Raw genomic sequence first — 48,025 nt, 5'->3', positions numbered from 1 at the left:
TTGCGCCATACGCCGTTCAGCCAATCGGTATTGGTGAAGGCGTTGATGTTGGCGGTAGCGGCGGATGCAGCGGTAGCGCTCGCCGCAACAGCGAGCGGTGCGGTCGCAACCGTGAAACCGCCCATCAGTGCGGCGAGTGCAATAGAGGTGACGAGTGCTTTGCGAGCACCGGCAAAAACGTTGGTGGACATTCCGTCTCTCCGAAACTTCATACTTCTAAAGGCGCGGGCCTTTAAAAAAGTGGCGGGAGGTCAATTAAGTCGTGGGGCGTTGCTCTGGAAGGAGGCCGCAGTGACACAACCAAACGAACCGTTCAGCAAGAAATCCCCACGCCGTCCACCCCCTGAACAACCGGTCAACCTCTTGCGTGGCGGCTTTATAATAGGTTCAAAAAAATAATGGAAATTTTCCCGACGTAAATGCATCGCCAGAAATACGCCGCATAATGACAAGTGCTATTAATTTGATACTGTCAAAAAGTTATTTGCCATCTAAATGACATTATTAAAATCATCGCTCGATCGCTCTAACGCTATCCAGGCGCGTCATTTTTTTGAATTAGCAGCAAATAAAGCGCATAACGGCTATAGAGAATTACCCGACGAACGGCGGCCCGGAAAAGGGGCAAATAGCCTCGCGTCGACCTGCGACCGCGACCTTCACTCGCGGAATTCGCCGAGGGTCTCAGGCACCTGCTGGAATTCGGCGCAGGCCAACGCACGGCGATGATGTGCGCCGAGTTGCCCTGGGGGCGTTACCATTGCTCGCGGGTGTCGGATGTGCTGAGGGTGCATCGAGGGCCGCATAGTCAGGACGGCACGCGACCGCGCCTCCCTTCAGTGCCCCGGCCCGCCTCGTCGATGGGCACCTGAGCCACGTGACAGGCCAGGGCGAGGCGCTCGGAAAGAAAGCCGGGAGCGAACAGATCAGCCTGGAGCTGTAGGCAGACGCCCGAGCGGGCGCCCCGGCGCTCAGGCCCGTTCGATGCGGTCCGGATGGATGACGATACGCCCCTGCTTGTAGAGCCCGCCGATGGCCTTCTTGAAATTGCCCTTGCTGACGCCGAAGCGCCGGGCGATCTCCTGTGCCGGGCTCTTGTCGCTCAGTTCGAGTACGCCCTGGTTCTCCTCGAGCTGCTGCAGGATCAGCGCCTGCAGGGCATCGGCGGCTTCGCTGCCCATAGGCTGCAGACTGAGGCTGATCTTGCCGTCGGCGCGGACTTCCTTGATGTAGCCACGCTCGCGCATGCCGCCACGGAGAAACTTGAACACTTCGTTCTTGTGGATCAACCCCCAGTGCTGGCCGTTGATGATCGCCTTGTAGCCCAGATCGGTGGTCTCGACGATCAGCAGATCGACCGCCTCGCCGACCTGGTGGGACGCCGGGGTCTTGTCCAGGTAGCGGTCCAGCCGTGCGGTGGCAGTGATGCGACGCGTGCGCTTGTCGATGTAGACATACACCACGCAGTAGTCGCCGACCTGCAGCGGGCGCCGCTCTTCCGAATGCGGCAGCAGCAGGTCCTTGGGCAGGCCCCAGTCGAGAAAGAGACCGACGCGGTTGATTTCCACGACCTTGAGGCTGGCGAACTCGCCGACCTGCACCTTGGGTTTCTCCGTGGTGGCGATCAGCTTGTCCTCGCTGTCGAGATAGACGAAAACGTTGAGCCAGTCGTCCACCCCGGTCGGTGTGTCCTTGGGGATATAGCGGTTGGGCAGCAGGATCTCGCCGTCCGGACCGCCGTCCAGATACAGACCGAAACCGGTGTGTTTGACGATTGGCAGGCTGTTGTAGCGTCCGATTGCGGCCATTGCAGGTGTCCCGAATGAGAAAGTTGGCGATTCTAGGGTCTGTCGACGTTTCGGCGCGAGCCGCATTGTTGCGTCAACGGCCCCGAACAGGCGGCCGGCGCGAGGTTGTGCCGGCCACGGTCCGCTTCAACGCGGCAATGCATAGGCGATGACCGAGTCCCCGGCCTTGGTGCCCAGCGAACCGTGGCCGCCGGCGACCACTACTACCAACTGCCGGCCCGAACGGCTCTGGTAGGTCATCGGGGTGGACTGGCCGCCCGCCGGCAGCCGCGCCTTCCATAGCTCGCGTCCGGTGGTGACGTCATAGGCGCGCAGGTAATAGTCCAGCGTGCCACTGAGAAAGGCCACGCCACCAGCCGTGAGCATCGGTCCGCCGAGGCTCGGCACGCCCATCTTCAAAGGCAGCGGGATCGGCGCGCGGTCGCGCACCGTGCCGTTGCGGCGCAGCCAGTGGGTCTTGCCGGTGCGCAGGTCGGCGCCCGCCACGTAGCCCCACGGCGGCGCGGTACAGGGCAGGCCGAGCGGCGAGACGAACGGCCCCAGCTCCACCGCGAACGGCGAGCCGAAATTCTCGTTGAGGAACGGCTCCTTGCCGGAGACGTAGGTCGCCACGTCGTCCTCGCGCGGCACCAGGCGCGAGGTGAAGGCCAGGTAGGCCGGCGTACTGAAGACCATCTGCCGCACCGGATCGACCGCCACCCCGCCCCAGTTGAAGACGCCGAAGTTGCCCGGATGCACCAGCGTGCCCTGGGTCGACGGCGGCGTATAGCGGCCCTCGTAGCGCAGCGAACGGAACTGGATATGGCACAGCATCTGGTCGATCAGGGTCGCGCCCCAGAGGTCCTTGCCCTGCAGTTTCGGCGGCTCGTAGGACAGTGCCGAGGCGGGCTGCGTTTCGGCGGTCCAGTCCCCCTCGGCCGCGCCCTGCGGCGCCGGCACCTCGCGCACCGGCAGGAGCGGCGCGCCGCTGCGGCGGTCGAGCACGTAGATGTCGCCCTGCTTGGTCGGCGCCACCAGCGCCGGCACCGGGCCGTTCGCGGTCTGGATGTCGAGCAGGCTTGGCTGCGCCGGCACGTCCATGTCCCACAGGTCGTGGCGCACCGTCTGGAACACCCAGCGCAGCTCGCCGCTGTCGATATCCAGGGCGACGATGGAGGACGAGAAGCGCTCGCTGTTCTCGCTGCGGCGGCCGCCCCACTGGTCCGGCACCTGGTTGCCCAGCGGCACGTAGACCAGGCCCAGTGCCTCGTCGGCGCTGGAGATGCTCCAGCTGTTCGGGCTGCTGGCGCTGTAGGTCTGCCCGGCGGCGATGGGCGCGGTCGCCTCGGGATTGCCGGGGTCCCAGTTCCATTTCAGCGCGCCGCTGTGCACGTCATAGGCGCGGATCACCCCGGACGGCTCGTTGGCGCGCACGTTGTCGTTCACCGCACCGCCGACGATCACCAGGTCGCGCGCCACCACCGGCGGCGACGTGGAGTAATAGAAGCCCTCCTTCACATGCGGCATGTTGGCCCACAGGTCCACCTCGCCGTTGTCGCCGAAGCCCGGGCAGATCTCGCCGGTTCTCGCATCCAGCGCGATCAGCCGCGCATCGGCAGTGGGCATGAACAGGCGCTGACGGCAGGATTGCCCGTCGGCGACCGTGGACGACGCGTGATAGGACAGCCCGCGGCAGGTCAGGTGTTGCCGGTTGACCGAATGCGGCACCTTGGGATCGAAGCGCCAGAGTTGCTCGCCGGTCTCGGCATCGAGGGCGATCACCAGGTTGTGCGGCGTGCACAGGTACAGGCTGTCGTCGACTTTCAACGGCGTGACTTCGTAGGTGGTTTCATCCGGATCGTCCGGGCCGCGCAGATCACCGGTGCGGTAATGCCAGACCGGTTGCAGGCGTTCGACGTTCTGCGGGGTGATCTGCGCCAGCGGCGAATAGCGCTGGCCATGCTGGTTGCGGCCATAGGCATGCCACTCACCCGCAGGTACCGGATCGCTCGTCGCGGGCGCCGCGGCCAATGGCGGCGGCAACATGCCCTTGATGTCGTGACTGTCGTGGCCGATGGCGTAGACGGCCGCCACGCCCCAGAGCGCCACCGCCAGCAGCAGCGGCAGCGCGGCGCCACCCCAGGGGCGGAAGCCGAAAGGCTGCCAGCCCAGTTGCCGCACGATCCACGGCGTCAGCAACCAGAGGCCGAGCGGCACGATGATGCTGCCGCGCGGCGCCAGTTGCCAGCCGTCCAGCCCGACCTCGTAGAGCGCCCAGCCCAGCATGCCGAGCATCAGCAGCGCATGGACCCAGAGCGCCGCCCGCCGCTGCATCAGCAGCAAGGCGCCGGTGAGCAGGAAACCGACCGCCACGACGGCGAAGTACCAGGTGCCGCCGAGGCTGATGACCTTCGCCCCTCCCAGACCGAGTGCAAGCCCGACGATGATGCAGAACACGCCGCTGACGACTACTGCCACAACCCTCTCCTTCCGTCTTGTTAGCGGACCTCGGGGCTTCGGCAGTGCCAGCTTGCTGGACCGACGACGCCATGGCCGGGGCCGGAACGCCGCCGGGTGGCGGCATCCCAGAGAGTGGACAGGCGCGGGCGCGCGATTGCTCCCGTATCGCTACGCGATGGCGGCATCGTCCTGCTGGCGATCGGTGGCGACCGCAAAGCGGTGATCGCCCGCAGGCTGGCGTTCTATTGCGCCTGCAGGCCAACCTGCAGCAGCTTGCCGTTGCCGGCATCGGTGAGCAGATAGAGATAGCCATCGGGGCCGACGCGCACGTCGCGGATGCGCGCGCCCAACTCCTTGAGCAGGCGCTCCTCGCCGACGATGCGATCGCCGTCCAGTTGCAGGCGGATCAGCGACTGGTCCACCAGGGCGCCGATGAACAGACTGTGCTGCCAGGCGGGAAAGCGTTCGGCGTCGTAGAACGCCATGCCGCTGATGCCCGGCGACTTCTCCCAGACGTGGTATGGCGGTTCGGTACCCTCGACGGTTTTACCCTTCGCCTCGGGGATCGGCAGCATGCTGTAGTTGATGCCATGGGTCGCCAGCGGCCAGCCATAGTTCTTGCCGGCCAGGGGAATGTTGATCTCGTCGCCGCCGCGCGGGCCGTGCTCGTGGGTCCAGAGCACGCCGCTCCAGGGATTGAGCGCGGCGCCCTGCTGGTTGCGATGGCCGTAGGACCAGATTTCCGGACGCGCGCCTTCCTGGCCGACGAAGGGGTTGTCCTGCGGCACCGTGCCATCGGGGCGGATGCGCACGATCTTGCCCTGGTGCTTGTCCAGGTCCTGCGCGGTCGGCCGCTGGTTGTTCTCGCCGAGGGCGATGAACAGGAAGCCTTCCCGGTCGAACACCAGCCGCGAGCCGAAATGGATGCCGTTGGAGAGCTTCGGCTGCTGACGGAAGATCACTTCGAAGTTCTCCAGCCGGGTCAGGTCCTCGCTGAGCCGGCCGCGGCCCACCGCCGTCCCGGCCATGCCCTGGTCGCCGGCCTCGGCATAGCTCAGGTACACCAGCCGATCCATCTCGAAGTCCGGCGACAGACGCACGTCCAGCAAGCCGCCCTGGGAGCGGGCGAACACTTCCGGTACGCCGGCCAGCGGTTCGGACAGGCTGCCATCCAGGCCGACCAGCCGCAGGTGACCGGGCCGCTCGGTCACCAGCATGCGCTTGCCGTCCGGCAGGAAGGCCAGCGCCCAGGGATTTTCCAGGCCCTCGACGATTGGCTTGACCAGCAACGGCCCCTGCTCGCTGGGATAGCGCTGCGGCTCGGCGGCCAACGCGAACGAAACGGCGAAAAGGAAACCGCAGAACGCGGTGCGAATGGCGTGGCGCAGCATGGTGGTCCTCCGCAATGGCTCGATGATCGCCAGCCCCCGACCCCTGGCTGACGAACGTTACAGTGAAGACCAGATGCGCCCCGAACGTGCGGCAAAAACGCTTCAAGAAATGACGGACGGACGGTGAACCGCCTCAGCGCCGCTGGTGGGCTGAAGCCCACCCTACGAGTTCGGAGGACAGGGGCGCCCCCGGGCGGCAGCCACGCGTGCGTGTGATTACCCGGACTGCCCGGCAGAAACCTGAACAAAAATCAACCAAATCTGTATAATGCCCGGTTCGACCGATTAAAGGAAAAGCGATCCATGGCCACGAAAACCACCAGCGCCAAGCGCAAGCCCGAACCCGCAACCGAAACCAGTCAGTCATTGGCCGCGCAGATGGCCGCCTTCCTCAAGGCCGGCGGTGAAATCCAGAACATCCCCAACGGGGTGAGTGGCCAGACCCAAGGACCGTCCCGGCAGATCACCATCAGCAAGAAGTGATGGCCTGACCTCGAAACGCTTTCGGCGAGCCCGCACCGCCCACGCGGTGGCTCGCCGCGTTCTACCCCCACTCCCCCTCCCCCTCCCGAGTTCAGCATGACCGATCCCGTACGCCTGTCCAAACGCCTCGCCGAACAACTCGGCTGTTCCCGGCGCGAGGCCGAGCTGTATATCGAGGGCGGCTGGGTGAACGTCGACGGCCAGGTGGTGGAAGCCCCCTTCCGCAAGGTCGAGCCCGGACAGCGCATCGAACTGCGAGCCGGCGCCACGGCGACGGAGATCGCGCCGGTCACCCTGCTGCTGCACAGGCCCGCCGGCCAGGCCGCCGGTACGGATGCCGAAAGCACCCTGCGCATGCTCACCGCCGCCACGCACTGCAGCGAAGACCCGAGCCGCATCGAGCCCCTGCAGCGCCATCTGCTACGGCAGAACGAGTTGCTGCCGCTGGAGGCCGATAGCAGCGGTCTGGTGGTATTCAGCCAGCAACGCGAAGTGATCCGCACCCTCAGCGGCTCGCGCAACAAGTTCGAACAGGAATACATCGTCGACGTCAGCGGCGAGCCCGAGGCCAACGGCCTGGCGCTGCTCGCCAAGGGCATCGGCCATCGCGGCAGGATCCTGCCGAAGGCCAAGGTCAGCTGGCAGAGCGAAACGCGCCTGCGCGTGGTGCTCAAGGAACCCGCGCCGGGCGAAGTGCGCATGCTCTGCGAAGCCATCGGCCTGCGCGTACTGGCCAGCAAGCGCATCCGTATCGGCCGGCTGTCGATGGCCAAGCTGCCGGCTGGCCAATGGCGCTACCTGGGCGAACACGAACGCTTCTGACCGCCAGGCCTGCGCTCCGGCACCGCCGGGCCACCGGCCGGCGGCGCGTGCTTGCCTTGCACACGCCGCTGAATCAGTCTTGAGCCACGTGCCGGGCCGAACCGACCCCGCCGACCGATTTCAGGACCGCGATGCAGAAACTGCTGCTCTTGCTTCTGATCCTCTCCCCGCTGAGCCTCCCGGCGGCCGAGCGCATCACCGTCTGGGCCTACCAGCCCTCGCCCCCCTTCGCCTCGGAGCAGAGCCAGGGACTTTCCGAGACATTCGTGCAATTGCTCAACGAGCATTCCACCAACCAGGGCCGCTTCGACTTCGAGCTGACGCAGCTCCCGCGCAAGCGCCTCGATGCCCGGCTCGCCGCCAACGAGCCCGGCGTGCTGCTGTGGGCGACGCCGGAATTCCTCCCGAAACGGCTGACCACCCGCTCCAGCTGGACGCCACCACTGCTGTGCGACACCCAGGATTTCGTCTCCAGCCGCGCGACCCCCTTCGATTACGACGGGCCACGCTCGCTGCACGGCCGCAGCCTCGGTGCGATCCTCGGGCATCACTACAACGGGCTGGAAGCCGATATCGACAAGGGTCTGATCCATCGCGAGGACGTGCACAGCGATCTACAGAATTTGAACAAACTGCTCTCCGGCCGCATCGACGTGGCCGTGATGCCCCGCTCGGCCTGGCTGTTCTACGGCATGACCGAGGTATCGCAGGCGCAGCTGTACATATCGCCGAGCCCGCTGTACGTGTTCGAACGCCACCTGCTCACCACCGCCAGCCTCGCCCCCGAGGCCACGCAGTTCATCCAGCAACTGGTCGCCGACCTGCCGCACAGCGCTCGCTGGCAGACCCTGCTCAGGCGCTACGGCCTGCACGAGATGAGCGCACCCTGCCCGAAATACTGAGCACCTCTGGCGGATCGAAGCGGGCACGGCACATACTGCTCGGGTCTGACGTTGGAGAATGAGTTCAACCATGAAAAAGGCACTGGTGATCGGCCTGCTATCGACCCTCGGCGGTTGCGCCACCCCATCCTGCGATCAGTTCTCGAGCGATGGCGCCTGCCGTGCCGAGCGGCTGCTGTACCAGAATGACCTGCTGCAGGCGAAGATCCTGATCTCGGTCGGCAACGAGGATGGCTACGAACTGGCCCAGGCCCTGCTCGACCGCAGCGCCCGCCTCGACCGGCGCGGGGAGATCGAGCTCTACCAGGCCCTGTTGCTGATCCGCCAGGGGCCGGAAACCTCCCAGGTCCTGCGCCTGCTGGAGAAGGCCAAGGCCAAGGGCCATCCCCATGCCGTCGCGCTGCTCTACAAGATGTACCAGGAACCCTATCTGCTCGACGAAGCCGACCCGGCCAAGGCCGAGCACTACCGCCAGGCCTATGCCGAGCTGGACGTCGCCCTCAGCGGCTACCCGTCGTTCGAGAAAGCGCTGGAAGTGGTCGACCAGCTCGTCGCACCGCCGCCACCCATGGCCGAATACCAGGCGCCCTGCCCGCAGTATTGCCTGGAGCGATCCCGCTAGCCGACGCTCACACCGGTAGGTTGGCTGGGTAGGTTGGGTTGAGCGCAGCGAAGCCCAACAGGCAAGCTACCGAGCAACGCATTCGCCGCGACGTTGCATCGTTCAATCGTGAACGTCAGGGCGCGGGCGTCTCCGACAGCCGCGGCTCCTGATCGCCGTTGGCTACGGCGCGCGCTTCTTCTTCCGTGGCGTAGGGGCCGCCGATCACCGTGCCGTCCAGTTCCACCACCCAACAGACGGCCCAGGTCGGGCGCCAGGCTTTGGGTACGTTCTCACCGCTGAGGTGCTTGATCTGTGGGGTCATGGCGTTCTCCACTGCTGTTGGCTGGAACCGCCGCCCCGCTTGCGCGCAGGCGGCCTATAGCAAAAGACCGCGCGCGGCGCGCTTTTTCTCGCCCGGCCTGACGAAACCACCGCCTTCGGCGAACGGCTGCCGGCTCGGCGGTTCTACAGAACTGGCGAGACAGGCGAGGACCCGCAATGCCTTTTACCGGCCGAATGCTTTTGCTGATATCGCTCATCTGCATGCTGATCGTGGGCTGTAGCCGCGCGACGCTGGTCTATCGCAACCTCGACCTGCTGGTGCCCTGGACGCTCAATGACTACCTGGACCTGAATCGCAGCCAGCAAAGGGACCTCAAAAACCGGCTACGCGAACACCTCGCCTGGCATTGCCGGACCCAACTGCCCGAGCTCCTCGCCGGCCTCGAGCGTTTGCGGCAGCAGAGCGCCGGCAGCGAACTGGACCGCGATCGCCTGCAGCCCCACTACCTCGAGGTGAAACAGGCGATTCACGCCATTGCCGTCGAAATCACCCCCACCGCCACCGAGCTGCTGCGCGAACTCGACGATGCGCAGGTGCGCGAGCTGGCCGCGGCGCTCGACAAGAACCGCCTCGAACATCGCGAGAAATACCTGGTGCCTCCGCTGCCCCGGCAGATACGCGAACGAGCCGAACGCATGCAGGAGCGCCTCGAGCACTGGTTCGGACCGCTCGACGCGGCGCAGCGTCAGCGGGTGCTGGCCTGGTCGCACAGCCTCGGCGAGCAGAACGAGCGCTGGCTGAGGAACCGCGAGCACTGGCAGCGCAGCCTGCTCGAAGCGGTAGACGCACGCCACGAAAAAACTGGCTTCGAAGCGCGCATCGCACAGTTGCTGCAGAATCGCGAGGCCCTGTTGAGCGAGGCTGACCGCACCGCGCTGCGCGGCGCCGAACAGTCCGCGCTGGCGCTACTGGCCGATCTGCATGCCATGGCCGATGAGCGTCAGCGCAAGCATCTCGACCAGCGCCTGGCCCGGATGCATGAGGATCTCGCCACGCTGGACTGCCTGCCCTAGCACATATCGGCAGTCGATTCTGTAGGAGCCGGCTTGCTGGCGATCAGCGTACGCAAAGGCATCGCCAGCAAGCTGGCTCCACAAGGACTCCGACGCAACACCGGGGGCTGTTGACGTTTCATTCGCGGCCGCGCCGGAATCAACCTCGCCCTAGCAGCCGCCTGGCCTCGCGCTGCCCGGCCTCGTCCAGCTCGGCCAGCAACTCCGGTTTGCCGGCCACCAGCACCGCCAGCGGTACGCCGTCGCGGTAGAGGATGCGGTTGCCGGGCAGCGCCGGCACCTTGTCGCCGGGCAGCAACGCGCCGAGCTGGTTCAGCGGATCGACCGCCGACACCGCCACCAGCTCGCCGGACGGCGGCCGCTTGCGCACCTCGCGCAGCAGACCGAGCGCTTCCGGCAGGGCGAACTGCTCGCCGGCCACGCCGGCGACGAAGCGCCCGCCGCGAAGCTCCCCGCGCGCCTCCAGGCGATGGTAGACCCGCAGCAACTCGCGCCACGGCGGCAGCCAGTCGGCCTCGCGCGCCAGCAACCGCCAGAACACCACACCGTAGCGGCGCAGCAGCACCCGGGCGATATGCTCCAGCGCCTCGGGGTCGAGCGCGGGCCGGCGCGCCGCCGGTTCGGCAACCGCGCCGGGCTTGCGTACCAGCGCCCAACGGCCGGCATCGGCCATGCCGCCGATGAAGGCGCCACCGCGGGTGCGCCGCGCCGTGCGCGAACGCTTGCTGGCCGGTGTCAGCAGCGCACGCAGGCCGGCGAAGCTGTCGGCATTCACCAGGCCCACCGCGACCAGTTCGCCGAGGGCGTCCTCCAGCTCGCTGCGCAGCAGGTGCGCCTCGTGCTGCAGTTCATCGAAGAACAGCGCGCCCTGTGCCTGCAGGCAGTCGAGCACCCGCTGCGCCCGCGAGGACAGCTCCGGCGCCGGCGCGTCGCTTGCCAGCGCATACCAGGCAGTCAACTGCCGGCGCGGCAGCAGCACGATCGGCGTCCCGCGTACCGGCCCGCCGCTGGCCTTCAGGCGGCCCGCCAGGCGCGTCCAGACGATGCGCCCGGAGCGGCACAGTTCGTCCAGCCAGCTGCCGCCGTAATCCTTCAGCCGCGCCGGCAGCAGGTCGCTTTCCCAGGCCGCGGCGGCCGCCTGGAATCCTTCCAGTTGCTCGACCAGCGTGGCCAGCGCCTCGCGCCCCTGCATCCGCGTGGCGTTCGCCAGGTGCTGCCAGTCGCAGAGAAAACGCATGAAGTCGGCGCGCTCCACCGGCTCGATCTCCCGCCGCAGGCGCTTGACCGTGTAGCGATGGATGCGCGCCAGCAGGTGCCGCTCGCACCACTCTTCGTCCGCCGCGCCAGGCGTGAAGCGGCCACGCAGCACATAGCCCTGGCTTTCCAGGCGGGTCAGCGCCAGCGCCACGGCGGAGGCCGGCAGGGCCAGCGGCCGGGCGATCAGCGGCACCGGCAACGGGCCGAAGCCGCTCAGCCGGGCGCGGATCAGCTCCACCAGCGCCGCCTCTTCGTCGAGCGGCGACTCATGGCCGGCCGGCAATTGCAGATGCGGCTCGAACGGCGCATTCGGATAGATCGCGCGCAGCAGCGCCAGGCGTTCCAGCGGCAGCCACAGGGCGCGGTCGTGGGCGACCTGCATGCGCGTCGCGCGCCCGCCGCGGGCCAGCTCGGCGAGCCACTGTGACCACTGCGGTTGCTCCGCGGCCTCGGCTTCGGCGATGCAACCCAGGGCGACCAGCGCCTCGTGCATCTCGTCGGTATTGCGCGCCTCCGGCCAGGCCTCCCGGCGCACCGATTCGATGGCGTCGGGGTCCAGCGCGCCGAGGTCGTCGCTCGACTCCGGATCGCTCCAGCGTCGGCCGAGCACCGCCTGGGTGCGCCGTTCTTCCAGCGGCGCGTCGTCGAGAAAGGCGTAGGGCCGCGCGCTGAGCACCTCCATCGCCAGCGGCGACGGCGCCGGCAGGTCGCGTGCGAGCAGTTCCACCTCGCCGCTCTCCATACGCCGCAGCAGCGCCTGCCAGCCGTCGCTGTCCATCGCCTCGTGCAGGCAGTCGTCGAGGGTCTGGCGCACCAGCGGATGGTCGGGTATCTCGCGCTCGCCGACGATGTTCTCAAGGCACGCGACCTGGTCGGGAAACACCGTGGCCAGCAGGTCCTCGCTCTTCATCCGCTGCAGCTGCGGCGCCACCTTGCGCCCACCGGCCATGCGCGGCAACGCCAGCGCGGTGACCGCGTTCCAGCGCCAGCGCACGCCGAACAGCGGCGCATCCAGCAGCGCCTGGATCAGTACCTGCTCGGCGCTGGCCGAATGCAGGTAGCGCCAGACCTCCTCCAGGGCGAAGCTGTGGCTGGTGGACAGCGAGAGGACGATGGCGTCCTCGGTGGCCGCCGCCTGCAGCTCGAAGTTGAAGGTGCGGCAGAAGCGCTTGCGCAGCGCCAGGCCCCAGGCACGGTTGATGCGGCTGCCGTAGGGCGAATGGATGACCAGCTGGGTGCCGCCGGATTCGTCGAAGAAGCGTTCCATCACCAGCCGCCGCTGGGTCGGCAGCGCACCCAGGGCCGACCGCGCCCGGGCCAGGTATTCGACGATCTGCCGCGCCGCGGGCTCGGGCAGGCCGCGCTCGTCCAGCAGCCAGTCGATGGCCGGTTGCAGGCGTTGCGCCGTCTCTCGAGGCGCGAGCTTGCCCGCGATCGCCAGCGCGCCGGTATCCGCCGGTTCGCGCACAGGCGCGCCGCTGCCGGCCAGGCGCGCCTCGATCTCGCCGCGCAGCCGCGCCACGGCGAAGGACAGCTCGTCGCTGCGCCCCGGCGCCTCGCCCAGCCAGAACGGAATGTTCGGTGGCTGGCCCTGGGCATCCTCGACGCGCACCCGCCCCGGCTCGATCCTGAGGATGCGGTAGGAGGTGTTGCCCAGCTGGAAGACGTCGCCGGCCAGGCTTTCCACGGCGAAGTCCTCGTTCACCGTGCCGATGTTCAGCCCCTGCGGCTCCAGCAGCACCGCATAGTCGGCGTTGTCGGCGATGGTGCCGCCGGAGGTCAGCGCGGTCAGCTGCCCGCCGCGCCGGCCGCGCAGACTCTGGCCGACCAGGTCGCGGTGCAGGTAGGCGCCGCGCGGGCCGTGGCGGGTGGTGTAGCCCTCGGCGAGCATGCGCAGCAGCGCCTGGTAGTCGGCGTCGTCCAGCGCGGCATAGGGCATGGCGCGGCGGATCAGCGCCAGCAGCGCGTCCTCGCGCCATTCGCCGCAAGCCACCTCGGCGACGATCTGCTGGGCCAGCACGTCCAGCGGCGCGCGCGGAATCACCAGGGTATCCAGCTCGCCACGGCGCACGGCATCGAGCAGCGCGGCACACTCGATCAGGTCGTCGCGCGAGCTGGGGAACAGCCGCCCCTTGGAAATCCCGGCGACCTGGTGCCCGGCGCGGCCGACGCGCTGCAGGAACGCGGCGATCGAACGCGGCGAGCCCAGTTGGCAGACCAGCTCCACGTCGCCGATATCGATCCCCAGTTCCAGCGAGGCGGTGGCCACCAGCACCCGCAGCTCGCCGCGCTTGAGCTTCTGCTCGGCATCCAGCCGCTGCTCGCGCGCCAGGCTGCCGTGGTGCGCGGCCACCACCGTATTGCCCAGGCGTTCGGACAGGTGCCGCGCGGCGCGCTCGGCCATGCGCCGGGTGTTGACGAAGACCAGCGTGGTGCGGTGCTCGCCGGCCAACGCGGCGAGGCGGTCGTAGACCAGCTCCCAGGCGTCGTTGCTCATCACCGCTTCCAGCGGCACCGGCGGCACCTCCAGCGCCAGGTCGCGGGCCCGGCCATGGCCGATGTCGACGATCTCGCAGGCGCGGCCGGTGCCGACCAGGAACTGCGCGACGGCGGCGATCGGCTTCTGCGTCGCCGACAGCCCGACCCGCACCAGCGGCCGGCCGCAGAGCGCTTCCAGCCGTTCCAGCGACAGCGCCAGGTGGCTGCCGCGCTTGTTGCCGGCGATGGCGTGGATCTCGTCGATGATCACGCTCTGCACCTGCGCCAGCATCTGCCGGCCGGACGCCGAGCCGAGCAGCACGTAGAGCGATTCCGGGGTGGTCACCAGAATGTGCGGCACGCGCTTGCGCAGCGCCGCGCGTTCGGCCTGCGGCGTATCGCCGGTGCGCACCGCGGTGCGGATTTCCAGCGGCGGCAGGCCCAGGCGCGCGAGCTCGGCGGTGATCCCGGCCAGCGGTTCTTCCAGGTTGACGTGGATGTCATTGGACAACGCCTTGAGCGGCGAGACGTAGAGCACCGTGGTGGCATCCGCCAACCCGCCCTCGGCCAGACCCTGCCGCACCAGTTGGTCGATGGCGGCGAGGAAGGCCGTCAGTGTCTTGCCCGATCCGGTGGGCGCCGCCACCAGGGTCGAGCGTCCCGCATGAATCAGTGGCCAGGCGGCGGCCTGGGCCGGCGTCGGTGCGGGAAAGCTGCGCACGAACCAGCCGGCCACCGCGGGGTGGAAGGCGTTCAGCGGATCGGGGAAAGACATGCTCATGGGTTGAATATGGTGCCGCCCGCGCGGCTCCACAAGCGGCAGCCCGTCGGTGGCACGGAAACGGCAGCGGCGCGCGGGGGTCAACTGTCGCACAGTCCGCAACGGAGACGACCATGACCACCACGCCACTCAGCCTCGACAATGCGATGCAACTGGCTTCCGAGGCCTTCCTGCCCTGCGGTTGCGTCACCAGCGCCAATCCCGAGGACGACAGTTTCGGCTTCACCGTGATGAACGGCAGCGGCGAGGAACTCACGCGTGTGCCACAGATACGCGACTACGCCGACCCACAGCGCATGGCCCAGGTGATCGAGCGGACCCGCCAGGAACTGACCGAAAAAGGCTGCACGCTGGAGCCCTGGAGCATGCCGTTCATCACCGATACCAGCGCCATCCCGGAAACCACGCCGAATTACTGACATGAACGATCGCGTCCTGTTGATCACCGGTGCCTCCTCCGGCATCGGCGCGGCCACCGCCCGGCTGGCGGTGCAGGCCGGCTACCGGGTGGCGCTCGCGGCCCGCTCGCAAGACAAACTGCAGCATCTGCTCGACGAGCTCGGTGGCCCCGAGCGCGCCCTCGCCATCCGTTGCGACGTCAGAGAGCACGGCGAGCAACAGGCCATGGTGCAGCGGGTGCTGGAACGCTTCGGCCAGCTCGACGCGGTCTACGCCAATGCCGGCGTGCCGGGTAGCGAAGGCGGCTTCTGCGACGCCGACCCCGACGTATGGAAGGACATGCTGCTGACCAACGTCTACGGTGTCGGGCTGACCCTGCGCTGCAGCCTCGCCGCGCTCAAGGCCAGCCGCGGCCACCTGCTGCTGACCGGCTCGGCCGCCGGGCGCTTCGTCATCCCCGGCTCGATGTACAGCGCCAGCAAGTGGGCGGTGACCGCCATGGGCCTGAGCGTGCGTGAAGAGCTGCGCGGCAGCGGGGTACGGGTCACCCTGATCGAACCCGGCATGGTCGACACACCGCTGTTCGACGAGCCGCCGGCCTATGCCATGCAGCCCGAGGACATCGGCCGCGCCGTGGTCTACGCGCTGTCGCAACCGCCCCATGTCGACGTCAATGAAATACTGATCCGCCCGACGCCGCCGATCGGGATCGACGGTTAGCCCGGCGGGCACCGGCGATTCGCCGCCAGGCTGCGGCGTCAGTGTTCGCCGCTGCGCCGCAATTGTTCGCGCAAGCGCCCGGACTCGTGCACCTCCGCCGCTCCGCTCGAGCCACCCTGCCGATGCTCGCCAGCCCCCCGCACGCGCTGCAGTTGGATCACGTCGCCCTTCTCCCAGGCATTGGCCAGGGGATCGACCTCGGGTTGCGCGATCGATTCGCGGCTGCGGCGGATGGCATCGGTATCCACATCCACGCGCGCGTCTCGCGCCTGCTGCAGGGCCGGGTCGAGCTGGCCGTCGGCGGTGAAGCCCATCATCAACGCCGGGATGCCGTACGGCAGCGTCTTGTCGCGGTCGGTGTGCCAGGTGTGCCAGGTCTTGCCGTAGGTGCTGACCACCTGCTCCATCAGTTGCCTTTCCGCGACCCGGGGCAGCCCGGGGGCGACCAGCGTGCCCGACTTCACCTCGTAATCATGGCTGTGCCAGAGCGTTTTTTCCTCAGCGGGCAAGGTACGGAACAACCGCTCGCTGATGATGTACTCGACGCCCATCAGCTTGGCGTCGCCACCGTTGCCGTCGTAGATCAGCGCCTGCATCACGTCCTCGTTGAGCCGCGTGACGTAATGGTGGGCCTCCATCTGCCCGTCCATGTCGCCGTTGTAGAAGTGGAAACCATTGAGGTAGGCGCTGACCGCGTTCAGCGGGGCCTGCCCCTGTAGCAGCCTGGCGCCGGCCTCCAGCGCCAGGGTCTCGGCGCTCTTCGGCGCGCCGGCAACCTCCGTGTAGGAGGCCGTGTCGTGCTGGCCGCAGGCGACCAGCAGCGCGGAGCAAAGGATCAGTGGCTTTCGCATGAGACGTTCTCCTGCTTTTCACAAACAGGGAGTAGCCGCGGCATGCTCGAGTTCAGGCTGATCGGCAGAAACTTTTACGCTGCGCTCCGGGTCGCTATGGGAGGCGGTTCCGGCCGTCGGAATCCGCACGGGGGGACGCCCATGGGCAATCTGGCACAACAGCCGAAACAGCAGCCGGCACTCGCCGAGCTTGACCATCTGCTACAGCGGTACCGACAGGTGCGCGCCACCAGCGGGGCGATCTGCGCGCCGCTGCAGGTCGAGGACTACGCCATCCAGAGTACCCCCGAAGTCAGCCCGCCGAAGTGGCATCTGGCGCATGCCAGCTGGTTCTTCGAGACCTTTCTGCTGCGGCCCTACCTGCCCGGCTACCGGCGGCTGAACGAGGCCTACGACCACCTGTTCAATTCCTATTACGAAACCCACGGCACCCCTTTCCCGCGAGCCCGCCGCGGCGTGCTGTCGCGCCCCGGGGTGGAGGAAATCCAGCGCTACCGCCGGCACGTCGACCAGGCCATGGGCGAGCTGCTGGCCAACCCGCCGCGCGAGCAGGCCGGCGAGATCGTCCGGCGCGTCGGCCTGGGGCTGCAGCATGAGCAGCAGCACCAGGAACTGCTGCTGATGGACATCAAGCACATCCTTGCGCAGAACCCGCTGCATCCGGTCTATCGAACCGACCTCAAGGCCCCGCCGCAGGTAGCGGCGAAGCGCCCGCGCTGGTACGAATATGCCGGCGGCGTCCAGCATATCGGCCATCCCGGCGGCGAATTCGCCTTCGATTGCGAGACGCCACGGCACCGCCAGTTCGTCGAGGATTTCCAGCTCGCCGGGCGCCTGGTGAGCAATGGCGAATACCTGTCGTTCATCGCCGATGGCGGCTATGCGCGGCCCGAACTCTGGCTGGCCGATGGCTGGGAGCTGATCCAGCGGGCCGGCTGGCACGCACCGCTGTACTGGTTGCGCGCGGAAGCCGTCTGGCACGAGATGACCCTCGGCGGGCTGCGACCGCTGGACCTGGAAGCGCCGGTCTGCCACGTCAGCTACTACGAGGCCGACGCCTATGCGCGCTGGGCCGGCGCGCGCCTGCCCAGCGAGGCCGAATGGGAGCTGGCGGCCGCGGACCAGCCGCTGCGCGGCAACTTCCTGGAGAACGATCACCTGCAGCCGGTCGCCGCGCCGGCGGAGCGTGACGGCCCGCTGCAGCTGTTCGGCGACGTCTGGGAGTGGACCGCCAGCGCCTACCTGCCCTACCCCGGCTTCCGCCCGCTGCCGGGCAGCCTGGGTGAATACAACGGCAAGTTCATGTCCGGCCAGATGGTGCTGCGCGGCGGCTGCTGCGCCACGCCCGAATCGCACGTGCGGGTCACCTATCGCAATTTCTTCCAGCCGGCGATGCGCTGGCAGTTCGCCGGGCTGCGCCTGGCCAGGGGGCTTTGAACATGGCGCTGGCCATCCGTTTCCACGATCAGTTGCAACAACCCCATGAAGCCTCGCTGCGCGACGAGACCCTGGCCGGGTTCGCCGCCACGCCGAAATGGGCGTCGCCGAAATTCTTCTACGATCGCCGCGGCTCGGAGCTGTTCGAGCAGATCTGCCGGCAGCCGGAGTACTACATCACCCGCACCGAAGAGCAGATCCTCGCCGATGCCGCCAACGACATCCTCGACATCGCCGGCCCCCACAGTGACCTGATCGAGCTGGGCAGTGGCGCCAGCCGCAAGGTGCGCCTGCTGCTCGAGGCGCTGCACCCGTCCAGCTACCTGGGCATCGACATCTCCGAGGACTTCCTGCTCTCCAGCACCCAGCGCCTGGCGGCCGACTACCCCTGGCTGGAGGTACACGCGGCCTGTACCGACTTTTCCCGCGACTTGAACCTGCCGGACGACTTTTCCAGCGAACACCCGCTGGTGTTCTTCCCCGGCTCGAGCATCGGCAATTTCACCCCGGCCGAGGCCGGACGGTTCCTGCGCCGCCTGCACGACGTGCTGCCGGTGGGCGGCGGCCTGCTCATCGGCGTCGACCTGGTCAAGGAGCTCGAGGTGCTTGAGGCCGCCTACAACGATCGCGCCCGGGTCACCGCGGCCTTCAACCTCAACCTGCTGCAGCGCATCCGCAACGAACTGGACAGCGACATCGATCCCTCGCGTTTCGTCCACCGGGCGTTCTTCAACGAGGCCGAATCGCGCATCGAGATGCACCTGATCAGTACCGAGGCGCAGGACGTGGCCATCGAGGGCCGGCATTTCCATTTCGCTGCCGGCGAAAGCCTGCACACCGAGAATTCGTACAAGTACACCCTCGCCTCCTTCGCCGCGCTGGCCGACACGGCCGGCTTCGACTGCCGCGGCCAGTGGACCGACCCGCGCGGCCTGTTCAGCGTGCATTACCTGCAGCGGCGCTGAGCATGCGCGTTGCCGCCATCGGCCTGCTGGGCGCGCTGACCTGCGCGCCGGCATTCGCCGGACAGGACCTGCGCATCACCCAGTTGCAACGCTGCGGCGACCTGTTCGCCCGCGACCGGCTGACCTGGTGCCTGCACGCCAGCGGCCTGCCCGAAGCACAGGTCGGCCTGCAACTGGCCGGCAAGCCGCTGCGCGCCGAACGGGTCGAGCGCGATGGCCAGCACCTGCGCCTGACCCTGCCGGCCGCCGAGCACGAGAGCGGGCCGCTGTGGCTGGAGCACGACGGCCAGCGCAGCAACCCGGTATGGCTCTCGCTCGGGCGCAGCCATGTGCTCGCGGCCACGGCCGACGAGGTCACCGAGAACATGGACGGGCTGACCACCTACGTCGATCTGGTCAGCCTGATCGTCGAGGAAGATCAGGACGGCCTGGAGACCGCCCGGCGACTGGCCGAGAAATACGCCGCGAAAGTGGTGGGCGCCATCGCCCCGCTCAACACCTACCAGCTGCGCCTGCCGGTGAAGAACCTCACCGAGCGCGACGCCATGTTGCTGCGCCTGGGCAACGAAGTCGGCGTCGATGCCGTGGTCATCGAGGAGTCCGCTGCCGAAAGCGGCGAACAGGAACCTGACCGCGAGCGTCCGCAGAACCGTGAATGGGCGGCCAACCGTTTTCTCGACGCGGTGGACTACTACCGCGAACGCATCCCCGCCAAACGGGCGCCAATCGACACCGAACCGGTGCGCATCGGCGTGATCGAGCGGGCGGTGGATTTCGATGCGCCGAATTTCGCCGCTTATCTGCAGCCGTGCGATCCCGCCGCGGGCCGCACCTGCCTGTACGCGCGCGACGCGGACGAACCCGACAGCCATGGCAGCAGCGTCTCCGGCATTCTCGCGGCGCGCGCCGCCGATGCCCGCGACAGCGGTTTTCTCAGCGCGCTGGACGCCGCCGGCCCCGGCTTCGAGGTGATCGTCGACCCCAACTCGGATGGCGGCATCGCCGCCAAGGTCGCGGCCTCGGTCAATCTGGTGGAAGACGGCGTGCGGATACTGAACTGGAGCTGGGGCATCCACCGCATCGGCACGGTGGATGTCGACGGCGAGCCGGTGGATTCGCTGCTGCGCTCGGGCATCGCCATGAGCGGTTACGAGGAGTTGCTGGAGGAATTCTTCCGCTGGCTGCGCCGCGAGCATCCCGAGGTGCTGGTGATCAACTCGGCGGGCAACGGCTCGGCCCGTTCCGGGCGCGACGACTACCGGCTGCCCTCCTCGTTCATCACCGAGCAATTGCTGGTGGTCGGCGGCCACCAGCGCAACCAGCGCCGCGACGTGCCGGTGGAGCACCCGCAGCACACCACCAAGCGCGCCTCGTCCAACCTCGACATGCGCGTCGACATCACCGCGGCGGCCTGCACCCGCGCCGCCACGCCGGAGCCCGGGCGCCGCGGCGAGGTGCACTGCGGCACGTCCTACGCCACGCCGCTGGTGGCCGGCGCGGTGGCGGCGATGCTGTCGATCAACCCGCGGCTGGAACCGGAGCAGGTGCGCGAACTGCTGCGCCGCAGCGCCATGACCATCGGCCGCGATTCGGATTTCGAAGCGGCCGAGGCCGACGACCTGACCGCGCCGATCCTGCCGTCGGAACGCAACGACCGGCTCGACGACCGCGACGTCGGCCGCTCGGCGCGGCTGGACATGCGCAAGGCGCTGGAGCTGACGGTGGACAGCCTGCGGCACGAACGCTGAAGGCATGCAGCGCCGTCGCGCAGCAAACAGGGGGCAGGTTCCTGTAGGAGCGCGCCATGCGCGCGAACCCGGCCCCGCGAAAGCATCGAGTACTCCGTTCCAGCTTTGCCCGGGTGTGGTGCGAACCCCGTTCGGCGGGTTGCAACCCGCCCTACGCCTGAAACCGTAATGCCGTTCAGATAAGCATGGAGAATACTTTGTAGGAGCGCGCCATGCGCGCGAATCGCGGGCGTGGCCCGCTCCTACATGTGATCCTGCAACCAGCCTATGGCCTTAATTGAACAGCATTACGCCGTTACCGGCTTTGACGTAAAGGCATTTATTTGTTTTGGTGTAAAAGCTGACTGGCCGATACGGAACCGGGCGAAGCACAGCCGTGCGAAAACCTGAACTTCGCGCTCGACTCGCCAGTCACACTCCCCAACGGCAAAACCGGTAAGGACCTTATGTGTGGCATAGCTGGAGAACTTCGTTTCGATAACCAACCGGCCGACCTGGCCGCGGTTGAACGCATCACCCAACACCTGACCGCGCGCGGCCCCGACGCGTGCGGCTTCCATAGCCAGGGCCCGCTGGCCCTGGGGCATCGCCGGCTGAAGATCATGGATCTGTGCGAGGCGTCCGGGCAGCCGATGATCGATTCGGCGCTCGGCCTGTCGATGGTCTTCAACGGCGCCATCTACAACTACCCCGAACTGCGCGCGGAGCTGGAAGGCCTGGGCTATCGCTTCTTCTCCGGGGGTGATACCGAGGTGCTGCTCAAGGGCTACCACGCCTGGGGCGAGGCGCTGCTGCCGCGCCTGAACGGCATGTTCGCCTTCGCCATCTGGGAGCGCGACAGCCAGCAGCTGTTCATCGCCCGCGACCGCCTCGGCGTCAAGCCGCTGTACCTGTCGCGCAGCGACCGGCGCCTGCGTTTCGCCTCCGCCCTGCCGGCGCTGCTCAAGGGCGGCGATATCGCCGGCGTGCTGAACCCGGTCGCGCTCAATCACTACATGAGCTTCCACGCCGTGGTGCCGGCGCCGGATACGCTGATCGCCGGCATCGAGAAGCTGCCGCCGGCCAGCTGGATGCGCGTCGCCGCCGATGGCACGACCACCACCCAGTGCTGGTGGACGCTGGAGTTCGGCGCCCGCGAGGACGAGCGCAACTACAGCTTCGAGGACTGGAAGCAGCGCACCCTGGATACCCTGCGCGAAGCCGTGGCGATCCGCCAGCGGGCCGCGGTGGATGTCGGCGTACTGCTCTCGGGCGGGGTCGATTCCAGCCTGCTGGTCGGCCTGCTGCGCGAAGCCGGAGTCGCCGAAAACCTGCTGACCTTCTCCATCGGCTTCGAGGATGCCGGCGGCGAGCGTGGCGACGAGTTCAAGTATTCCGATCTGATCGCCGAGCACTTCGATACCCGTCACCACCAGTTGCGGATCAAGGAGAAGGAGATCCTCGAGCAGTTGCCGGCCGCCTTCCAGGCCATGAGCGAGCCGATGGTCAGCCACGACTGCATTGCCTTCTACCTGCTCTCGCGGGAAGTGGCCAAGCACTGCAAGGTGGTGCAGAGCGGCCAGGGCGCCGACGAGCTGTTCGCCGGCTACCACTGGTACCCGCTGGTGGACGGCGCCGAGGACCCGGTGGCCGCGTACCTGGCGGCCTTCCGCGACCGCAGCTACGCGGAATACGCCGCGACCATGCAGCAGCAATGGGTCAAGGGCGACTTCTCCGGCGAGTTCGTCCGCCAGCACTTCGCCCAGCCCGGTGCCGACGCCGCGGTGGACAAGGCCTTGCGCATCGACAGCACCATCATGCTGGTCGACGACCCGGTCAAGCGCGTGGACAACATGACCATGGCCTGGGGCCTGGAGGCACGCACGCCGTTCCTCGATTACCGCGTGGCCGAACTGTCGGCGCGCATCCCGGCCCAGTACAAGCTGCCGGACGGCGGCAAGTACGTGCTCAAGGAGGCCGCGCGCCAGGTGATCCCGGCCGAGGTGATCGACCGCCCCAAAGGCTATTTCCCGGTGCCGGGCCTCAAGCACCTGCAGGGCGAAACCCTCGACTGGGTACGCGAACTGCTGCTCGACCCGAGCCAGGAGCGCGGGCTGTACGACCCGCAGGCACTGGAGAAGCTGCTCGCCGATCCGCATGGCCAGCTCACGCCGCTGCGCGGTTCAAAACTCTGGCAGTTGGCGGCGGTCAACCTATGGTTGAGCGAACAAGGTCTCTAAGGACTCACGGCCCGCTGCGCGGAGACTGCCTAGCCCCGCCGCACAGCGGGCCGTGAACCTTGCAACGTAAGGAAAGGTACCATGCAGAAGTCCCAAGCCTACGGCCAGCGCCTGTTGCGCGGACAGACACCGACCTACCAGCGGCTGCAGGCTCGCTTCGCCGAAGACGGCCAGGAAGAGCCCTGCGGGCCGGTCACCCTGCATGGCGGCTGGGGCCGCATCCTGGTCGGGCATACCTATTGCGACCCGGCGCGGCTCGCCGCCGACCTGCTCAACGAGCAGGCCGGCGAACGCGACATCGCCCTGTACGTCGCCGCCCCGCACCAGGTGCTCGCCTACGCGCCGCAGCAGCTGTTCCTCGACCCTTCCGACACCTTGCGCCTGTGGTTCACCGACTACCGTCCGGCACACCGCAGCTTCCGTGGTTTCGCCGTGCGCCGCGTGCAGAACGACAGCGACTGGGCGGCGATCAACTGCCTCTACCAGTCGCGCGGCATGCTGCCGGTCGATCCCGCACTGTGCACGCCGCGCGACCAGGGCGGACCGGTGTACTGGCTGGCCGAGGACGAGAGTTCCGGGCAGATCATCGGCAGCGTCATGGGCATCGACCACCATCGCGCCTTCAACGACCCCGAGAACGGCTCCAGCCTCTGGTGCCTGGCGGTCTCGCCGAACTGCCCGCGACCGGGCGTCGGCGAGGCGCTGGTGCGCCACCTGATCGAACACTACATGGGCCGTGGCCTGGCCTATCTCGACCTGTCGGTGCTGCACGACAACCGCCAGGCCAAGGCGCTGTACGCCAAGCTGGGCTTCCGCGACCTGCCGACCTTCACCGTCAAGCGCAAGAACAGCTTCAACCAGCCGCTGTTCCTCGGCCCCGGCCCGGAAGCCAAGCTCAATCCCTACGCGCGGATCATCGTCGACGAGGCCCGTCGCCGTGGCATCGAGATCAGCATCGACGACGCCGAGGCCGGCCTGTTCACCCTGACCCAGGGCGGGCGCCGCGTGCGCTGCCGCGAGTCGCTGTCGGACCTGACCTCGGCGGTCAGCATGACCCTCTGCCAGGACAAGCGCCTGACCCACCGCACCCTGTCCCACGCCGGCATTCGCCTGCCGGCCCAGCAACTGGCCGGCAGCACCGCGGATAACGCGGCCTTCCTCGCGAAACACGGCAGCGTGGTGGTCAAGCCGGTCGATGGCGAGCAGGGCCTGGGCGTGGCGGTCGACCTGCGCGATGCCGAGGAAATGCAGCAGGCGATCCAACGCGCCCGCCAATACGACAGCCGCGTGCTGCTGGAGAGTTTCCATCCGGGGCTGGACCTGCGCATCGTGATGATCGGCTACGAAGTGGTCGCCGCCGCGATCCGCCGCCCGGCCGAAGTGATCGGCGACGGCCGCAACAGCATCGGCTCGCTGATCGAGACGCAGAGCCGGCGCCGCCAGGCCGCCACTGGCGGCGAAAGCCGCATCCCGCTGGACGAGGAAACCCAGCGCTGCCTGCGCGACGCCGGGCTCGACCTGGACAGCGTGCTGCCCGATGGCCAGCGCCTGGCGGTGCGCCGCACCGCCAACCTGCACACCGGCGGTACCCTGGAGGACGTCACCGCGCAACTGCATCCGGAACTGGTCGACGCCGCGGTGCGCGCCGCCCGCGCCCTGGATATTCCTGTGGTCGGGCTGGACCTGCTGGTGCCGACCCCGGACCAGCCGGAGTATGTATTCATCGAAGCCAACGAACGTGTCGGGCTGGCCAACCACCATCCGCAACCGACCGCCGAGCGCTTCATCGACCTGCTCTTCCCGCTCAGCCACAACGCCAGCTGAGCCGGGCCACTAGGGGCTGTTCCCGTTTCGTACGCGGCTCGCGATGAAACGGGAACAGACCCTAACACCGGGCGGCTGCGGTCACCCGGTCATGTCCCTGCGAATGCGAAGGTGGCCGCCTCACCGCCACCCATGGGAGTATTCATGACTGCGAAATTACCCGAACCCGATCTCAACTACCTGCAACGCGTGCTGCTGGAGATGCTCGCCATCCCCAGCCCGACGGGCTTCACCGACACCATCGTGCGCTACGTCGCCGAGCGCCTGAAGGAGTTGGGCATCCCCTTCGAACTGACCCGCCGCGGCACCATTCGCGCCACGCTCAAAGGCCGCCGCTACAGCCCGGACCGGGCAGTGGCCGCGCACCTGGACACCATTGGCGCTGTCGTGCGCGAGGTCTACGACAGCGGCCGCCTCGGCCTCGCCCCGGTCGGCTGCTGGTCGAGCCGCTTCGCCGAAGGCAGCCGTGTCAGCGTATTCACCGATACCGGCGTGATCCGCGGCAGCGTATTGCCGCTGCTGGCCTCGGGGCATGCCTTCAACACGGCGGTGGACGAAGCGCCGGTCAGTTGGGACCACGTCGAGCTGCGCCTGGACGCCTATACCTACAGCCGCGCCGAAACCTGCGCGCTGGGGGTGAACGTCGGCGATTTCGTCGCCTTCGACCCGATGCCGGAATTCACCGAGAACGGCTACATCAGCGCCCGCCACCTGGACGACAAGGCCGGCGTCGCCGCGCTGCTGGCAGCGCTCAAGGCCATCGTCGAAAGCGGGCGCGAACCGCCGATCGACGTGCATCCGCTGTTCACCATCACCGAGGAGACCGGCTCCGGCGCGGCCGGCGCGCTGCCCTGGGACGTCAGCGAATTCGTCGGCATCGACATCGCCCCCGCGGCCAAGGGCCAGGCGTCCAGCGAGCATGCGGTAACGGTGGCGATGCAGGATTCCGGCGGGCCCTACGACTTCCATCTCTCGCGCCACCTGCTCAAGCTCGCCGACCAGCACGAGATCGCGGTACGCCGCGACCTGTTCCGCTACTACCACAGCGATGCCCAGTCGGCGATCGAGGCCGGGCACGACATCCGCACCGCGTTGGTGGCGTTCGGCTGCGACGCGACTCATGGCTACGAGCGCACCCATATCGACAGCCTGACGGCGATGAGCCGCCTGCTCTGCGGTTACATGCTCAGCCCGCCGGTATTCGCCAGCGACGCCCAGCATACCCAGGATTCGCTCGAGCGCTTCAGCCACCAGTTGGAGCACGATGCGCAGATGGAGAACGACACTCGCGTGCCCGCGGTGGATACGCTGGTCGGTCGCCAGCATGACGATGGCAGGGGCTGAGACGCCCGCGGTAGCGCATGACGAGCCGCCAGCAAGGCAGCAACCGTCGCCAGGGGAAAACATGGCTCCGTCCCAATCGCGTACTGCTCGAAGTGCCGAGGTGTTCTGAAAGTCCGTAGGGGGTACGGTCTATCGGCAAAAATCATCGCCTGCGCCCTGCGCCTATCCTGGTGCCGTTTCTCGCTGCAACGCGGTTCACAATGAAACGTCAACAGACCTAACCAGCACTTGCTGGCCGGCACGCAACTCGGCAAAGTTACCGGACAAGGAGGTGCGGCACGTCTGGAGGCTCGACATGGAGCCCTGAAGGAGTCGGTATCGCCACCGCTCCAATAACATGTGCCGCCCTGTCCCAGATGGGCTGCCCCCTTCCGGATTCGATCATGTTGCCGCGTTTATGCCTGGCCTTGCTGCTCTGTTGCCTGTCGGCCCAGGGGTGGGCCTCCGCACCCATCGCTCTCGATTCGCTCGACACCCGCCAGGCGCTCGGTAGCGGTACCCGTTATCTGGAAGACCCGAACGGCGAACTGCGGGTCGAGGAGGTACTGGCGCTGCCCGAGCAGCGCTTTCGCCAGGTGCAGCGCGGCCACGTCAACGAAGGCAAGAACAGCTCGACCTGGTGGCTGCGCGCCTCGCTCGACAACCGTCTGCAGGAACCGCTGCGGGGCTTCGTCGAAATCAACTACCCCCTGCTCGACCATATCGAGCTGTTCCTGCGATACCCCGACGGCAGCCTCAGCCGCCAGCTCTCCGGTGATACTTACCCTTTCTCGGAACGGCCGGTGAAGGTCGGCAATTTCTGGTTCCCGGTGGAGCTGCCTCCCGGCGAAACCACCTTGCTGTTGCGAATCAAGACCACCAGCACGCTCTACGTCCCGCTGTACTTCAGCACCTATGTCGCCAGCGCCTCGCTGCAGGAGGACCTGAGCGGGATCAGCGGCGCCTTCTACGGCGTGCTGTTCGCCATGTTCTGCTACAACCTGTTCCTGTTCGTCTCGCTGCGTGAGCCGGCGTACTTCTGGTATCTGGTCTACAACCTCAACGTCGGCCTGTTCGCGCTCGCCTTCGACGGCCTGCTGGTCAAGTGGCTGGGTGATGGCAGTGGCGTGGTATCACTGGGTATCTATGCGCTGATGTTCAGCCACTGCCTGATCGCGATCCAGTTCAGTCGCCACTTCCTGCACACCCGCGAGCTGTTTCCCCGGCTCGACCTCGCCCTGCGCGTGACCTTGCTGCTGGCGCTGGCCTGCATGCTCTCCGGCCTGCTGCTGGATGTGCAGTCCTGGAGCATCCTGGCCAGTGTCGCGGTGATCGTCACCTCGGTCGGCCTGCTGTTCACCGGCGCCTTCGTCTGGCGCCAGGGCGTGCGCTACGGGTTCTACTACACCCTGGCCTGGGGCGTGCTGCTGGCCTCGTTCATCCTCGTCACCGCCGGCTCGCTGGGCTTCGAGATGTTTGGCCTGTATGGCGCCGCGGTGGTCAAGGCAAGCGTGGCCTTCGAGCTGATCACGCTGTCCATCGGCCTGGCCGACCGCATCAATCTGCTCAAGGAAGAGGGCTACCATTCGCGCCAGGCCGCCGAACGCGCCGCCAGCGAGAACGAGGCCAAGAGCCGTTTCCTGGCCAAGATGAGCCACGAGATCCGCACCCCGCTCAATGGCGTGCTCGGCATGCTGCAGCTGCTGCGTGAGACACCGCTGGACCGCAGCCAGCGCTTCTACCTGGACACCATTTCCAGCTCCGGCCACTCGCTGATGGCGGTGATCAACGACATCCTCGACTACGCACGGATCGGTTCCGGCAAGCTCAGCCTCGAGCACATCGAATTCGACCTGGAAAACCTGATTTCGGAAACCATCAGCCTGTTCACCGCCCAGGCGCTGGAAAAGCAGCTCAACCTGCATGTCGGCCTGGAAGCCGGCGTGCCACGGCGCATCCGCGGCGACCCGACGCGGCTCAAGCAGATCCTGATGAACCTGCTGAGCAATGCGTTGAAATTCACCGAACATGGCGATGTGGTGCTGGAGGTGTCCTGCCGCCAGAGCCAGGAGGGCACCCCACGCCTGGTATTCTGCGTCAGTGACAGCGGCATCGGCATGCGCCAGGAAGTGCTGGCGCAGCTGTTCGAATCCTTCTCCCAGGGCGATTCCAGCACCACCCGGCGCTACGGCGGCAGCGGGCTGGGGTTGGCGATCAGCAAGGAACTGGTGGAAATGATGCAGGGCCATATCGAGGTGCAGAGCACCCCAGGGCGCGGCAGCCGCTTCTGCTTCGAAATTCCGCTGCATGCCGCCAGGTACGGGGAAGATCCGCTGGCGCTGCTGCTGGCCGGCCGCCCCGCCCTGCTCGCCTCGCAGGACGCGCTGGGCCTGGAAGCGGTGAGCCATCTGCTGCGGCGCTGGGGCATGCGCACCGAGCGCTGCCAGACCCCGGAGCGTCTGCCAGACTACCTCAGCGACTACACCGCCCCGCCGCTACTGGTACTGCTGGCGCCCTGGCCCGGCACGCCGACCGAATGGCTGGAGCGTCTGCGCACTCACCTGGAGCCCAACCAGCGCGTACTCATGCTCTATCCGCCGATCCACGACCAGCCGCCGATACCGCCGGGGCTGCGCCTGGTCAGCCTGCCGCTGCCGTTGCAGAGCTCGTCACTGCGCGAGGCGCTGCAGACGCTCTACCGGGAGCTGCCGGAACAGCCGCCGAGCGCGCCGGGGCAGGCCCCCGCGGGCGCGCTCCGCGAGCCATGCATCCTCGTCGCCGAAGACAACCCGGTGAACCAGATGGTGGTGCGCGGCCTGCTGAACAAACGCGGCTATGCCGTGCAGCTCGCCGACAACGGTCGCCAGGCAGTGGACATCTACCGTCGCGACCCCGGTGCCGTGCAGCTGATCCTGATGGACTGCGAAATGCCGGAAGTCGATGGTTTCGAGGCCAGCCGGCAGATTCGCAGCCTGGAGGCGGAACGCCAGCTGCCGGCGGTGCCGATCATCGCGGTGACGGCTCACGTGCTCGCCGAGCATCGCCAGCAGGGCCTGGAATCGGGAATGAACGAGTTCATCGGCAAGCCGCTGGAGAGCCAGCAGCTGTATGCGTGCCTGGACGGCTACCTGCACGGCGCCGCGTCGTAATTCCGCCGAGGCCGTAATGCCGTTAAGGCCACAAGCTGGATGCAGGATCACATGTGGAGCGGGCCATGCCCGCGATTCGCGCGCATGGCGCGCTCCTACGAAGTACTCTCTGTGCTTGCCTGAACGACATTGCACCTGGGCCGGCTTCGATGCCATGCGCCTCACCCCAACCATCCGAAAGACACGCCATGCTCATTCCCCACGACCAGCTCGAACCGGACACCCTGACCCGCCTCATCGAAGACTTCGTCACCCGCGACGGGACCGACAATGGCGATGAAACGCCCCTGCAGACCCGTGTCGAGCGCGTGCGGCGGGCGCTGGACAAGGGCGAGGCGGTGATCGTTTTCGATGTCGACAGCCAGCAGTGCCAACTGGCGCTCAGGCGCGACGTGCCTCGGGAGTGGCTCGACTGACAGTGGCCGGCAGGCTCAGCCGAACAGGCCGCTCTCGCGCTCCCAGGCACAGCGCATGCGCAGGTCGCTCTGTTGTGGGCTGTGGCTGCCCGAGTCGGTTTCCCAGCGGAAGGTGTGGGTGCCGTTGAGCTCAGTCTCCAGGTGCACCACCGCACTGCTCCAGTACAACTGCTTGAGCAATTCCTCGAAGCGCTCGACCCAGAGCGTCCACTCGTATTCGATGGCGCGGTAGCTCGCGCCGAAATGGATCACCTGGGTCTGGTAAAGGCCCAGTTCATCCTCACGGCAGAAGGAAAACATCTCGCGCCCGATGAACGGCCAGGCCTCGTCCTGCGGCAACGCCTGCAAGGCAGCGAGGTTGTTCGCCCGGCGCTGGCGGCATTGCGCCGGGTCGGCGGACGGCCAATCGCGGATGCAGCCATAGACGATGGATTCGGATTCCACGCGAAACTCCGGAGCGGCGGGGGGATGAGGACCGCGGTTTTCTAGCACAGCACGGCGACGCGGTCATCCGCAGGTTGGGAAGAGGTGAAACAGGCCACAGCCCGCTCGTCCTTCAGCACGCCGCAGGCCGTGGACGCAGTTGCAGCGCCAGTAGCGCCATGCCCGCCGCCATGCCCATCAGCACCAGGAACGGCACGCGATAGTCGCCGGCCAGGTCGCGGCCGAGCCCGGCCAGCACGGGCGTCAGGCAGGCCAGGCAGTAACCGGTGCACAGCATCATCGCGGTCAGCCGGCTGACCGCCAGCGGTGTGCTCGCCTCGTACATCGGCAAGACCAGCGACAGCGAAAACGTGCCGTTCAACGCGACACCGAGCAGCATGCACACCAGCAGCGGTTGCCAGCCCGGCAGCAAGGCGATCAGCGCCAGGCACACCGTCGCCATCACGCCGCAGGTGGCCAATAGCAGGTGACGCTTGCCCAGGCGCTGCGCCAGCCAGGGCATGGCGAACGCACTCGGTAGACCGATGAGCATGAAGCCGCTGAAGAAGGTGTTGCTGCGCAACAGGCTGTAGCCAGCCTCGTGGTAGCGCGCCACCAGCCAGGTGGCCAGGGCATAGAACAGCCCGGCCTGCAGCGCGAAATAAAAGCTGATCAGCCAGGCGCGCGGTTCCTTCCAGGGCAAACCGGCGCGATCATGGCTCGCGGCTTCCGGCTGATTCGGCAAGCGCAGCCAGACCAGCAGTGCCGCGAACGCCGGTAGCGCCCAGAGCGCCAGCCCCCAGGTCCATTGCTGGTTCATCGCCTCGGTCGCCGGCGCCGTCAGCACCACGCCCAGGGTGCCGCCGACCGCCATGCTCAGCGAGTACCAGGCCGCGGTCTGGCCCATGCGTTCGACGAAGTGGCGCTTGATGAAGCCCGACAAGAGCGGCCCGGCCACGGCGATCCCGGCGCCGACCAGCGCGGCGGTGAAGATCAGCAGGCCGGCGCCATGACCGAACAGCCGCAGCAGCAAGGCCACGCAAATCAGTCCGAGGCAGAGCGCGATGCTGCGCTCCAGGCCGAAGCGCACCGCCAGGCGCGGCGCCAGGGGCGCCAGCAACCCCATCAGCAGCACGGGCAAGGCGGTGGTCAGGCTGATCAGACCACGGGAAAGGTTCAGTTCCTCGGCGATGCGCTCGATCAACGGCGCGAACGAGGTGATGCCAGGACGCAGGTTGATCGCGGCCAGCACCAAGGCCAGCATCAACAGTCCGCGGGAGGGAAATTTCACAAGCAATCCATTGGGTTACGACAGAAGCCGGACAGGCAACCCTACTCCCCGGCCGGTCTTCGGGCAACCGGGCCGCGCTCAGGCGCCGACAGCATCCGGACGCAGCCACCTCGTCGAAGCTAGAGCGCCTTGCTCTTGCTGCGCTTCTTCCCCGCCAGCACCGCCATCTCGTCGTAGATGGCCTGCGGGTTCTGCTGCTTGACCTTCCAGGCCATACGGCCCTCGTCGTGGGGCAGGATCATGAACTCGCCCTTGGCGACCTGCTGGTGGATATAGTCGGCGATGTCCGCCGCGGTGATCGGCGAAGCCTCCAGCAGCTTGCCGATCTGCGCTTTCATGTTCGGCGTCGGGCCGCGATAGGAATCCATCAGGTTGGTCTGGAAGAACGACGGACAGACCACGTGCACGCTCACCTCCGCCTGGCGCAGTTCGACCAGCAGGCTTTCCGACAGCGCCACCACGCCGGCCTTGGCGACGTTGTAGTTGCTCATGCCGGGCGCCTGCATCAGCGCGGCCATGGAGGCGATGTTGATGATTTTGCCCTTGCTCTTCTGCACCAGCGGCAGGAAGGCCTTGCAGCCCTTGACCACGCCCATCAGGTTGATCGCGATCTGCCAGTCCCAGTCTTCCAGCGACAGCTCGTCGAAGAAACCACCGGACGCCACGCCGGCATTGTTGACCAGGATATCGATGCCGCCGAGCTTCTCCTCGCAGGCCTGGGCGAAGGCGACCAGTTGGCTGTAGTCGCGCACGTCGCAGCGCATGGTGAAACCATCGCCACCGGCCTCGCGCACCATCTGCAGGGTGTGCGCCAGCCCGCTCTCGTTGACGTCGGAGAGCGCCAGTTGCCAGCCGTCGCGCGCCCAACGCAGGGCGATCTCGCGCCCGAGTCCGGAGCCGGCACCTGTGATCATCATGCGATTGTGCATCGTTCTGCTGCCTTCTTTCGTTCGGTAATGGCAGCGAGTCTAACGAAGGAGCCGGTGGGCAAAGGCATCCATCAGGGTGATGAATGACGAGGGCAAACCCGCGGCCCATGGGGCTGACCGGTGAGTCGAGGCGAGCGGGTATGAGAATAAAAAGGGGCAGCCCGTGGGCTGCCCTTCGGTGTGCCGCGAGCCACCGTCAGTGAGCGACGGCGCCGGTGGCACCCAGGCCGGTCTGCGAGCGGACGAACTGCGCGAAGAAACGCTCGCGCTCTTCCCCCGCACGCTTGGACTTGTCGGTGACCGAGAAGAACCAGATGCCGACGAAGGCCGCGATCATCGAGAACAGCGCCGGATACTTGTAGGGGAAGATCGCCTCGGCGTAGCCGAACACGTCGACCCACACGGTCGGGCTGATGATGGTCAGCAGCAGCGCGGTGAACAGCCCCAGCGAGCCGCCGAACAGCGCGCCACGGGTGCTCAGGCCTTTCCAGTACATGGAAAGGAAGAGCACCGGGAAGTTGCAGCTGGCCGCGATGGAGAACGCCAGGCCCACCATGAACGCGATATTCTGCTTCTCGAAGATGATCCCGAGCAGGATCGCCACCACGCCCAGGGTCAGCGTCGTCAGCTTGGTCACGCGCATCTCGTCCTCTTCCTTGGCCTTGCCCTGCTTGATGACGCAGGCGTACAGGTCATGGGAGACCGCGGAGGCACCGGCCAGGGTCAGACCCGCCACGACGGCGAGAATGGTGGCGAACGCTACAGCGGAGATGAAGCCGAGGAACAGGTTGCCGCCCACCGCGCTGGCCAGGTGGATGGCGACCATGTTGGTGCCGCCGACGATGGCGCCGGTCACGTCCTTGAAGTCCGGGTTGGTGCTGACCAGCAGGATCGCGCCGAAGCCGATGATGAAGGTCAGGATGTAGAAGTAGCCGATGAACCCGGTGGCGTAGAACACGCTCTTGCGCGCTTCCTTGGCGTCGGACACGGTGAAGAAGCGCATCAGGATGTGCGGCAGGCCGGCGGTACCGAACATCAGTGCCAGGCCCAGGGAAATCGCGGAGATCGGGTCGGACACCAGGCCGCCGGGGCTCATGATCTGGGCGCCCTTCTCATGGATCTTCACCGCTTCGGCGAACAGGCTGCCGAAGTCGAAGCCGACGCTCTTCATCACCATGATGGCCATGAAGCTCGCACCGGAGAGCAGCAGCACCGCCTTGATGATCTGCACCCAGGTGGTCGCCAGCATGCCGCCGAACAGCACGTACATGACCATCAGCACGCCGACCAGCACCACGGCGACGTAGTAGTCCAGGCCGAACAGCAGCTGGATCAGCTTGCCGGCGCCGACCATCTGCGCGATCAGGTAGAAGGCCACCACGATCAGCGAACCGAAAGCCGAGAGCAGGCGGATCTGCGTCTGGCCCAGACGGTAGGACGCCACGTCGGAGAAGGTGAACTTGCCCAGGTTGCGCAGGCGCTCGGCCATCAGGAACAGGATGATCGGCCAACCGACGAGGAAGCCGATGGAGTAGATCAGGCCGTCATAGCCGCTGGTGTAGACCAGCGCGGAAATACCCAGGAAGGATGCCGCGGACATGAAGTCACCGGCGATCGCCAACCCGTTCTGAAAGCCGGTGATGCTGCCGCCGGCGGTGTAGTAGTCGGATGTGGAGGTGTTGCGCTTGGCCGCCCACTTGGTGATGCCCATGGTGAAGGCGATGAACACCACGAACATGGCGATGGCGGTGTAATTGGTTGCCTGTTTCTGTACTTCGCCGGTAATCGCATCGGCAAACAGTGCCGGCGAGACTGCCAACGCGGCGGCAGCCATCAGAAGACGCGCGATCATTATTTCTGAGCCTCGTCGAGGATTTCCTGGTTGATGCGATCGAACTCGCCGTTGGCGCGCTGTACATAGACGCCGGTCAGGATGAAGGCCATGAAGATCACACCGACGCCCACCGGGATGCCCCAGGTGGTGACGCTGCCTGCCGAAACAGGAATGCCGAGGATGTGTGGCTCGAAAGCGATCAGCAAGATAAAGGCAAGGTAAGCCCCAAGCATGACGGCAGACAGCAGCCAGGCGAAACGCCCGCGCTTGGCCACCAGCTCCTGGAAACGCGGATTGGCATAGATCTGCCGGTAAACATTGTCATTGTGCATTGGAATCTGTCTCCACGGTCGCTAACCCCCTGATGGGGCAGGCCGGCTACTTTAGGCTCGGGCAAGGCGAACACCACCCGACTTTGGTCTGAATGCGACCTGCGGAGATGCCCGTGGTAGAGCCGTCGAACCGCGCAGCATGGCGCCTTGAAACAATTCCAAACACAAATAGTGTGGCACTATGTCGCAGATGGAAATCGTTGATTTCCGACATTGGCACCCCTGGAGCAGACCGCGCGAAGCATGAGAACAATCTCGATCGGCACGACGAGGCGTGCGATGCTCAAGCCCGTGACGGTTCACCCTGATGCACTTCTGCATCGCTTTCTCGGTGACCTACGCGCTGACCGGCAGCGTCGTGATCGGAGGATTGGTGGCGGTGGTGGAGCCGCTGTGCAACTCCGTCGGTTCTCACGTGCATGAAAGGATCTGGCAGCGTTTCGAGCGCGCCCCGGCGCACGAGCGAAATTCCCGCCCGCGCCTGCCTGCATCACCAGGCGTAACCGCCGGTTGGCGAGCAAACGTACGCGGTTTCGCCAGGCGCGGGGATCGAAATCGACGGGATGCTGCCATAGTGATGTTGGCTTGCACTTGGGGCCAATGCAGGTCTGATTGGGAAAGAGGCCGCGAGACGCTCGCCGGCACCATGCCACGGGCCACGCTGGGCTCGTTTATGGAGAAGCATCATGCCGTTGTTGTTGCGCCTGACTGCCCTGCTCGCGCTGGTCGTCGCGCCGGCTCACGCCGCAGACCTGAGCGCCGCCGAATACGGCTTCCCGCTGGGCAATCCTTTCGAAGCCACCATCGCCACCACGCCGCCCGGCCTGCGCATGCAGGTCCCGAGCGACGAGGATATCGACCAGGCCGACTACAGCCTGCGCCTGCGTCCGGAACGGGAATTCGGCCTTCCCGACAGCTTCTGGGCGGTCAAGCGGCTGCGCTATCGCCTGGCGCGCCAGAGCGGCCCGGCACCGCTGATCTTCATCATTTCCGGCACCGGCGGGCATTATTCCAACGGCAAGACGGAGTCGCTGAAACGGCTGTTCTACGGTGCCGGCTACCACGTCGTGCAGCTCTCCTCGCCCACCAGCTACGACTTCATATCCGCCGCCTCGCGCTATGCCACGCCCGGCCTCAGCAGCGACGATGCGCAAGACCTGTACCGGGTCATGCAGGCCGTACGCGCCCAGCACCCCAGGCTGCCGGTCACCGAGTTCCACCTCACCGGTTACAGCCTCGGCGCGCTGAATGCCGCCTTCGTCAGCCAGCTGGATGAGACGCGTCGCAGCTTCAATTTCAAGAAGGTGTTGCTGATCAATCCGCCGGTGAATCTCTACACTTCGATCAGCAACCTGGACAAACTGGTGCAGACCCGCGTCGAGGGCATCGACGACAACACCACGTTCTACGAGGTGGTGCTGGAAAAACTCACCCGCTACTACCGGCAGCGGGGCCATATCGATCTCGACGAGGCGATGCTCTACGACTTCCAGCAGTCACCGCTGAAGCTCAGCGACGAGCAGATGGCCATGCTGATCGGCTCGGTGTTCCGCTTCTCCGTCGCCGACATCACGTTCACCTCCGACCTGATCAACCGGCGCGGCCTGATCGTTCCCCAGGACTACCCGATCAACGAAGGCACTCGCCTGGAGCCGTTCTTCAAGCGCGCCCTGCTGTGCAACTTCGACTGCTACATCACCGAACAGCTGATCCCCATGTGGCGCGCGCAATACGACGGCGGCAGCCTGGCGCAACTGGTGCAGCAGGTCAGCCTCTACGCACTCGAGGACTATCTGCGGCAAAGTCCAAAGATCGCGGTGATGCACAACGCCGACGACGTCATCCTCGGCCCTGGCGATATCGGCTTCCTGCGCCGCACCCTGGGCGAGCGCCTGACGCTTTACCCGCGCGGCGGCCACTGCGGCAATCTCGAATACCGCGTCAACGCCGAGCACATGCTGGAGTTCTTCCGTGGCTGACAGACTGGTGAAAAACGTAGGCGAGGCAGGCAAGACAAGGCAAAAACAGCCGAAAAAACGGAGTTTATGCGCTGTAAATGAGCATTTTGAGGCTTTTTTTAACGCAGTATTGCCAATGCAGATAGTTTTTCAACGCTCTGCTAGATGGATGCTGCTACCCCTGCTGCTGGCCACCTCCATGGCCCAGGCACAAACGCCCTTCGTCGACGAAGACGGCTTCACCCATCCGTTGCGCAACCTGCAGTTCAACCCGGGCCTCGACCAACGCGAGTTCGAACGCGCCACCTTCCAGGCGCTGGACGTCTACGACCCCTTCGAATCGTTCAACCGGCGCATGTACCACTTCAACTACCGGCTCGACCAGTGGGTGATGCTGCCGGCGGTGCGCGGCTACGTTTACGTCACACCGCGGGTGGTGCGCACGGGCGTCAGCAACTTTTTCAGCAACCTGGGCGAGATCCCGACCCTGGTCAACAGCACCCTGCAACTCAAGGGCAAGCGGGCGATGAATGCCACGGCGCGGTTGCTGTTCAACAGCATCATCGGCGTCGGCGGCCTGTGGGATCCGGCCACCCGCATGGGCCTGCCCCGCCAGCCGGAGGACTTCGGACAGACCCTGGGCTACTGGGGCGTACCCGAGGGACCTTATCTGATCCTGCCCGCCCTCGGCCCGTCCACCCTGCGCGATACGCTGGGGCTGGCAGGCGACTTCGCCGTCGAACGGCAGGTCGACTACCTCGAATACGCCCAGGCCAGCGGCGGCGAACTCGGCCTGACCGCGCTGCGCCTGGTGGACATTCGCTATACCACCAATTTCCGCTATGGCCAGCTCAACTCACCGTTCGAGTACGAGAAGGTACGCTATGTCTACAGCCGCGCGCGTGAACTGCAGATCGGCGAATAATCGACCAATTCGATTTATTTGAGAAATATTCCGCGACCACCGATCGATCAGCCCGTTCTACTCTGCGCCAAACACCCCACAGAGGAAGACGACCATGTCCCTGCGCGAAATCATCTCCATCACCCGCGGCCGCCCCACCTCCGATGGTGCCGGGGTGAGCCTGACCCGCGTGTTCGGCGGGGCCGGCGTCGAATGCTTCGACCCGTTCCTGATGCTCGACGAGTTCGGCTCGAACGACCCGGACGAGTACATCGCCGGCTTTCCGCCGCATCCGCACCGCGGCTTCGAAACCATCACCTACATGCTCGAAGGGCGCATGCGCCACGAGGATCACATGGGCCATGTCGGCCTGTTGGAAAGCGGCGGCGTGCAATGGATGACCGCGGCCCGCGGCGTCATCCACAGCGAGATGCCGCAGCAGGAACAGGGCACCATGCGCGGCTTCCAGCTCTGGCTCAACCTGCCCGCCCACGCCAAGCTCGGCGAGCCCGGCTACCGCGACTTCGCACCGGCCGAAATACCACGGGCGAGCCTGCCGGGCGGCATCGAGGCCAAGGTCATCGCCGGAAAGCTGCAGGTCGGCGAGATCGAGCAGGCCGGCGTCGTGCAACGCCCGGATACCGAGCCCTGCCTGATCGACCTGCAATTGCCACCCGGCAGCCAGCTGGCGCCGACCATTCCCGATGGGCACCGGTTGCTGCTGTACGTGTTCGAGGGCGAATTGCAGGTAGGCGGACAGAGCGTGGGCAAGGGCCAACTGGTGCGGTTGTCCGATCAGGGCGAGCTGCAGCTGAACAGCCGGCTCGGCGCGCGGCTCATGCTGCTGGCGGGCAAACCGCTGGGTGAACCGATCGTGCAGTACGGACCGTTCGTGATGAACAGCCGGGAGCAGATCGAGCAGGCCCTGCGGGATTTTCGCGATGGGACGCTGGCTTGAGCCGAAGGAGTTCATCCGGGTGGGCTTCAGCCCACCAGAGACGCCGCGTTCCGCCATGGTGGGCCGAAGCCCACCCTACGCCCCCAAGCGCCGCCTTTTCTTCTTGTAGAGGCCGGGCTCACCCGTCGGCCGCGTCTTGAAGCGCCGGTGCGCCCACAGGTACTGCTCGGGCAATGCACTGACCGCCTGTTCGACCCACTGGTTGATCCGCAGGCAATCGGCCTCCTCGCTCTCACCGGGAAAACCCTCCAGCGGCGGGTGGATCACCAGCCGGTATCCCGAGCCATCCGCCAGCCGCTCCTGGGTGAAGGGCATCACCCGCGCCCTGCCCAGCCGGGCGAATTTGCTGGTGGCGGTGACGGTCGCCGCCTGGATGCCGAACAGCGGCACGAACAGGCTCTGCTTGCGGCCATAGTCCTGATCCGGCGCATACCAGATGGCGCGGCCTGCGCGCAGTACCTTGAGCATGGCGCGCACGTCCTCGCGCTCGATGGCCGTCGCGTCGCGGTTATGCCGCTCGCGCCCGCGGCGCTGGACGAAATCGAATACCGGGTTCTTGTGCTCGCGGTACATGCCGTCGATGGTATGGCGCTGGCCAAGCAGCGCGGCGCCGATTTCCAGCGTGGTGAAATGCAGGGCCATCAGGATCACCCCCTGCCCCTCGGCCTGGGCCCGCTGCAGGTGCTCCAGCCCCTCGATCCGAGCCAGGCGCTGCAGACGCGCCTGCGGCCACCACCAGCTCATGGCCATCTCGAAGAAGGCGATGCCGGTGGACGCGAAGTTCTCGCGCAGCAGCCGCTCGCGCTGCTCGCCGCTGACCTCGGGAAAACACAGTTCCAGATTGCGCCGCGCGATCGAGCGGCGCGAACCGGCCACCCGGTACATCAGAGCACCCAGGACACGCCCCATGCGCAGCAGCAGCGGATAGGGCAATTGGATCAGCAGCCAGAGCAGCCCCAGCCCCAGCCAGAGCGGCCAGAAGCGCGGATGCAGAAAGTACGCACGAAACTGAGGACGATCCATGAATAGCTCGAAACGGGATAAAGCCACGCATTCTAGCGAGAAACACGGCCGATGACCGAACCTCAGGACACCGGTGATCGTCTCGCGCATCGCCCGCGGTTGCAGGCGGCGGCGTGCCCCGCTATAAGTCCTCGCCATTTACCGCAGCAGGCAGACCATGAGCCAAGCCGACCTTCCCGAACCCGCCCCTGCCTTCCAGCTCAAGGGCAGCATGCTCGCCATCACCGTGCTGGAACTGGCGCACAACGACATCGAGCGTCTCGACGAGCAACTCGCCGCCAAGGTCGAGCAGGCGCCGGACTTCTTCAACAACACACCGCTGGTACTGGCGCTGGACAAGCTGCCGGAAGCGTCCCGCGAGATCGATATCCAGGCGCTGGTCGCCCTGTGTCGCAAGCACCGGCTGCGCACCCTCGCCCTGCGCGCCAGCGACGCCGCCCATCTCGAGGCGGCCGCCGCGCTGGATCTGCCGGTACTGCCGCCCTCCGGCGCTCGCGAGCGCAAGGTCGACCCGGGCTCGAAACCCCCGGCCAAACCGGCCGAGCCGACCTATCGCCCGACGCGCGTGGTCAGCACGCCGATCCGCGGTGGCCAGCAGGTCTATGCGCAGGGCGGCGATCTGGTCGTCCTGGCCCCGGTAAGCCCCGGCGCGGAACTTCTCGCCGATGGCAACATCCATGTGTACGGTCCGCTTCGCGGGCGCGCCCTGGCGGGCATCAAGGGCGACACGACGGCGCGGATTTTCTGTCGGCAGCTCGCCGCGGAAATGGTTTCCATCGCCGGCCAATACAAGGTCGCCGAGGACCTGCGACGCGATCCGCTATGGGCTGAAGCGGTACAGGTCAGCCTCTCTGGCGATGTGTTGAACATCACCCGCCTTTAACGGATACTTCCGCGAATTTTCAAGGACCAAACGGGCAATCCTGCCGCCTAGATCGGCGCAAAATCCCGATTTTCTTTATTTTTTAGGGTGAATCACCTTGGCCAAGATCCTCGTAGTCACTTCCGGCAAGGGTGGCGTCGGTAAAACCACCACCAGCGCCGCCATCGGTACCGGCCTCGCCCTGCGCGGCCACAAGACCGTCATCGTCGATTTCGACGTCGGCCTGCGCAATCTCGACCTGATCATGGGATGCGAGCGCCGTGTGGTTTACGACTTCGTCAACGTGATCAACGGCGACGCCACGCTGACCCAGGCCCTGATCAAGGACAAGCGCCTGGAGAATCTTTACGTGCTGGCGGCCAGCCAGACCCGCGACAAGGACGCCCTGACTCAGGAAGGCGTCGGCAAGGTCATCGACGAACTCGCCAAGAATTTCGAGTACGTGATCTGCGACTCGCCGGCCGGCATCGAGAAAGGCGCGCACCTGGCGATGTACTTCGCCGACGAAGCCATCGTCGTGACCAACCCGGAAGTCTCCTCGGTACGCGACTCCGACCGCATGCTCGGCCTGCTGGCGAGCAAGTCGCGCCGCGCCGAAAACGGCGAGGAGCCGATCAAGGAACACCTGCTGCTGACCCGCTACAACCCCGAGCGCGTCACCAAGGGCGAAATGCTCGGTGTCGAGGATGTCGAGGAAATCCTCTCCATCCGCCTGCTCGGCGTCATCCCCGAGTCGCAGGCCGTGCTCAAGGCCTCCAACCAGGGCATCCCGGTGATCCTCGACGACCAGAGCGATGCCGGCCAGGCCTACAGCGATGCGGTCGACCGCCTGCTCGGCAAGGAAGTGGTGCACCGCTTCCTCGACTTCAAGAAGCCGGGCTTCCTGCAACGACTGTTTGGAGGCCGCGAATGAATCTTCTCGATTTCTTTCGTGAACGCAAGAAGAAGGAAACCCCGGCCGCGATCGCGAAGGAGCGTCTGCAGATCATCGTCGCTCACGAGCGCGGCCAACGCAGCGAGCCGGACTACCTGCCGGCCCTGCAGAAAGAGCTGGTCGAGGTGATCCGCAAGTACGTCAATATCGACAGCGACCAGGTCCATGTGGCGCTGGAGGACCAGGGCAGCTGCTCGATCCTGGAGCTGAATATAACCCTTCCGGATCGCTGAGAGCCTATCCACGATCTGCTACGCGTCGGCCCTGCTGCGTTAAAAACAGGCTCGGAAATGCTCATTTACTTCAGTAAACTCCGCTTCCTCGCCTGTTTTTTGCCTTGCAGGTCTCTAGCTCGCGAGATCGTGAACAGACTCTGAACACCGGCAACAGAAACGGCGGCCCACGGGTCGCCGTCTTCGTTTGTGGAAATGCAACAATGCCCTTGAGCAATATCCAGATCGTCCACCAGGACGCCGCGCTGCTGGTGATCGACAAGCCGACCCTGCTGCTGTCCGTGCCGGGCCGCGCCGAGGACAACCGCGACTGCCTGGTGACCCGCCTGCAGGAAAACGGCTATCCGGAAGCCCGTATCGTCCATCGCCTGGACTGGGAAACCTCGGGCCTGATCGTGCTCGCCCGCGACGCCGACAGCCATCGCGAACTGTCGCGCCAGTTCCATGACCGCGAGACCGAGAAGGCCTACACCGCGCTGTGCTGGGGCCAGCCGGATGCCGACAGCGGCAGCATCGACCTGCCGCTGCGCTACGACCCGCCGACCAAGCCGCGCCACGTCGTTGACCCCGAGCTGGGCAAGCATGCCCTGACCTTCTGGCGCGTCCTCGAACGCTGCGGCGACCATAGCCGCGTCGAACTGACGCCGATCACCGGGCGCTCGCACCAGTTGCGCGTGCACATGCTGTCCACCGGCCATCCGTTGCTCGGCGACCGCCTCTACGCCCACGAGCAGGCGTTGCGGGCGCACGAGCGCCTGTGCCTGCATGCCAGCATGCTGACCCTGACCCATCCGCAGACCGGCGCGCGCCTGCGTTTCGAGAGCCCGGCACCGTTCTGAGGGGAGCTCGGGAGTGCGCCGTCGCCTGGCCTGGTCGAGGTGCGTGGCGCCGAAGCCCGACAGCGCGCCGGGCCCCGCCCCTGATTCCACGCTTATTCACCACCGGTGAATGCTATAGACTTTGTGGCCTTGCCGTCCGGAGCCCCCCATGCGCGATGAACTCAACCAGGGCCTGATCGATTACCTCAAGGCCTCCCCCACCCCCTTCCATGCCACCGCCAGCCTTGCCCAAACCCTGCAGGCCGCTGGCTACAAGGCACTCGACGAGCGCGAGCCCTGGCATACCGAAGCCGGTGGGCGCTACTACGTGACCCGCAACGACTCGGCCATCATCGCCTTTCAACTCGGCGGCAAGCCCCTCGCCGAACACGGCCTGCGGCTGGTCGGCGCTCACACCGACAGCCCCTGCCTGCGCGTCAAGCCGCAGCCGGAACTGCAGCGCCAGGGCTTCTGGCAACTGGGCGTGGAGGTCTACGGTGGCGCCCTGCTGGCGCCGTGGTTCGACCGTGATCTATCCCTGGCCGGGCGCGTCACCTACAGCCGCGACGGGCGCATCGAAAGCCAGCTGATCGATTTCAGGCAGCCGATCGCCAGCATTCCCAACCTCGCGATCCACCTCAACCGGGAAGCCAACCAGGGCTGGGCGATCAACGCCCAGAACGAACTGCCACCGATCCTCGCGCAGATCGCCAGCCAGGAAAGCTCGGACTTCCGCGCCCTGCTCGCCGACCAGCTCGGCCGCGAGCACGGCCTGGTCGCCGATGTGGTGCTGGACTTCGAACTGAGCTTCTACGACACCCAGCCGGCGGCGGTCATCGGCCTCAACGGCGACTTCATCGCCGGCGCCCGGCTGGACAACCTGCTGTCCTGCTTCGCGGGCCTGCAGGCCCTGTTCGACGCCGGCCCGGACGAAACCTGCGTACTGGTCTGCACCGACCACGAAGAAGTCGGCTCGGCCTCGATGTGTGGCGCCGACGGTCCCTTCCTCGAACAGGTGCTGCGTCGCCTGCTGCCCGAAGAGGACGATTTCCAGCGCGCGATCAACCGCTCGCTGCTGATCTCCGCCGACAATGCCCACGCCGTTCACCCGAACTATGCCGACAAGCACGACGGCAACCACGGCCCGAAACTCAATGCCGGCCCGGTGATCAAGGTCAACAGCAACCAGCGCTACGCCACCAGCAGCGAAACCGCAGGCTTCTTCCGCCACCTGTGCCTGGAAAACGAAGTACCGGTGCAGAGCTTCGTCACCCGCAGCGACATGGGCTGCGGCTCGACCATCGGCCCGATCACCGCCAGCCAGCTCGGCGTGCGCACCGTGGACATCGGCCTGCCGACCTTTGCCATGCATTCGATCCGCGAACTCGCCGGCAGCCAGGACCTGGCGCATCTGGTGAAGGTGCTCGGCGCCTTTTATTCGAGCGCCGAGCTGCCCTGATGGACTATGCGCAACTGCTCGCCCTGCGCCAGCGCCATCCGGCCTGGCGACTGTTGCGCGCCGACCATGCACCGCTGATCGCGAGCTTCCTGCAACAGGCCTTCGTCGCGCCCAATCGCCGCAGCCTGGACGCCCGCAGCCTGGCTTCGCTGCTCGAGGACAGGCTCTACAGCCTCAACCAGGAGGCGGACGAACCCCTCTTTCCGCGCAGCGCCAGCGCCTATCTCGACGAATGGGCCGACAACGCCAACGGCTGGCTGCGCAAGTTCTACCCACCGGGCAACGATGAGGCCCATTTCGAGCTGACGCCTGCCAGCGAAAAGGCCATCGAATGGCTGGCCAGTCTGGGCAAGCGCCAGTTCGTCGGTACCGAATCGCGCTTGCTGTCGATCTTCGAGCTGCTGCGACAGATGGTCCAGGGCAGTGAGACCGATCCCCAGGCGCGCATCCTCGAACTGGAAAAGCGCAAGGCGGCGCTGGACGAGGAGATCGCCAGGATTCGAGCCGGCGACGTCGCGCTGATGGACGATACGCGAGTGCGCGAGCGCTTCCTGGAAGTCGACGCCAGCTCGCGCAGCCTGCTGGCCGATTTTCGCCAGGTGGAACAGAACTTCCGCGACCTCGATCGCCAGGTGCGCGAACGCATCGCCACCTGGGGCGGCGGCAAGGGCGAGTTGCTCGCGGAGATTTTCGGCGAGCGCGACGCCATTTCCGATTCCGACCAGGGCCGCAGCTTCCGCGCCTTCTGGGAGTTCCTGATGTCGCCGGCGCGCCAGGAAGAACTGTCCGAGCTGCTGCACAAGGCCTTCGCGCTCGCGCCGGTACAAAGCCTGGAGCCGGACCGGCGCCTGCTGCGCGTGCACTACGACTGGCTGGAAGCCGGCGAGATGGCCCAGCGCACCGTGGCACGGCTGTCCGAGCAGTTGCGCCGCTACCTGGACGACCAGGCCTGGCTGGAGAATCGGCGAATCATGCACCTGCTGCGCGATATCGAAACCCGGGCCCTGGCCGTACGCGAGCAGCCGCCGAACGCCGAACTGCTCGGCATCGATGCGCCCGCGCCGGAACTGACCCTGCCACTCGACCGGCCACTCTATAGCCCGCCCTTGCGGCCGAAGATCGAAACCCTGATCCTCCTCGAAGGCGAGGACGAGAGCGGCGGCGAGGCGCTGTTCAACCAGTTCCACGTCGACAAGGCGCGCCTGCTTGAGCAGATCCGCCAGGCCCTGCGCCAGCGTCCGCGGATCAGCCTCGGCGAGTTGCTGGAGACGTATCCCATGCAACACGGCCTGGCCGAGCTGGTCGCCTACCTGGACCTGGCCGCCAGCGACCGCCACTGCGCCTTCGATGAAAACCAGCCGCAGCTGGTGCAATGGCAGGACGCCAGCGGCACCCTGCGCCGCGCCAGCATTCCCCTGATCGTATTCGGCCAATGACGACATGAGCGACACCACACCCGACAATGCCTTCTCGCTGCTGCTGATCGCCCTGTTCAAGGGCGTGCTCTACCGCGAGGACGATGCCGCGCAGTGGCAGCAACTGCTCGACCGGCAAGCTGCCGCGCGCGATTACCTGGGCGTGATCGGCCTGGAACTGATCCTCGACGAGGCCGAAGGCTACGCCTACCTCGCGCAGCGCGCCGACGAGGACGGCAGTGCCCTGCCGCGGCTGGTTCCGCGGCGCCAGCTCAGCTACCCAGTGAGCCTGTTGCTGGCATTGCTGCGCAAGCGCCTGGCCGAAGCGGATGCCGCTGGCGGCGAACGGCTGATCCTGTCGCGCGAACAGCTCGCCGAGATGCTGCGCCTGTTCCTGCCCGAGGGCAGCAACGAAGCCCGGCTGGTCGATCGCATCGACGCGCACGTCGCCAAGATTGTCGAGCTCGGCTTCCTGCGCAGGCTGCGCGGCCAGGACGAATCGCTGTACGAGGTGCGGCGCATCCTCAAGGCGTTCGTCGATGCGCAATGGCTCAACGAGTTCGACCAGCGCCTCGGCGAATACGCCGGCCAGCACGGCACGGAGGAACAGCCATGAACGCTCCCGACACGCTTTCCCTGCTCGATTTCGCCAGCAGTGACGAGCGCGCCGGTTTCCGCCTGCACGCTATCGAGGTGTACAACTGGGGCACCTTCGACCAGCGGGTCTGGCGCTTTCCCACCCGCGGCGACAATGCGCTGCTGACCGGCGACATCGGCTCCGGCAAATCGACCCTGGTGGACGCCATCACCACCCTGCTGGTGCCCGCGCAGAAGATCGCCTACAACAAGGCCGCCGGCGCCGAGGCCAGGGAACGCACGCTGCGCTCCTACGTGCTGGGTTACTACAAGTCCGAGCGCAGCGAAGCCGGCCTCAGCGCCAAGCCGGTGGCGCTGCGTGACCACAACAGCTATTCGGTGATCCTCGGTCATTTCTACAACGAGGGCTTCGACCAGCACGTCACCCTCGCCCAGGTGTTCTACATCAGCGACAACCGCGGCCAGCCGGAACGCTTCTATGTCGTCGCGGACCGTCCGCTGTCGATCACCGAACACTTCGCCAGCTTCGGCAGCGACCTCAACGCCCTGCGCAAACGCCTGCGCGAGCTGCCCCACGTCGAGCTCGAACCCAGCTTCGCCGCCTACAGCGCCGCCTTCCGCCGCCGCTTCGGCATCGCCGACGACCAGGCGCTGGAGCTGTTCAGCCAGACCGTATCGATGAAATCGGTGGGCAACCTCACCGATTTCGTCCGCGAACACATGCTCGAGGAGTTTCCGCTGGACGAACGCATCCAGGCGCTGATCCACCACTTCGACGATCTCAATCGCGCCCACGAGGCGGTGCTCAAGGCCAAGCGGCAGATCGGCCTGCTGCGACCGATGGTGGACAACTGCCAGCGTTACGCCGAAGCCTCGGAGCAGGCGCAAGGGCTGGTCGCCTGCCGCGAAGCGCTGGCGCCCTGGTTCGCCGGGCTCAAGGCCGAGTTGCTGGACAAGCGCCTGGATAACCTCGCCCAGGACATCGCCCGCCAGCGCGAGCAGCGCCGCGCGCTGCAGGAGCACCAGCGGCAGGGCCAGTCGAAACGCGACGAACTGACCCGCGCCATCGCCCAGAACGGCGGTGACCGCCTGGCGTCGATCAGGCAGGAAGTCGCCCGACTGGAAGCGGACCAGCAGCGCCGCCAGCATGCCGCCGAACGCTATGACCACCTCGCCGGCGCGCTGCAGCTGCCGCAGGCGAACGACGCCGAGCCGTTCCTGGCCAACCGTCAGGCGCTGCCCGGCCTGGTCGAGCAGTGCCAACAACAGCGCGACAGCGCGCAGAACGGCCAGACCGAAGCCGCCGTCGAATTGCGCGACCTGCGCCAGCAGCATCGGCAGCTCGAAACCGAGCTGGAGTCGCTGCGCAGTCGCCGCTCCAATCTGCCGGCGCGGATTCTCGACATCCGTTCGCGCCTCTGCCAGGCGCTGGAGCTGGACGAGGCCGCGCTGCCCTTCGTCGGCGAACTGCTGCAGGTGCGCGAAGACCAGCGCGACTGGGAAGGCGTCGCCGAGCGCCTGCTGCACAACTTCGGCCTGTCGCTGCTGGTGCCCGACGCGCGCTACGCCCAGGTCGCGCAATGGGTCGAACAGACCCACCTGGGCGAGCGGCTGGTCTACTTCCGGGTCCGTGAGCGGCGCCTGCAGACGCCGGCCGAAACGCACCCCGAGTCGCTGCTGCGCAAGCTGCAGATCAAGCCGGACACGCCCTTCTACGACTGGCTGGAGCAGGAGCTGGCGCGACGCTTCGACTATGCCTGCTGCGCCTCGCTGGAACAGTTCCGCCGCGAGGACAAGGCGGTCACCCGCGCCGGCCAGGTGAAGTCCGGCCAGGAGCGCCACGAGAAGGACGATCGCCGCCGGCTGGGCGACCGCACCCAGTACATCCTCGGCTGGAGCAACGAGCAGAAGATCGCCGCCCTGGCCGGGCAGGCCGACGATCTGCAAACGCGCATCCAGCGACAGGCCATGCAACTGGCCGAGCTGCAGCAGCGCCAGCGCGACCTCGATGAACGCCTCGGCCTGCTCAACCAACTATCGGTATTCGACAGCTTCGAGGCGCTGGACTGGCGGCCCCTGCTCACGCAGATCCATGGCCTGGAACAGGAGCGCCGGCAGCTCGAAGCCGAGTCCGACACCCTGCGCACGCTGCAACGGCAGTTGCAGGCGCTGGAAGACGAACTGCGCGAAGGTCGCGACGCGCTCGACGAGAAGAACCGCGAGCTGAGCCGCAGCGAGCAGAAGCACGAAGACGCCCAGGCCCTGACCGACGAGGCGCGCGCGCTGCACACCGCCGCAAGCCCCGAGCAGCAGGCGCGCTTCGTCGAACTCGACAGCCTGCGCGCCGAAGCCCTGGGTGAACACACGCTGACGGTGGAATCCTGCGCCAATCGCGAGCAGGCCATGCGCGGCTGGCTGCAGGGCAGGATCGACAGCGAGAACAAGCGCCTGGACCGCCTGAGCCAGAACATCATCCAGGCCATGAGCGAGTACCGCATCGAGTTCCCGCTGGAAACCCGCGAGGTGGACGCCAGCCTGGCGGCCGCCGAGGATTACCGCGCCATGCTCGACAGCCTCGAGCAGGATGGCCTGCCGCAATTCGAGCAGCGCTTCAAGGCGATGCTCAACGAAAACATCATCAACGAGATCGCCAACTTCCAGA

38 protein-coding genes and 2 pseudogenes (1 of these 40 only partly in view) are annotated in these 48,025 nt (G+C 66.5%); 27 read left to right on the top strand and 13 right to left on the bottom strand.

All coding sequences use genetic code 11. The annotated features are described in order from the left end of the window. From IN820_RS13055 to IN820_RS13040, 4 genes and pseudogenes are all read right to left on the bottom strand, one after another. A pseudogene (locus tag IN820_RS13055) lies at positions 1-191 on the bottom strand (glycoside hydrolase family 5 protein); the annotation flags it as partial. Between the two features lie 780 nt (positions 192-971). After that, positions 972-1,808, bottom strand: coding sequence for a CvfB family protein (locus tag IN820_RS13050; protein ID WP_193681375.1), 837 nt, complete (start codon positions 1,806-1,808; stop codon positions 972-974). 126 nt (positions 1,809-1,934) lie between these two features. Continuing rightward, entirely contained in the window at positions 1,935-4,265 is a 2,331-nt protein-coding gene (locus IN820_RS13045) for a membrane-bound PQQ-dependent dehydrogenase, glucose/quinate/shikimate family (protein ID WP_193681374.1), read from the bottom strand. Positions 4,266-4,489: 224 nt separating this feature from the next. Beyond that, positions 4,490-5,638 carry a PQQ-dependent sugar dehydrogenase gene (locus IN820_RS13040; protein ID WP_193681373.1) on the bottom strand — a complete coding sequence of 383 codons (1,149 nt, stop codon included), beginning with the start codon at positions 5,636-5,638 and terminating at the stop codon, positions 4,490-4,492. A gap of 303 nt (positions 5,639-5,941) precedes the next feature. On the opposite strand from IN820_RS13040, the gene IN820_RS13035 reads away from it, so the two are divergent. The 4 genes from IN820_RS13035 (at position 5,942) to IN820_RS13020 (ending at position 8,467) form a co-directional block, all read left to right on the top strand. Beyond that, on the top strand, positions 5,942-6,121 hold the full coding sequence (locus IN820_RS13035) for a hypothetical protein (RefSeq protein WP_193681372.1): 180 nt from the start codon (positions 5,942-5,944) through the stop codon (positions 6,119-6,121). Positions 6,122-6,217: 96 nt separating this feature from the next. Continuing rightward, entirely contained in the window at positions 6,218-6,943 is a 726-nt protein-coding gene (locus IN820_RS13030) for an RNA pseudouridine synthase (protein WP_193681371.1), read from the top strand. A gap of 131 nt (positions 6,944-7,074) precedes the next feature. Continuing rightward, on the top strand, positions 7,075-7,845 hold the full coding sequence (locus IN820_RS13025; protein ID WP_193681370.1) for a PAAT family amino acid ABC transporter substrate-binding protein: 771 nt from the start codon (positions 7,075-7,077) through the stop codon (positions 7,843-7,845). Between the two features lie 70 nt (positions 7,846-7,915). Continuing rightward, the gene (locus tag IN820_RS13020; protein WP_193681369.1) at positions 7,916-8,467 is read left to right on the top strand and encodes a hypothetical protein; all 552 of its coding nucleotides are present in this window, start codon (positions 7,916-7,918) and stop codon (positions 8,465-8,467) included. A 115-nt stretch (positions 8,468-8,582) separates the two neighbouring features. Here IN820_RS13020 and IN820_RS13015 read toward each other — a convergent pair whose 3' ends face one another. Beyond that, positions 8,583-8,771, bottom strand: coding sequence for a hypothetical protein (locus tag IN820_RS13015; protein ID WP_193681368.1), 189 nt, complete (start codon positions 8,769-8,771; stop codon positions 8,583-8,585). Positions 8,772-8,947: 176 nt separating this feature from the next. Here IN820_RS13015 and IN820_RS13010 point away from each other — a divergent pair, with 176 nt between their 5' ends. After that, positions 8,948-9,805 (top strand): DUF6279 family lipoprotein, encoded by an 858-nt coding sequence (locus tag IN820_RS13010; RefSeq protein WP_193681367.1) that lies wholly within the window; start codon positions 8,948-8,950, stop codon positions 9,803-9,805. A gap of 139 nt (positions 9,806-9,944) precedes the next feature. Here the strand turns inward: IN820_RS13010 and IN820_RS13005 are convergent, their stop codons facing one another. Next, complete coding sequence (locus IN820_RS13005) at positions 9,945-14,321, bottom strand: DEAD/DEAH box helicase (protein ID WP_193681366.1); 4,377 nt, start codon at positions 14,319-14,321, stop codon at positions 9,945-9,947. A gap of 113 nt (positions 14,322-14,434) precedes the next feature. Here IN820_RS13005 and IN820_RS13000 point away from each other — a divergent pair, with 113 nt between their 5' ends. Continuing rightward, entirely contained in the window at positions 14,435-14,740 is a 306-nt protein-coding gene (locus IN820_RS13000) for a hypothetical protein (protein WP_193681365.1), read from the top strand. A 1-nt stretch (position 14,741) separates the two neighbouring features. Next, complete coding sequence (locus tag IN820_RS12995) at positions 14,742-15,440, top strand: SDR family oxidoreductase (RefSeq protein ID WP_193681364.1); 699 nt, start codon at positions 14,742-14,744, stop codon at positions 15,438-15,440. A 38-nt stretch (positions 15,441-15,478) separates the two neighbouring features. On the opposite strand, the gene IN820_RS12990 is transcribed toward IN820_RS12995, so the two are convergent. Then, positions 15,479-16,291: an OBAP family protein gene (locus tag IN820_RS12990; protein ID WP_193681363.1), complete on the bottom strand. Its 813-nt coding sequence runs from the start codon at positions 16,289-16,291 to the stop codon at positions 15,479-15,481. Positions 16,292-16,432: 141 nt separating this feature from the next. Between IN820_RS12990 and egtB the strand changes: the two genes are divergently transcribed. The 8 genes from egtB (at position 16,433) to IN820_RS12950 (ending at position 29,372) form a co-directional block, all read left to right on the top strand. Continuing rightward, positions 16,433-17,728, top strand: a complete 1,296-nt coding sequence (egtB, locus tag IN820_RS12985; RefSeq protein WP_193681362.1) for an ergothioneine biosynthesis protein EgtB — start codon at positions 16,433-16,435, stop codon at positions 17,726-17,728. A gap of 2 nt (positions 17,729-17,730) precedes the next feature. Further along, a complete protein-coding gene (gene egtD, locus IN820_RS12980) occupies positions 17,731-18,693 on the top strand; it encodes an L-histidine N(alpha)-methyltransferase (RefSeq protein WP_193681361.1) in 963 nt (320 codons plus the stop codon). A 2-nt stretch (positions 18,694-18,695) separates the two neighbouring features. After that, positions 18,696-20,441: a S8/S53 family peptidase gene (locus IN820_RS12975; protein WP_193681360.1), complete on the top strand. Its 1,746-nt coding sequence runs from the start codon at positions 18,696-18,698 to the stop codon at positions 20,439-20,441. Between the two features lie 446 nt (positions 20,442-20,887). After that, a complete protein-coding gene (locus IN820_RS12970) occupies positions 20,888-22,660 on the top strand; it encodes an N-acetylglutaminylglutamine amidotransferase (protein ID WP_193681359.1) in 1,773 nt (590 codons plus the stop codon). 81 nt (positions 22,661-22,741) lie between these two features. Then, the gene (gene ngg / locus IN820_RS12965; RefSeq protein ID WP_193681358.1) at positions 22,742-24,484 is read left to right on the top strand and encodes an N-acetylglutaminylglutamine synthetase; all 1,743 of its coding nucleotides are present in this window, start codon (positions 22,742-22,744) and stop codon (positions 24,482-24,484) included. Between the two features lie 144 nt (positions 24,485-24,628). After that, positions 24,629-25,828 carry an osmoprotectant NAGGN system M42 family peptidase gene (locus IN820_RS12960; RefSeq protein WP_193681357.1) on the top strand — a complete coding sequence of 400 codons (1,200 nt, stop codon included), beginning with the start codon at positions 24,629-24,631 and terminating at the stop codon, positions 25,826-25,828. A gap of 383 nt (positions 25,829-26,211) precedes the next feature. Further along, positions 26,212-28,956 carry a hybrid sensor histidine kinase/response regulator gene (locus IN820_RS12955; RefSeq protein ID WP_193681356.1) on the top strand — a complete coding sequence of 915 codons (2,745 nt, stop codon included), beginning with the start codon at positions 26,212-26,214 and terminating at the stop codon, positions 28,954-28,956. A 188-nt stretch (positions 28,957-29,144) separates the two neighbouring features. Then, positions 29,145-29,372, top strand: a complete 228-nt coding sequence (locus IN820_RS12950) for a YheU family protein (RefSeq protein ID WP_193681355.1) — start codon at positions 29,145-29,147, stop codon at positions 29,370-29,372. A gap of 15 nt (positions 29,373-29,387) precedes the next feature. Here IN820_RS12950 and IN820_RS12945 read toward each other — a convergent pair whose 3' ends face one another. The 5 genes from IN820_RS12945 to IN820_RS12925 form a co-directional block, all read right to left on the bottom strand. Continuing rightward, entirely contained in the window at positions 29,388-29,816 is a 429-nt protein-coding gene (locus tag IN820_RS12945; protein WP_193681354.1) for a hypothetical protein, read from the bottom strand. 112 nt (positions 29,817-29,928) lie between these two features. Beyond that, entirely contained in the window at positions 29,929-31,059 is a 1,131-nt protein-coding gene (locus IN820_RS12940; protein WP_193681377.1) for an MFS transporter, read from the bottom strand. A 146-nt stretch (positions 31,060-31,205) separates the two neighbouring features. Then, positions 31,206-32,015 carry an SDR family oxidoreductase gene (locus tag IN820_RS12935; protein ID WP_193681353.1) on the bottom strand — a complete coding sequence of 270 codons (810 nt, stop codon included), beginning with the start codon at positions 32,013-32,015 and terminating at the stop codon, positions 31,206-31,208. Positions 32,016-32,211: 196 nt separating this feature from the next. Next, positions 32,212-33,867, bottom strand: coding sequence for a cation acetate symporter (locus tag IN820_RS12930; RefSeq protein ID WP_011912604.1), 1,656 nt, complete (start codon positions 33,865-33,867; stop codon positions 32,212-32,214). Next, a complete protein-coding gene (locus tag IN820_RS12925; RefSeq protein ID WP_193681352.1) occupies positions 33,867-34,181 on the bottom strand; it encodes a DUF485 domain-containing protein in 315 nt (104 codons plus the stop codon). Before IN820_RS12925 ends, IN820_RS12930 begins: the two co-directional genes overlap by 1 nt. Before the next feature lie 279 nt (positions 34,182-34,460). On the opposite strand from IN820_RS12925, the pseudogene IN820_RS22975 reads away from it, so the two are divergent. The 4 genes and pseudogenes from IN820_RS22975 (at position 34,461) to IN820_RS12905 (ending at position 38,001) form a co-directional block, all read left to right on the top strand. Further along, positions 34,461-34,684 (top strand): annotated as a pseudogene (locus tag IN820_RS22975) (DUF2061 domain-containing protein). A gap of 183 nt (positions 34,685-34,867) precedes the next feature. Then, positions 34,868-36,160: an alpha/beta fold hydrolase family protein gene (locus IN820_RS12915; RefSeq protein ID WP_193681351.1), complete on the top strand. Its 1,293-nt coding sequence runs from the start codon at positions 34,868-34,870 to the stop codon at positions 36,158-36,160. 148 nt (positions 36,161-36,308) lie between these two features. After that, positions 36,309-37,064, top strand: coding sequence for an MlaA family lipoprotein (locus IN820_RS12910; protein WP_041755420.1), 756 nt, complete (start codon positions 36,309-36,311; stop codon positions 37,062-37,064). A gap of 94 nt (positions 37,065-37,158) precedes the next feature. Continuing rightward, complete coding sequence (locus IN820_RS12905; protein ID WP_193681350.1) at positions 37,159-38,001, top strand: pirin family protein; 843 nt, start codon at positions 37,159-37,161, stop codon at positions 37,999-38,001. 75 nt (positions 38,002-38,076) lie between these two features. On the opposite strand, the gene IN820_RS12900 is transcribed toward IN820_RS12905, so the two are convergent. Further along, positions 38,077-39,024, bottom strand: coding sequence for a lipid A biosynthesis lauroyl acyltransferase (locus IN820_RS12900; protein ID WP_041755419.1), 948 nt, complete (start codon positions 39,022-39,024; stop codon positions 38,077-38,079). A 157-nt stretch (positions 39,025-39,181) separates the two neighbouring features. Between IN820_RS12900 and minC the strand changes: the two genes are divergently transcribed. From minC to IN820_RS12860, 8 genes are all read left to right on the top strand, one after another. Then, positions 39,182-39,907: a septum site-determining protein MinC gene (minC, locus tag IN820_RS12895; RefSeq protein WP_193681349.1), complete on the top strand. Its 726-nt coding sequence runs from the start codon at positions 39,182-39,184 to the stop codon at positions 39,905-39,907. Positions 39,908-40,004: 97 nt separating this feature from the next. Further along, a complete protein-coding gene (gene minD, locus IN820_RS12890; protein WP_041755418.1) occupies positions 40,005-40,820 on the top strand; it encodes a septum site-determining protein MinD in 816 nt (271 codons plus the stop codon). Continuing rightward, positions 40,817-41,074: a cell division topological specificity factor MinE gene (minE, locus tag IN820_RS12885; RefSeq protein ID WP_011912595.1), complete on the top strand. Its 258-nt coding sequence runs from the start codon at positions 40,817-40,819 to the stop codon at positions 41,072-41,074. Before minD ends, minE begins: the two co-directional genes overlap by 4 nt. A 203-nt stretch (positions 41,075-41,277) precedes the next feature. After that, positions 41,278-41,913, top strand: coding sequence for an RluA family pseudouridine synthase (locus IN820_RS12880; protein WP_193681348.1), 636 nt, complete (start codon positions 41,278-41,280; stop codon positions 41,911-41,913). A gap of 148 nt (positions 41,914-42,061) precedes the next feature. Further along, positions 42,062-43,351, top strand: a complete 1,290-nt coding sequence (locus tag IN820_RS12875) for a M18 family aminopeptidase (protein ID WP_020307338.1) — start codon at positions 42,062-42,064, stop codon at positions 43,349-43,351. After that, complete coding sequence (locus IN820_RS12870) at positions 43,351-44,787, top strand: DUF3375 domain-containing protein (protein ID WP_049324987.1); 1,437 nt, start codon at positions 43,351-43,353, stop codon at positions 44,785-44,787. The genes IN820_RS12875 and IN820_RS12870 overlap by 1 nt, the downstream gene beginning before the upstream one ends. A gap of 4 nt (positions 44,788-44,791) precedes the next feature. Next, on the top strand, positions 44,792-45,382 hold the full coding sequence (locus IN820_RS12865) for a DUF4194 domain-containing protein (RefSeq protein ID WP_011912591.1): 591 nt from the start codon (positions 44,792-44,794) through the stop codon (positions 45,380-45,382). After that, on the top strand, positions 45,379-48,025 hold the 5' portion of the coding sequence (locus IN820_RS12860; protein WP_193681347.1) for an ATP-binding protein. It continues 737 nt past the right edge of the window; the window shows 2,647 of its 3,384 coding nt (coding positions 1-2,647); its start codon is at positions 45,379-45,381; its stop codon lies off the right edge, out of view. The genes IN820_RS12865 and IN820_RS12860 overlap by 4 nt, the downstream gene beginning before the upstream one ends.

The organism is Pseudomonas lopnurensis, from assembly GCF_015070855.1.
Classification (GTDB): domain Bacteria; phylum Pseudomonadota; class Gammaproteobacteria; order Pseudomonadales; family Pseudomonadaceae; genus Stutzerimonas; species Stutzerimonas lopnurensis.
This window is presented reverse-complemented; position numbering and strand designations above follow the sequence as displayed.

Bases quoted from the DNA above. Each gene is read 5' to 3' on its own strand.
- IN820_RS12870 (WP_049324987.1), top strand. From the start codon at position 43,351: ATGGACTATGCGCAACTGCTCGCCCTGCGCCAGCGCCATCCGGCCTGG.
- IN820_RS12960 (WP_193681357.1), top strand. From the start codon at position 24,629: ATGACTGCGAAATTACCCGAACCCGATCTCAACTACCTGCAACGCGTG.
- IN820_RS12905 (WP_193681350.1), top strand. From the start codon at position 37,159: ATGTCCCTGCGCGAAATCATCTCCATCACCCGCGGCCGCCCCACCTCC.
- IN820_RS12940 (WP_193681377.1), bottom strand. From the start codon at position 31,059: ATGCTGGCCTTGGTGCTGGCCGCGATCAACCTGCGTCCTGGCATCACC.
- IN820_RS12925 (WP_193681352.1), bottom strand. From the start codon at position 34,181: ATGCACAATGACAATGTTTACCGGCAGATCTATGCCAATCCGCGTTTC.
- IN820_RS13040 (WP_193681373.1), bottom strand. From the start codon at position 5,638: ATGCTGCGCCACGCCATTCGCACCGCGTTCTGCGGTTTCCTTTTCGCC.
- IN820_RS12880 (WP_193681348.1), top strand. From the start codon at position 41,278: ATGCCCTTGAGCAATATCCAGATCGTCCACCAGGACGCCGCGCTGCTG.
- IN820_RS13005 (WP_193681366.1), bottom strand. From the start codon at position 14,321: ATGAGCATGTCTTTCCCCGATCCGCTGAACGCCTTCCACCCCGCGGTG.
- minE (WP_011912595.1), top strand. From the start codon at position 40,817: ATGAATCTTCTCGATTTCTTTCGTGAACGCAAGAAGAAGGAAACCCCG.
- ngg (WP_193681358.1), top strand. From the start codon at position 22,742: ATGCAGAAGTCCCAAGCCTACGGCCAGCGCCTGTTGCGCGGACAGACA.
- IN820_RS12865 (WP_011912591.1), top strand. From the start codon at position 44,792: ATGAGCGACACCACACCCGACAATGCCTTCTCGCTGCTGCTGATCGCC.
- egtB (WP_193681362.1), top strand. From the start codon at position 16,433: ATGGGCAATCTGGCACAACAGCCGAAACAGCAGCCGGCACTCGCCGAG.
- IN820_RS12955 (WP_193681356.1), top strand. From the start codon at position 26,212: ATGTTGCCGCGTTTATGCCTGGCCTTGCTGCTCTGTTGCCTGTCGGCC.
- IN820_RS13025 (WP_193681370.1), top strand. From the start codon at position 7,075: ATGCAGAAACTGCTGCTCTTGCTTCTGATCCTCTCCCCGCTGAGCCTC.
- IN820_RS13035 (WP_193681372.1), top strand. From the start codon at position 5,942: ATGGCCACGAAAACCACCAGCGCCAAGCGCAAGCCCGAACCCGCAACC.
- IN820_RS12950 (WP_193681355.1), top strand. From the start codon at position 29,145: ATGCTCATTCCCCACGACCAGCTCGAACCGGACACCCTGACCCGCCTC.
- IN820_RS12900 (WP_041755419.1), bottom strand. From the start codon at position 39,024: ATGGATCGTCCTCAGTTTCGTGCGTACTTTCTGCATCCGCGCTTCTGG.
- IN820_RS12930 (WP_011912604.1), bottom strand. From the start codon at position 33,867: ATGATCGCGCGTCTTCTGATGGCTGCCGCCGCGTTGGCAGTCTCGCCG.
- IN820_RS13030 (WP_193681371.1), top strand. From the start codon at position 6,218: ATGACCGATCCCGTACGCCTGTCCAAACGCCTCGCCGAACAACTCGGC.
- IN820_RS13020 (WP_193681369.1), top strand. From the start codon at position 7,916: ATGAAAAAGGCACTGGTGATCGGCCTGCTATCGACCCTCGGCGGTTGC.
- minC (WP_193681349.1), top strand. From the start codon at position 39,182: ATGAGCCAAGCCGACCTTCCCGAACCCGCCCCTGCCTTCCAGCTCAAG.
- IN820_RS12875 (WP_020307338.1), top strand. From the start codon at position 42,062: ATGCGCGATGAACTCAACCAGGGCCTGATCGATTACCTCAAGGCCTCC.
- IN820_RS12995 (WP_193681364.1), top strand. From the start codon at position 14,742: ATGAACGATCGCGTCCTGTTGATCACCGGTGCCTCCTCCGGCATCGGC.
- egtD (WP_193681361.1), top strand. From the start codon at position 17,731: ATGGCGCTGGCCATCCGTTTCCACGATCAGTTGCAACAACCCCATGAA.
- IN820_RS13010 (WP_193681367.1), top strand. From the start codon at position 8,948: ATGCCTTTTACCGGCCGAATGCTTTTGCTGATATCGCTCATCTGCATG.
- IN820_RS13015 (WP_193681368.1), bottom strand. From the start codon at position 8,771: ATGACCCCACAGATCAAGCACCTCAGCGGTGAGAACGTACCCAAAGCC.
- IN820_RS12935 (WP_193681353.1), bottom strand. From the start codon at position 32,015: ATGCACAATCGCATGATGATCACAGGTGCCGGCTCCGGACTCGGGCGC.
- IN820_RS12970 (WP_193681359.1), top strand. From the start codon at position 20,888: ATGTGTGGCATAGCTGGAGAACTTCGTTTCGATAACCAACCGGCCGAC.
- IN820_RS13000 (WP_193681365.1), top strand. From the start codon at position 14,435: ATGACCACCACGCCACTCAGCCTCGACAATGCGATGCAACTGGCTTCC.
- IN820_RS12910 (WP_041755420.1), top strand. From the start codon at position 36,309: ATGCTGCTACCCCTGCTGCTGGCCACCTCCATGGCCCAGGCACAAACG.
- IN820_RS12915 (WP_193681351.1), top strand. From the start codon at position 34,868: ATGCCGTTGTTGTTGCGCCTGACTGCCCTGCTCGCGCTGGTCGTCGCG.
- IN820_RS12990 (WP_193681363.1), bottom strand. From the start codon at position 16,291: ATGCGAAAGCCACTGATCCTTTGCTCCGCGCTGCTGGTCGCCTGCGGC.
- IN820_RS13050 (WP_193681375.1), bottom strand. From the start codon at position 1,808: ATGGCCGCAATCGGACGCTACAACAGCCTGCCAATCGTCAAACACACC.
- IN820_RS12975 (WP_193681360.1), top strand. From the start codon at position 18,696: ATGCGCGTTGCCGCCATCGGCCTGCTGGGCGCGCTGACCTGCGCGCCG.